Origin of the sequence: Arthrobacter sp. SDTb3-6, from assembly GCF_013376095.1 — a bacterium.
In the GTDB taxonomy this organism is placed as follows: Bacteria; Actinomycetota; Actinomycetes; order Actinomycetales; family Micrococcaceae; genus Specibacter.
This window is the reverse complement of record NZ_JAAMFN010000027.1, coordinates 1-57,329: the sequence shown is the minus strand read 5'-3', so window position 1 is coordinate 57,329 and position 57,329 is coordinate 1. Positions and strand designations below refer to the sequence as shown.

The following is a 57,329-nucleotide window of genomic DNA, read 5'->3' as shown; positions in this document are numbered from 1 at the left end:
GGACAACCCGGCGACAACAAGCCGAAAGGGGCCGGTACGGGCAGTTTGCCTGTACCGGCCCCTTTTGCGTGCCCGGAACGGCCGGCGCCCGTGCCGGGCACGCGCCGTCGTCCGGTTGTAGAATTCACACAATTAACGGCTTTGGGGGTCGGAGGACATATCCTCGAGGAATGGCAGCAAAGAATTCCGGCACGGCAGCCGCCCCCGCCGCGGTCTCCCCCGTTCCGAAACCGGCACGGGAACGCCGGCGCCCGGGGCAGGCCAAGGCGTCCCCCGAGACACTTCAGCGGCTGCGCGCCACCATCGGGCCCCTGTCCACCACGATGCTGCGTGAACTGGAGAACACCCTGCCCTGGTACCGCCGGCTCAGCGCGGATGAACGGTCCACCCTGGGGCTCGTGGCACAAAACGGGATAGCCGCCTTTGTCTCGTGGTACGAACAGCCGTCCTCGCCCAGCTGGGTGCTCTCCGATGTCTTTGGCACGGCCCCCACGGAGCTGACGCGGTCCATCAGCCTGCAGCGTGCCCTGCAGTTGATCCGCACCGTGGTGCAGGTGGTGGAGGATAGGGTGCCGGAGCTGGCGGCCGCCAGCGAGCAGGTGGCCCTCCGCGAGGCGGTGTTGCGCTATTCGCGTGAAGTGGCGTTTGCGGCAGCCGACGTTTACGCCCGTGCAGCGGAAAACCGGGGCGCCTGGGACACCCGGCTGGAGGCCCTGGCGGTTGACGGGATCCAGCGCGGGGAGAACCCGGATGCACTCCAGTCACGCATTTCCGCCCTGGGCTGGACCTCCCACAACCGCTTCACCATCATGGTGGGCCCGGCCCCGGCGGAGGCCAACGCCACGTTCCTGGCCACGCTGCGCCGCGCCGCGGGCCGCTTTGCCGCGGACGTCATGGTGGGCATCCAGGGCGACCGGCTGATCCTGGTGCTGGGCAACGTTGCCGACCCCGAAACCGCCTACCTGCGCCTGAGTGACCTGTTCGCGGCCGGCCCCGTGGTTTACGGTCCGCTCGCCGCCACGCTGGCGGATGCCACGGCGTCAGCCCAGGCCGCGTTTGCCGGCATGGCCGCGGCCAAGGGCTGGACGGGTGCGCCCCGGCCCGTCTCGGCGGACGACCTGTGGCCCGAACGCGTCATGGCCGGCGACGACTCGGCCCGCCGGGCGCTGGTGGCCGGCATCTACCAGCCCCTCGTGGCAGCGTCCAACGGGCTGGTGGAGACACTCAACAGCTACCTGGAGCTGGGCCATTCGTTGGAGGCTGCGGCCCGGGACCTGTTTGTCCACTCAAACACCGTCCGCTACCGGCTCCGCCGCGTCTGCGACGTCACCGGCTGGGACCCGCTGGTCCCCCGCGAGGCTTTTGTGCTGCAGACAGCCCTCGTGGTGGGCCGCCTGGCCGCCCCGCCCAGGCAGGCGCCCGAGCGCCCGGCTGCGCGCGGCTGACGCCCCTGAACCCGGCGGCGATATTGTAGACTTCCTACAAATCCTTCTCGTGAGCTTGGTGCACGCAAACACCGTGCAAACACCCTTAAGTTTGGAAAGCTGGTAAATGTGCTTGCAATAGTCTGCCCTGGTCAGGGGTCCCAAACGCCCGGCTTCCTTGCGCCCTGGCTCGAACGCCCCGGCGTCGAGGAAAAACTGGCGTCCCTCAGCGAAGCGGCGGGCCTTGACCTGATCGCCCACGGCACCACCTCGGACGCCGAAACCATCAAGGACACCGCCGTGGCGCAACCCTTGATCGTCGCCGCCGGCCTGGTGGCCGCGGAGGCGCTGCTCGACGTTCCGCTGGAATCCCTGCAGGTGGTGGTGGCCGGGCACTCCGTCGGTGAAATTACCGCAGCCGCCCTGACCGGCACCCTGTCCTACGCGGACGCCATGGCGTTTGTGCGCGAACGCGCCAACAGGATGGCGGACGCCGCTGCCGTCACGCCCACCGGCATGGCCGCCGTCGTGGGCGGGGACCCGGAGGAGGTCCTGGCCGCCATTGCCGCCGCCGGCCTGGCCCCGGCCAACATGAACTCCAAGGGCCAGACGGTCGCCGCCGGCACGCTGGAGCAGATCGACGCCCTCGTCGCCGCCCCGCCGGCCAAGGCCCGGGTCATTCCGCTCCAGGTGGCCGGCGCGTTCCACACCCACCACATGGCACCGGCCGTCTCCGCGCTGGAGGCCCTCGCCCCGTCGCTTTCCCCCCATGCCCCCAAGGTGCCCCTGCTCTCCAACTACGACGGCGCCGTCGTGCCTTCCGGGACAGCGGCCCTTGAGTCGCTCATCGCCCAGGTGTCGCGGCCCGTGCGCTGGGACCGGTGCATGGAGACCATGTCCGCCATGGGGGTCACGGGCCTGATCGAGCTGACGCCCGCCGGAACCCTGACGGGCCTGGCCAAGCGCGGCATGAGCGGTGTTGCTACCGTTGCAGTGAAAACGCCCGATGATTTGGAAGCCGCCAAGCAACTGCTGAACGGGCACGCGCAGCAGGAAGAGGACCATAAGTGAGCACAGCCACGTTGAATCAACACACCGCACGCAGCGGCGCCCGGATCATGGGCGTTGGCGCCTACCGCCCCGATGTGGTCGTCACCAATGAAGACGTCTGCCAGTGGATCGACTCCTCCGACGAGTGGATCCGCCAGCGCACCGGCATCATCACCCGCCACCGCGCCCCGCGCGACGTCTCCGTCATCGACATGGCCGTCGCTGCCGGAACCGAGGCCATCCAGCGCGCCGGCATCGAGCCGGCACAGCTCGGCACCGTGCTCGTCGCGACGGTCACGCACCCGTATGCGACGCCGTCGGCCGCCGCCATGATCGCGGACCGGCTCGGCGCCACCCCGGCCCCGGCCTACGACATCTCCGCCGCATGTGCCGGCTACTGCTACGGCGTGGCCCAGGCCGATGCCCTGGTCCGCTCCGGAACGGCCGAATATGTGCTGGTCATCGGCGTCGAGAAGCTCTCCGACGTCATCGACAACCACGAACGCACCATCTCCTTCCTGCTCGGCGACGGCGCAGGGGCAGTGGTGATCGGCCCGTCCGACGAGCCCGGCATCAGCCCCAGCGTCTGGGGCTCGGACGGCGGGCGGTGGGACGCCATCGGCATGACCCACTCGCTCACCGAGGTGCGCGACTTCAGCGACCGGGCCATGAAGGCCGACGACATCGAATCGGCCGCGGCCGACGAGGCCCACGCAACACTGTGGCCCACCCTGCGCCAGGACGGCCAGACCGTGTTCCGCTGGGCCGTATGGGAAATGGCCAAGATGGCCAAGAAGGCCCTGGACGACGCCGGCATCACCGCCGGGGACCTTGGCGCCTTTGTCCCCCACCAGGCGAACATGCGCATCATTGACGAACTGGCCAAGCAGCTCAAGCTGCCCGAGGATGTCGTCATTGCACGCGACATTGCCGACGCCGGCAACACCTCCGCGGCGTCCATTCCCCTGGCCACGCACCGCCTGCTGGCGGAAAATCCCGAGCTTTCCGGTAAACTCTCGCTTCAGATCGGCTTTGGTGCCGGACTGGTGTTTGGCGCTCAAGTGGTGCGCCTCCCCTAGGTTCAGCTAGCACGGCAAGCCGCAAACGTGGTTTGATCAACACTGCCTGAAAAGATCAAAGCCCTTGATCACAGCGAAAACAACAAAAGAAGGAGCCATCAATGGCTAGCAACGAAGAAATCCTGGCCGGCTTGGCTGAAATCGTCAACGAAGAGACCGGCCTGGCCCCGGAGGCCGTTGAGCTGGACAAGTCCTTCACGGACGACCTGGACATCGACTCGATCTCGATGATGACGATTGTGGTCAACGCCGAAGAGAAGTTCGACGTCAAGATCCCCGACGAAGAAGTCAAGAACCTCAAGACCGTTGGTGACGCAGTCAGCTTCATCGCCGGCGCACAGGCGTAGTTTTCGCCCCTGCTGCCCTCCTCCGCAAGCGCGACACGGGGCATTCGTGGGTGGCCGGCACACTGCGTGCAGGCCACCCACAGCACTAATTGAGTCTGTCCTGAACATTTTTCTTTTTTTAGAGAGTTGAACCATGGCCCGCAAAGTAGTCATCACTGGACTCGGAGCAACCACGCCCATCGGCGGCGACGTCCCCACCACCTGGCAGAACGCGCTGAAGGGTGTTTCCGGCGCCCACACCATGACCGACGAGTGGGTGGAAAAGTACGACCTCCCGGTGCACTTTGCCGCCCGTGCCTCGACTGCAGCCACCGAGACCCTCAGCCGTGTGGAAGCCAAGCGCATGGACCCCTCCACCCAGTTTGCCGTGGTGGCCGCCCGCGAGGCCTGGAAGGATTCCGGGCTGGAACAGATTGACCACGACCGCCTGGCCGTGGCCTTCGCCACCGGGATCGGCGGCGTATGGACGCTGCTGGACGCCTGGGACACCCTGCGCGAGAAGGGCCCCCGCCGCGTGCTGCCCATGACGGTGCCCATGCTCATGCCCAACGGCCCCGCCGCCGCCGTCAGCCTGGACCTCGGCGCCCGCGCAGGAGCCCACACTCCCGTCTCCGCCTGCGCCTCCGGCACCGAGGCCCTGCACATGGGCCTGGAGCTGATCCGCTCGGGCAAGGCCGACGTCGTGATGGCCGGCGGCGCCGAAGCCGCCATCCACCCGCTGCCCATGGCCGCCTTCGCCGCCATGCAGGCCCTGTCCAAGCGCAATGACGACCCCGAGCACGCGTCGCGGCCGTACGACGTCAACCGCGACGGCTTCGTCATGGGCGAAGGTGCCGGTGCCCTGGTGCTGGAGGCCGAGGAACATGCCCTGGCCCGCGGCGCCCGCATCTACGGCGAGCTGGCGGGCACCTCCGTCACCGCGGACGCCTACCACATCACGGCCCCGGACCCCGAGGGCCTGGGCGCCACGCGCGCCTTGAAGGCCGCCCTGTTCGACGCGCGCGCCCATGCCACAGATGTGGTCCACGTCAACGCGCACGCCACGTCCACCCCGGTGGGCGACCGCCCCGAGTACATTGCGCTGCGGGCCGCGCTGGGGGACCACGTGGACAACGTGTGCGTCTCCGCCACCAAGTCGCAGATGGGGCACCTGCTGGGCGCCTCGGGGGCTGTCGAGTCGGTGCTGACGGTGCTGGCCGTCTACCACCGCCTGGCCCCCGTCACCATCAACCTGGAAAACCAGGATCCGGAGATCCCCCTGGATGTTGTGACCGGCACGCCGCGCGAACTGCCCGCCGGCCAGGTCATGGCGCTGAACAACTCCTTCGGCTTCGGCGGCCACAATGCCGTGGTTGCCATCCGCAGCACCGGGCCCAAGGTTGAGCTGGCCTAGGCACCCCGCTGGCATTAACCACGAAGGCGGCGCGCACCTTGTGAAGGTGCGCGCCGCCTTTTGTTCGGGTCGGGGCTGCGTGCGGCCACGGCGCCGGCTTCGGGTGGATCGACGCTGGAATGAAGCGGGGTCAGTCAGCCCACATGGTGGAGCCACCGGACGGGGGCCCCTGCTGCCGCGTGCCGGAACGGCTCCAGCTCTTCGTCCCAAGCCTCTCCCAGGGCAAGCGACAGTTCCTGGTAGACGGCGGAAGGCTCGCCCTTGCCAGCCTCGTAGGCATATCGGATGCGGTCTTCGGAAACCATGATGTTGCCGTGGACGTCGGTGACCGCATGGAAGATGCCCAGCTCGGGGGTGTGCGACCACCGGGAGCCGTCGCAGCCGGCGCTGGGTTCCTCGGTGACCTCGTAGCGGACGTTGGCCCAGCCGCGGAGGGCCGAGGCCAGGCGCGCACCGGTGCCGGCCAGGCCGTGCCACACATATTCCGTGCGCATGACATTGGGCGCCGCGGGCTGTGGCGTCCACTGCAGTCCCGTGCGCTGATCCATCACGGCGGCGATGGATGATTCAATATGTGGGCACATGACAGCCGGGGCTGAGTGCACATACAAGACACCGCGCGTCATTACGACGTTCATTCCATCCTCCATTGCAGTAGGTGCGTCTTCCCCAACGACCTTCATACGGATGGAACTGTTTGTGCGGAGCTGCTTGTGTGCCGACCCTTCCCTGCCAGCGGCCTGTTATCTCCCCCTGGTTTGTTCCGGCAATGCACCGTTCGCCCCAAGGTTCCCTCTCATTGTGCCGTAGCCGGGCCGATTGCGCCACCGGACGCGGCAAATTCGCCATACGGCCCGAAAAAATGTCCTGGTGCCGGGTTGCTGCCGGCCCGGTCCGGGTTCCCGGACGTCGGGCACAGTCCGGGTTCAGGCCCTGGGGTGCGCCTGCCGGTAGCCCTCGCGCAGCCGTTCGACCGAGACGTGCGTGTACAGCTGGGTGGTGGCCAGGGAGCTGTGCCCCAGGATTTCCTGCACCGCGCGCAGGTCCGCCCCGCCGTCGAGCAGGTGGGTGGCCGCGGAATGCCGGAGCGTATGCGGGCCCGTGGCCGCGGTGTCCCCCAGGGCGCCAAAGGCCCGTTCGACGACGGTGCGCACGGTGCGCTGGTCGATCCGGCCGCCGCGCCTGCCGAGAAAGAGCGCTGGTCCGCTGGCGTCCTTGGCCAAATGCGGCCGGCCGGCCAGCAGCCACCGTTCCACGGCCCGGGCGGCCGGCAGCCCGTAGGGGACCACCCGCTCCTTGTCGCCCTTGCCGAGGACACGAAGGGTGCGGCGTTCGCGGTTGAGGCTGTCGACGTCGGTGCCGGATAGTTCACCGACGCGGATGCCCGTTGCGTACAGCAGTTCCACCATGGCGTGGTCCCGGAGTGCTGCTGCGTCCCCGCCCGCCGCGGCCTCCCCAAGCCTGGCCATGAGCCGCTGGATTTGCTGTTGCTGCAGCACGGCCGGGAGGGCATGGTCCTGCCTGGGCGCCTTCAACCGGAGCGCGGGGTCAACGTCAAGGAGCTCTTCACGAAGCGCCCAGGCGGTAAAGCTGCGGGCCGTGGCCGCCCGGCGGGCCAGCGTCGAGCGTGACATGCCTTCCGCGCTTTGCCCGCCCAGCCAGCGGCGCAGGAGCGGCAGGTCGAGGCCGCCGAGGCCCGTGACCCCTTCGGCGACCGCGTGGATGAGCAGGGCGTCGACATCGCCCCTGTAGGCCCGCACGGTGTGCGCAGACCGGCCGCGCTCCGCGGCAAGATAGCGCTCAAATCCTTCAGCTGCCCGGGCCAGCGGTTCGGGCAGGTGCGTGCGTTCGTCATGGTCCACACCCCCACTGTGCGCTGTCCGGCCCGTCCGGGCAAGCTGACCCGCCGCCGGGGTCCGGCTTAGCCCGCGGCTTCTCGGAATGCGCGGGCCATGGCGGGCGAAAAGGCCACGAGAACCACTGCCTCCGGAAGCTGCGGCCCGCCCCGGACCCTGGCGGCGTGCCCGGCGGCGGCAAGGCCCGCCATTGCCGCGGCGGCGACGTCCGTGGCCGACCAGCCGTACACCCCGCCGCCGATGGCGGGAAATGCCATGGTCCGGGCCCCGATCTCGGCGGCCACCTCGCAACAGCGTGAAAAGCAGCTCTCCAGCAGGGTCCGGTCCACCTGCCCGGCATAGCGGTTGGGGCCCACGGTGTGGATCACCCAGCGCGCCGGCAGCAGCCCTGCGCCCGTGGCCACGGCATCCCCAACGGGCAGTCCGCCGGGATAGCGGGTGCGCCGCAGTTCCCGGCACTCGGCCAGCAGTTCCGCTCCGGCGGCCCGGTGGATGGCACCGTCCACCCCGCCTCCCCCGAGCAGGCCCGGGTTGGCCGCGTTGACGATCGCGTCCACGTCCAAGGTGGTGATGTCCGTCTGGACAACGGTGATATCCATGCGCCCACGCTATCAAAGGTGCCGTTGCCGCTGTCAGGGGCACCCGGCCCTCCCGGCCAGGTTCGTGCGGCCCGGCATGCCGGCCACGGCGCACCCGCCAGGCGGGAAGAGGGTCCTGCAGGCCCCTCGCGCACTGATGGCATTGTGGCCGCCCCCCCACGGCGCGCCCGGCAGCCGGGCAGCGGCTGCTGCACCTGGTTGGACCGCCGGGCAACACCCCGTGCTTCGGCCGGCTTCATCGATTGCGCTTCCAGCCGTTGTTCAGCCGCTCGGCCAGCCCGAGCAGTTCCAGCCGGCCCAGGCCCGCCAGCACGGTGGCCGTCCCGAGCCCGGCCACCACGGTGAGCTTGTCCACCGTGGTGGCCGAACGCAGCGGCAGGGCGTCGAGCAGCAGGAGGTCTTCCACGCCGAGCCCGTCGTGCACGGCCGGTGCGGCATCCCGTTCCGGTGCCAGGTTGGCCCCGGCGGCTCCGGCCAGTTCGGCAATGTCCGCCGCGTCGGTCACGCACACGGCAGCCCCTTCCCGCAGCAGCCGGTGGCAGCCGGCGGAGTTTGCCGAGTACACCGAGCCGGGGACGGCTCCGACGGACCGGCTGAGCTGCTCGGCATGGTGGGCGGTGTTGAGGGCCCCGGACCGCCACCGTGCCTCGACCACGACTGTCATTTCACACAGCGCCGCGATTAACCTGTTCCGTTGCAAAAAGCGGTAACGGGTCGGGTTGGTGCCCGGGGGAACCTCGGCGATGATGCAGCCTTGTTCGGTGATGGTGCGCAGGAGGTCCTCGTTGCCCGACGGGTAGAACCTGTCGAGGCCCCCGGCCATGACCGCCACGGTGGGCGGCTGGGCCGTGCCGCCGGCTCCGGGCAGGGGCGCCGCTCCGGCGGGCGGGGCAGCGCCCCAGTAGGCGGGGTCCTGCCTGGCTGCGGCGAGTGCGCCGCGGTGGGCACTGGCGTCAATGCCGTAGGCCCCGCCGCTGACCACGGTGTAGCCGCGCTGCACGAGGGACGAGGCGATTTCCGCGGTGAGGTTGACGCCGTAGCTGGTGCCGTCCCGGGAACCGACCAGGGCAATGCAGCGCTGTTGCCCCGGCAGGTGCAGCATGCGCCCGCGCATCCACAAGGCAATGGGTGCCGTCAGCTGCAGGTCGGCCAGGGAGGCCGGCCACTGGGGGTCTTCGGGGATCAGCAGCCCGCCGCCGTACCGTTCCAGCAGTCCCAGGTCGCGTTCGGGGGCCAGGTCGGCCAGCCGCGGCCGCCACCGCCCCAGCGCGTCGGCCAGGCCCGGCCAGCGGCCTGTGCCGGCCTCGGCCATCACCTCGGTCATCTCCTGTTCCAGCACGGCGCTGGACCCGGCGCCGCTGCGGATGAAGGCCAGCGCGTCCACGGGGCCTGCGACGGCAATGAGCGCCAGTCCGGCCAGGTCGGACGGTTCCATCAGCCGGGTCAGGGCCGCCCTGGCCACGCGGATGTCTGCACTGCCGTCGCCTGGGCCCGTGCCGCGGTGGTTGGTGTCGTTCATTGTCCTTCTCCTCGTTGTCGCAGTGTCAGGGCCAGGCCGACGTCGTCGGCGCGGGGCCGTTCGCGGCCCTGCACGTCCGCGACCGTCCAGGCCAGGCGCAAGACCCTGTCATAGCCGCGGGCCGTCAGGGTGCCCAGGCCCATGGCCCGGTCCAGCAGGGCCGTGTCAACCGGGGGCAGCCGCAGGGGCCCGCGCAGGATCCTGCCGGTGAGGTCTGCGTTGTGCACCAGGCCATACGGGCGCAGCCGTTCCCTGGCGGTGTCCCGTGCCGCCTGCACCCGTGCCGCAACCTGGGCGGTGCCTTCCCGCGGTGCGGCGTCGGAGAGCTGGGCCAGCTGCACGCGGTTGACTTGCAGCTGGATGTCCACACGGTCCAGCAGCGGCCCGGACAACCGGCCAAAGTAGCGGCGCCGCGCCATGGGCGTGCACTCGCAACTGATGCCCTTGCCCGCCGCCTTCCCGCACGGGCAGGGGTTCGCGGCGAGCACGAGCTGGAAGCGTGCCGGGTAGGCGGCCGTCCCGGCCGAACGGTGGAGCACCAGTTCGCCGCTTTCGAGCGGTTGGCGCAGGGCGTCGAGGACCCGCTTTTCGAATTCGGGCGCCTCATCCAGGAACAGCACGCCCCTGTGCGCACGGGATGCGGCCCCCGGCCGGGGAATGCCGGTCCCTCCCCCGATGATGGCGGCCGGGCTGGCGGAGTGGTGCGGGCGTTCGTAGGGCGGACGCCGGATCAGGGCATTGACGCCGCTGCGCACATGGTCCAGCGAATGGATGGCCGTCACCTCCAGGGCCTCGTCGTCGCTGAGCTCCGGCAGGAGCCCCGGCAGGCGTTCAGCCAGCATGGTCTTGCCCGAGCCCGGCGGGCCCACCATCATCAGGTGGTGGCCGCCCGCCGCAGCGATCTCCAGTGCCAGCCGGGCCTCGGCCTGCCCTGCCACCTCGCAGAGGTCCGGCGTGGCCCGGTCCACGGCGGCCGGGCCTTCGCTTGGCCCCGTCGCGGCCGCCGTGGGGCCATCGGGCACGGCGTACACCAGTTCCCGGGGATCGGCGTCAAAATCCGCTGCCACGTGAGCCAGCGAAGCGTAGCCGCGCACCTTGGCCCCGGCCACCAGTTCCGCCTCCGCCAGGTTCGACTCCGCCACCACGAACTCCTTCCAGCCGGCCTGCATGGCCGCCAGCACCGCCGGCAGCACACCGCGGACCGGCCGCAGCCGCCCGTCCAGGCCCAGTTCGGCAATGAATACCGTTCCCCCGGTCCGGCGCACGTCCCCGGCCGCTTCCAGCGACGCCATGACGATGGCCAGGTCAAAGCCGGAACCCTTCTTGGGCAGCGAGGCGGGAACCAGATTGACCGTGATCTTCCGCCGGCTCAACGGGATCCCGGAGTTATGGGCCGCCGAACGGATGCGCTCGCGCGCCTCGCTCAGGGCCGCATCGGGAAGTCCCAGCAATATGAAGCTGGGAAGGGTCTGGCCGATGTCCGCCTCAACCTCGATCACGTGGCCGTTGAGCCCCACGAGGGCCACCGCCAGCGCCCTGCCCATCCCCATTCACAACACCCCCTTGAGGTGGTCAATGCTGGGTTCCGCACGCCCGTTCATGACGATGCCCACGGCGTCGACCCGCAGCCCGCCGATGACGTGCCGGTGCTCCCTCGCCCACAGCACGGCCAAGGTCCGCAGCCGGCGCAACTTGGCCGGCGTGACGGCCTCCAGCGGGTCGCCGTAACGCCTCGACCGGCGGGTCTTGACCTCCACGATCACCAGTTCGGCACCATCGAGTGCCACCAGGTCGATCTCCCCCGACGGGCACCGCCAATTGCTGTCGATGACCCGGATCCCCCGGTCCTCGAGATAGTCCGCGGCGAGCCTTTCACCGCTCAGGCCCAATGCATCTTTCGCTCTCATGGCAACCTCCACTGCCAGCGTGGCGGTTATTTCCGTGCCGCGGAGGAATGGTTGGGCCAAATGTGGAAAGCCGGCGCGCGGGCACCCGTTGTGGAGGAAGGACGGCGGGCACAAAAGGAAGGACGACGCCGGAACCCGGGTTCCGGCGTCGTCCTCCCCTGCCTGCCTGGGTCCGGCCGGTACGGGCCGGAAGGGTCAGCCGAGCGGGCCCAGCCGGCCGTCCTTGGGGATTTGGAGGTCGTCCGTCTTGATCAGTTCCTCGACGTTGACGTCCTTGAAGGTGATGACACGGACGTTCTTGACGAAGCGGGCCGTGCGGTAGACGTCCCACACCCAGGCGTCCTGGAGGGTCAAGTCGAAGTAGACCTCGCCGTCGGCGGAGCGTGCCTGCAGGTCGACGTGGTTGGCCAGGTAGAAGCGGCGCTCGGTCTCCACCACGTAGCTGAAGAGGTTCACCACGTCCCGGTATTCACGGTAGAGCTGCAGCTCCATGTCGGTTTCGTAGTTTTCCAGGTCCTCAGCGCTCATGGTTCCATCATCCATCACTTGGGGCGCTGGCGACGAACGGCTCCGTACGCCCGCGGCGAAAAGCTACACCAGCCGCCAGGTCTTGCGGTGGAAATCCGTGGGTCCGTGCCCGGCGATCGCCGCGCGGTGGGCTGCCGTCGCATAGCCCTTGTTGCCGTCCCAGCCAAACTGCGGATGGTCCTGCGCCAGCTCCACCATCATCGAGTCCCGCTCCACCTTCGCCAGCACGCTCGCGGCAGCCACCGACAGGCAGGTCATGTCCGCCTTGATGCGGGTGCGCACCGTCATGGCCGCGCCCGGGGCGGGTCCGGCGGAATCCTGCGGCAGCCCGGGGAACGGCAGCTCCGGCTGGACGGGGGCGGAGAGCCAGTCCTGGTTGCCGTCGAGGATGACATAGCCGGGCAGGAGCTCCGCGGCAACCGCAGCCAGCGCCCGTGTCCCGGCCAGGCGCAGTGCGGACACGAGGCCCACCGCGTCAATCTCGGCCGCCGAGGCATGTCCCACCGCCTGGGCCTGCGCCCACTCCCGGATGGCCGGCACGAGTGCCTGCCGGACCGGCCCGCCCAGCAGCTTGCTGTCCTTGACCCCCGGCAGTTCGGTGGCCGTCGCGGCGTTGATGACCACCAGGCCGACGCTGACGGGGCCGGCCAGCGCACCCCGGCCCACCTCATCGCAGCCGGCCACCAGCGTGTAGCCCTGGGCCGCCAGTTCGCGTTCCCAGGCCAAGGTGGGCGGCGGCGCCGCCACTACTTGCCCGCCGGGACGACGCCCGACGACGTCCCCTGGCCCACGCCTGACGGTGCGGGCACGTCGGCGAACACCTTCGGATAGTTCCCCAGGATGCCCAGGTGGTTCAATGGCCAGGCGATCACGATGGCCCGGCCTTCCACGGCGGAGATGGGCACAAAGCCGGTCCCGTTCAGGGCCTGGTGCGCGCGCGAGTCCTCGGAGTTGTTGCGGTGGTCGCCCATGACCCAGATGTGCCCGGCCGGGACTGTCACGTCAAAGGTGGTGTCCGAGGGAGAGGCCCCCGGGAAAAGGTACGGCTCCGTGAGGGCCGCCCCGTTGACCGTCATTTTCCCGGCCGCAGTACAGCACTTCACATGGTCCCCCGGCAGACCGATGACACGCTTGACGAGGTGCTGCTGCGAGCTGTCCGGGGCCAGGCCAAGGAACGTGGCGACGTCGCCAATCCAGGTAAACGGCCCGGTCGGGGCCGCCTGCGGCGGCAGCCATCCCAGGGTGTCCTTGAACACGACCACGTCACCGCGCTTGAGCGCAAAAGGTTCCGGCACCAGCAGGTTTACAAAGATCCTGTCGTCGATGCGCAACGTGTTTTCCATGGAACCGGACGGAATGTAAAACGCGCGGAACAGGAAGGTCTTGATCAGGAAGGACAGCACCAGGGCGATGGCCAGGATGGTGACAATTTCCCTGCCCCAGCGCCAGGCGCTGCTGCTGAAGCGTCCCAACGCCGTGGCCTCGGGGACGTGCGCGCCGTGGGTGGCGTGGGCACCCTGCGCCCCGGTGCCGCGGGCACCCTCCTGCGCACCGCCGTCGTCCGGGTGGGACTGGGCGGGATCGCCGGGTGCTTGGTGCTCCATGGGGTTTCCTTAAGGTCAGTTCAACGGTTCAGTCCTGCACATGCGGGATCGGCAGCTCAGGGCGTGGGGGCGCCGCTCTTCAAAACATGGATCCGCCCCAGCGGCCACACGGTGGCCCACGGCCTTCCGATCACCTTGCCGGTGTCGATCAGGCCGCCACCGGGCATGCCCAGCAGGGACCGCGAATCCGCTGAGATACTCCGGTGGTCGCCCATGAGCCACAATTTACCCTGCGGCACGGTGACGTCGAACTTCAACTCGCTGGGTTTGTCCCCGGGATACAGGTAACTCTCAGTCACCGGAACGCCGTTGACCTCCAGCAGGCCGGCCGCGGTGCAGCACTTGACAGTGTCCCCCGCCACGCCCAGCACCCGCTTGACGTAGATGTTGTTGTTGGGCACCAGGCCCAGCCACTGCCCGGTGGCGACGGCAGCGGCCATGAGCGGGTCGCCGGCGGGACGCCACGGCGTGAAGGACCCTGTGCCGTCAAAGACCACCACGTCGCCGCGCTTGATCGGCGTGTGCGCAAAATCGGTGCGCGAGACCAGCACGCGGTCCCCGGTCAGCAGCAGCGGTTCCATGGACCCGGACGGGATGTAATACACGTCCACCCAGACGTTGCGCACCACCGCGGCGAGCAGGAACAACACCACCACGGCAACAACAACAAAACGCCAGCCCAGTTTCCTGGACTGGCGTTTCGCTTGGATCAAAGTGCGGTTCCCTTTTTACTTGGCGGGAACGTTGTCGCGCTTTTCCTTGATCTTGGCAGCCTTGCCGCGCAGCTTGCGCATGTAGTACAGCTTGGCGCGGCGGACATCGCCCTTGGTGACCAGCTCAATCTTTTCGATGACCGGGGAGTGCACCGGGAAGGTACGCTCCACGCCGACACCGAAGGAGACCTTGCGGACCGTGAAGGTTTCGCGGACGCCGTCGCCCTGGCGGCCAAGGACGAAGCCCTTGAACACCTGGACACGCGAGCGGGAGCCTTCAATGATGTTCACGTGAACGTTGAGGGTGTCACCGGCGCGGAAGGCGGGGATGTCGCTGCGCAGGCTGGCTGCGTCAACAGAATCGAGAATCTGCATAGTCTCACTCCAGGCAAACGCCACAGGTCATCTGCTTTGTGTCACGCCTGCCATGGACGGCACGGGGCCAGTCACGGAAGGCGAAAGATGAAAGACCGGGATTCAGTGGTGGATGCCCGGTGTGCCGCCCTGTTGACGAACGCTCCCCCTGTGGCAGGAACGCGCCCAGTAGGCACATGCCCTTATTTTGCCATACCGGGCGGCACCGGCACCAATCGGTGCTGCGGCACGCGGCCCCGGCAGCTGTTCGCCGGGCTATTCACCTGATGGTTCGCCGGGTTGTTCGCCGGGGCGGCGCACCGCCCGTCCGTCGACGACGGCGTAGCCGAGGTCCCAGAGCACGTTCCGTTCCGTCTTGCTGAAGTTGGAGACGTCCAGCTTGTCCAGCAGGTCGGGGCGGCGGGCTGCCGTGCGGCGCAGCTGGTGTTCGCGGCGGAACTTGGCGATCTTGCCGTGGTTGCCGCTGAGCAGCACCTCCGGCACCTCCCGGTCCCGCCAGCTGGAGGGCTTGGTGTACACGGGGTACTCCAGGAGGCCGTCGGAGTGCGATTCCTCGACCAGCGATTCGGGGTTGCCGACAACGCCGGGGATAAGCCGGCCGATGGCCTCCACCATCGCCAGCACGGCGACCTCGCCGCCGTTGAGCACGTAGTCGCCGAGGCTGAGGGGCCGCACGGTGTACTGGCCCGCAGCCCATTCCAGGACACGTTCGTCGATGCCTTCATAGCGCCCGCACGCAAACACCAGGTGGTCCTCTTCCGCCAGCTCCCGGGCCAGCCGCTGCGTGAAGACCTCCCCCGCCGGGGACGGGACGATGAGGATGGGTTTCCGTCCCGGGGCCGCGCCGTCGGCGGCTGCCACGGAGGCACCGGCAATGTCCTCCAGTGCCTGGGCCCACGGTTCGGGCTTCATGACCATGCCGGCGCCGCCCCCATAAGGGGTGTCATCCACGGTGCGGTGGCGGTCCTGCGTGTAGCTGCGCAGGTCATGGACGGCCAGTTCCAGCAGTCCTTCGGTGCGGGCCTTGCCGATCAGGCTCAGGTCCAGCGGGGCCAGGTATTCCGGGAAGATGCTGACGACGTCAAGGCGCATCAGTCCTGCCGGCCTTCCGTGTCCGCCGCCCCGCCGGTTTCATCATTTTCGGTGGCTTCCTTGTTCACGGCGAACAGCCCCTCCGGGGGCGTGAGGAGGACGTAGCCTTCCTCGATGTTGACCTCGGGGACGATTTCGTCGACGAACGGGACCAGGACCTCGTCGCCGTCGGCGTCCTCGACGATCAACAGGTCCTGCACGGGCAGGGTGCGCAGGCCCGTGACCTTGCCAACCTTCCGGGTGCCGATCCGGACCTCAAGGTTCAGCAGTTCGTGTTCGTACCAGGCGTCGTCGTCCCCGTCGTCCTCGGAGTCAAAGAGCAGCGTGGTGCCACGGAGCAGTTCGGCGTCGTTGCGGGTGTTGACACCCTCGAAGCCGAGCAGCAGGATGTCCTTGTTCCAGCGGGAGCTGCGGACCGTCAGGGTGCCGGCGGTGGCCGGCTCGGCGGCAAATTCCGCGCCGACGGCAAAGCGTGAATCGGGGGCATCGGTGAGGACCAGGACGGTCACTTCGCCGCGAATGCCGTGGGGCTTGCCGATCCGGGCAACCTGAACCTGCATGTGTACTCCTTGGGGCGTGCGTTGGTGGGGCCGGGGCGGCCGGGAAAACAGTTGGCCCCGACACCATGATGGTGCCGGGGCCAATCCGTGGCTTTACTACTGAAAACTTCTGCTGCACCGCCTGCGCGGCGCAATGGCCTGTCGCGGCAGCTTAGCGGCGGCGGTCGGTGTCGACAACGTCAACACGGACCGGTTCGCCGTGGGCCAAGGCTGCAACCACGGTGCGCAAGGCACGGGCGGTGCGGCCCTGGCGGCCAATGACCCGGCCCAGATCGTCCTGGTGAACGCGCACCTCGAGGGATTCCCCGCGGCGGTTGTTGTTGACGCTCACCTTGACGTCGTCGGGGGAGTCAACGATCCCCCGGACCAAGTGCTCCAGCGCTTCAGCCAGCAAGTTACTCAGCCTCGGTGCTTTCGGCAGCCTCGGCCCCGTCAGCCTTGGCGGCCTTCTTGGTGATGGCTTCCTTGACAACAAGGTTCTTGGCCTCGGGGGCAACAAACGCCACCTTGGGCTCCTTGGTCTTCAAGGTGCCTTCGGCGCCCTTGATGCCCTTGAACTTCTGCCAGTCACCGGTGATCTTCAGGATCTTGGCTACGGGCTCGGACGGCTGGGCGCCAACGCCAAGCCAGTACTGTGCACGGTCAGAGTTCACTTCAATGAAGGAAGGCTGCTCGGTGGGGTGGTACTTGCCGATTTCTTCGATGGCACGGCCGTCACGCTTTGCGTGCGAGTCCATGACGACGATGCGGTAGTACGGTGCGCGCATCTTGCCGAAGCGCTTAAGGCGAATCTTTACGGCCACTTTAGTGGTTACTCCTGGTTCGAAAAGGGGCGAATTCCGTTTCACGCTCCCGTGGGGCGGGCCGATCACGCGGATTTCAAAGGACAGGATCATCGAACGGAGAGAGGGGCCGAACGGATCGAGTACCCGTCCATTATGCCAGACAATTGCGCATCGGTGTGACACCAGTGGACGGGGCGGTGCATGCCTGCCGGATTTAACACCGGGCGGGGCCGGGCCTACGGGGCGGCGAAGAAGAACAGCCCCATTTTCGCGTTGTCCTCCGCCGCGGCCATGGCTGATACCGCCATGGCCGCAAGGGCGCGCACCAGCGGCCCGGTCACCTCGGGGGTGGACTCCATCTCGTCGGCGGCGGCCCACTCGGCGGCCAGCTCCGCCACGTCGGCCGGATCCTCCGGCGCGTCCAGTTCGGCGAAAACTTCCAGCAGGGCATCGGGGACGGCATAAAGCGTGTCCAGCTCAATGTCCACCAGGCTCAGTTCTGCACCGACGCCGGTCGCGTGGACCTTCCTCACCGCCAGTTCCCCCAGCACCTCAATTTCAAGGTCTCCCAGGCCCGGCGTTGGCAGGACGGGGACGTCCACGGCCGGCGATTTTCCGGCCTCACGGGCCTTGGCACGGGCAACGGCCTGGTGGTGGTCGGCTATGAAGAACTCGGAGTAAAGGGCCACACGGGTGCCTTTCGCGAAAGGGGTGGTGCCGGGTCAGCTGTGGGCTGCGGCGGGGGCACTCTCCACACTAACGCGAATCCGGTTGCGCCACGGGTCGTCGAAGAGGATTTCGGACCCGGTGTTGGCAACGGCAATGCCGTGGTGGGCCAAACGCTCGCCCAGCGCGCCGACGTCGTCCTGGCCGGGGAGCTTGATCAGGACCTCACCCAGGCCCAGCGTGTCCTTGCGGGGGCCGGCGCCGCGGCTGTTCCAGACGTTCATGGCCATGTGGTGGTGGTACCCGCCGGCGGAGACGAACAGTGCCTGCCCGTGCCATCCGGCCGTACGCTCAAAGCCGAGGGTGTCGACATAGAACTTCTCCGCGGTCTGCACGTCGCCCACCTGCAGGTGCACGTGGCCGACGCCGGCGGCGGCGTCCCGCTGCCCCGTCACCGACTTCTCGGTCAGGTGCTGCGTCAGGTAGTGCTGCGGCGGCAGGGCCAGCGAATCCATTTCCACCGTTCCGTTGGTCCAGTTCCATTCGGTGCGGGGGCGGTCCCAGTACAGCTCGATGCCGTTGCCTTCAGGGTCGGTGAAGTAGAAGGCTTCGGACACGAGGTGGTCGGCACTGCCGGCAAACAGCTTCGGGTCGTACTGTGCGGCGCTGGCCACGGTGGCAGCCAGGGAGGCCTGGTCGTCGAAAAGCAGGGCCGTGTGGAACAGTCCGGCCTCGCCGCGGCCGGGGATGTGCAGGCCGCCGGCCGGCTGCAGGTGGACCAGCGGCGTGGTGCCGCGGCCCAGGTACTGGCCGCCGTCGGCCTCGACGACTATGTCCAGGCCGAGCGCCTTTTGGTAGTAGTTGCTCATCAGCTTCATGTCCCCGACCTTGAGCATCACGGTGCCCATTTGCAGGTCGGCGGAAAGGAGGTCTTGCGGGGTGGTGGTCATGGCTTCTCCAAGGGTTGTTGTGTTCATATCGTATCAAACTACTTGAAGCTTCAACTTATTCCGGGGTTGGTTCCGGGGACCCGCTCCCACAGTCCATGGTCCAGGGCGAAGAGGGTCGCCGAAACCCGGTTGGCGGCCCCGGTCTTTTCATAAATGTGCTCCACGTGGTTGCGGGCTGTCTTCGGGGCAATGAACAGGGCGGCGGCAATATCCTTGTTGTTCATGCCCCGGCACAGCAAGGCAAGCACCTCGAGCTCCCTGGGTGTCAATCCGGCGGCTGGGCTGCGGCGCCGGGCAACATGGCCGCCTGAGGCCCGCAGGACCGCGTCCACGGCGCGCGCGTCCAGCCGGCCCGCCACGACGTCGGAGCGCAGCCTGGCGGCAGCTTCGGCAGGCGTGGCAGCCCGGCGGTGCGGGCGCGGCTCGAGGCTGCCCTGGTAAGCATCGGCCGCGGCCAGAATCCGCTGCCCGGCGTCCAGCCCGGCGCCGCTGAGTCCGCGCGGGTAGCCGGACCCGTCGAGCCGCTCCCGGTGCGCGCCGGCGAGCCCCGCCACCCGTCGCAGGCCGGGGACCCTGCCCAGGATGCGCTCGCTGAGGAAGGGGTACATTTGCAGCCGTTCACGGTCCATGGAAGACAGCTGCGCCTGCTTGTCCCAGATCGCGTTGGAAACACCCATCCGGCCCAGGTCATGGACCCAGCCGGCACGGCGCAGCAGTTCCACCTCAGTGGCCGGCAGGGCCCACTCGCGCCCGGCGGCCGCCGCCAACGAGGCCACAGCCCGGGAATGTCCCGCAGTCCACGGGCACTTCAGGTCGGCAAAGTCGCCCATGGCTGCCAGCACGGCGTCCAGCCCGGCCTCGGTCAGGTCGTCATCGCCGGGAGCCGCTGCGAGTGCTGCCGGCCATGGGTCCCCTTCCAGCAGACCCGCCGCCAGGGCGGCGGCCCGGGCGCAAAACAGGTCCGCCAGCTCCGGGTCGAACTGCGTGCCCCGGCGTTGCCGGACCATGGCCACCGCAGCGGGCAGGCCTCCGGTCCGCAGGAACACCTCGGCCGTGTCCGCCAGCTGGGCTATGCGCATTTCCAGGGGGATTTCAACGCCTGCCCTCCCCGCAGGGAGCCCCTTGCCGTCCCAGCGCTCAAAGGCATGGCCCAGAATCGCCGGCATGCCCGGGTCCAGTCCCACCCGGTTTGCCAGCTGACCGGCGGACAGGCAGTGGGAACGGATCAGCTTCCGCACCGCCGTGCCCGCTGTCGCCGCAAACCGCGACTGCCGGGCGGCCCGGCGCAGGGGCGGCAGTTCGGTGCCGGTGCGGTGCAGCATCAGCGTCAGCATGGGCAGCCCTCGGGCGTCGATGAGATAGTAGTCGGCACGGAAGCCGATGTCGTCGCCAAAACGGGCCGCCAGTTCAAAGGAGTCCGCGTGGCAGCCGATCCAGGCCAGGAGGTTGGCGTAGTACGTCCGGGCCCGGGCCTCCGGCCCGATGTCCAGCAGATCGGCCATCCGCGCGCCCAGCTGCATGGCGCGCAGCATGTGATCCATGGGCTGGCCGAGCCCCAGGTCGATGGCCAGGGAAAGGGCCGCCAGCACCTCGGCGCGCCGGGCGGTAAAGGGAGCCCGCGGCACCATGCCCGCAGGCCCGGGGGCCGTGGGAAGCCGGAGGGAATCACCGAAGTCCTGTGCCGCCACACCCCCATTCTACGGCCGGGCCCTCGACGCGTACCGGTTCCCGCCGCAGTCCGGCCCAGGCCCGGCCACCTCCGGCCCCGGGTGGGGTCAGCTGCCGGCCGGCGCAGGATGCGCCGGCCCGCCCAGGGGTGCGAGCAGGGCATCCTGCAGCCTCGGATCGAGGCCGGGAGGGACATCAACGTCCACGGCCAGGGCGTGCAGCGCCCGGCTGAAATAGTTGCGGGCTGCGGCAGCCAGTGCGATGTCCACGATCTCCCGGTCGCTGAAGCCGGCGTCGCGCAGGGAGCGGGAATCGGCGTCGTCCATGGTGGCGGAAGCCGTGCTGAGCTTGAGGGCGAAGTCCATCATGGCGACCTCATCCGCGGGGAGTCCGGCGGTCCGGTAGTCTCGGGCCACCCGCTCCAACTCGTCCGCCTCCATGAATGTCAGGGCCTTCCTGCCGTGTGCCAGCAGGCAGGCCGCCGAGCCGATCCCGCGTGCCGCCGCCAGGGTCACCAGTTCGTAACGGCGCAGGCCAAGCGAGCTGGCGATGGCCGCCTGCAGCGCCCGCCAAGCGGCGAACGCCCCGGGATTCAGGGCCATGGCCCGTGAGTGGCTGGGCACGTAGCCCAGCGCCCGGAGGTCGTCGGCATACAGCTGCGCAATGGGCCCCGCAGCAGCGGATTCGGGAATGGTTTCAATGACGCTCATGGTGTTTTGCCGCCCTTTCGTGATCCGGCGTGCGCTGCGGTGGACGGGAACCTGATGCCCACGTCCGCCACGAACAGGCCCCGCCGGGGGAGCCAAAAATCGGCCAGGTGCTCCTGCCCGGGAAGTACCCGCAGGATTCCCGCGTCCTCGCCGCCAATGACGGCCCGGCTGTGCGTGACGGTCCAGAGCCGCAGCGGCCTGGCCTGGAACCTTTGGCCGTTGGGGACCAGGCCGGCAAGTTTCATCCGCCCCGCGCCCAGCGCCGGTCCCATCATGCGGCCCATGGCGTTGACCACGCCGTCGCGGCGCCACACTGCGGAAGGAAGCCGCAGGGCCGCCGCCGTGGCGGCGGCGGTGGCCCAGCTCACCCCCAGTTCCAGTTCCCAACTGACGACGCCGGGCACTCCCACCTTGAGCGCCCGCGGGCCGGCCCATTCGGCGTCGACCCGTGCGGTCACGGCCTGCGCCAGGGCGGCCCCGAAGTACCTGGCGCAGCTCTGTTCCGGCGGGACGTCGGCGTAAACCGTCCACTGCCCCGCGGGCGTGCGAAGCCACACGGCGCGGTACCCCGGGCCAATTGAACTGGACGGGAAGCATCGGAAGGCCAGGTAGTGGCCCGAACTGAGCGGAACCCCCAAGACCGCGTAGCCGGCAAAGTGTTCGGCGGGGTCCGGGGGCATGTCTGCTGCCGCCTCGGCCCGGACCGCGCATTCCTGCGGTGTTGTGGTTGCCATGGGTGGCCTCCTTATGCGGTGTTCTGACCAGCGTAGGGCCGCAGCCGCCCGGGCGCATGGGGCAGATGACCCATTAAGGCCCGGCCCCGTTCGGGGTACCGCCGCCGGGCCGGGCGGACCGTCAGCGGAGCCGGGCGGACATGGCCACGCGCCGGCCCATGGCATCGAGCCCCAGCGCGGATTCCTCGCGGCGGAGCCGGCGCAGTTCCGGGGCCAGCGATTCCTCCGGCAGTTCCACAAAGCCGCAGCCGGCATAAAACGGGCCGTTGAACGGCACGTCGGCGAAGGTGCACAGCGTCATGGTGTGGAAGCCGGCCTCCAATGCCCACGCCTTGGCGGCCATGACGAGCGCCCGCCCGATCCCCTGCCGGGCATGCTCGGGGCTGACGGCCAGCTGCCCCAAATGGGCCTGGCCGTCAACAATGTCCAGGCGTGCAAAACCCACGGGCGGCCGTCCTGCCACCATGATGTGGAACGCGTCGGCATAGGACTCGGCCGTACCCGGCGGCGGAAACTCCCCGCGATGGCCGAACGGCGGGTCCAGGGTGTCGAAGGCCAGGTCCGCGTCCGCTTCGAGGGCAGGCAAAAGCGAGAATTCACTCAACGCCGCGGGACGGATTTCCAGCATGGAACGATCCTACGGCTTGACACCGGCACCTGGTGATCGTGTAACTTCGTCTTTGACCACACGGGAGCCCCGAAGCAGGGGCTGAGACACGGGCTGCAGCTGCCCGGGACCGTTGAACCTGTCCGGGTAATGCCGGCGAAGGAAGTGAGTACCACCTAGTGAATTCCACCGAACAAAGCCCTGCCCACACACTGTCCTACCTGACGGATGACCACCATGGCCTGCGGGTCCCGGTAACGTCCATCACGCTGGAGGATTCGGCGCCGGGGCGGGAAAATCCGCCCCTTCAGGTCTACCGGACGGCAGGGCCCGGCAGCGACCCCGTCCACGGGCTGCCGCCGCTGCGGGACCCCTGGATCGGGGCGCGCGGGGACTGCGAAACCTACCAGGGCCGCGGCCGCGAGCTGCTCGACGACGGCCGCTCGGCCCAGCGGCGCGGCGCCGCCTCGGCGGAGTGGAAGGGTGCCCAGCGGGCGCCACTGCGGTCCCGGGAGGGGCACACGGTGACCCAGATGCACTACGCCCGGGCCGGCGTCGTGACCCAGGAAATGCGGTTTGTGGCCCTGCGCGAAAACTGCGACGTGGAATTGGTCCGCAGCGAGCTGGCCGCCGGGCGGGCCATCATCCCCAACAACATCAACCACCCGGAGTCCGAGCCGATGATCATCGGCAAGGCCTTCCTGGTGAAGATCAATGCAAACATCGGCAACTCCGCCGTCACCAGCTCCATCGCCGAGGAGGTGGACAAGCTGCAGTGGGCCACCCTGTGGGGCGCGGACACCGTCATGGACCTCTCCACGGGCGACGACATCCACACCACGAGGGAGTGGATCATCCGCAACTCCCCCGTGCCCATCGGCACGGTGCCCATCTACCAGGCCCTCGAAAAGGTCAACGGCGAGGCGGACAAGCTCACCTGGGAGATCTTCCGCGACACCGTGATCGAGCAATGCGAGCAGGGGGTGGACTACATGACCATCCACGCCGGCGTGCTGCTGCGCTACGTCCCGCTCACGGCCAACCGGGTCACGGGCATCGTTTCCCGCGGCGGGTCCATCATGGCCGGCTGGTGCCTGGCCCACCACCAGGAGAACTTCCTGTACACGCACTTTGACGAACTGTGCGAAATCTTTGCCCGCTACGACGTGGCATTTTCCCTGGGCGACGGCCTGCGCCCGGGCTCCACGGCCGACGCCAACGACGCCGCCCAGTTTGCGGAGCTGGACACGCTGGCCGAGCTGACCAGGCGGGCCTGGAAGTACGACGTCCAGGTCATGGTGGAGGGGCCCGGCCACATCCCGTTCCACCTGGTCCGCGAGAATGTGGAACGCCAGCAGGAACTGTGCGACGGCGCCCCGTTCTACACGCTGGGCCCGCTGGTGACGGACATCGCCCCCGGCTACGACCACATCACCTCGGCCATCGGCGCCACGGAGATCGCCCGCTACGGGACGGCCATGCTGTGCTACGTCACGCCGAAGGAGCACCTGGGGCTGCCCAACAAGGACGACGTGAAGACGGGCGTGATCACCTACAAGATCGCCGCCCACGCCGCCGACATGGCCAAGGGGCACCCCGGTGCACGGGACCGTGACGACGCGCTGTCGAAGGCCCGCTTTGAGTTCCGCTGGCGGGACCAGTTCTCGCTGTCCCTCGACCCGGCGACGGCGGAGGCCTTCCACGACGAGACCCTGCCCGCCGAGCCGGCCAAGACGGCGCACTTTTGCTCGATGTGCGGCCCCAAGTTCTGCTCCATGCGGATCAGCCAGGACATCCGGGACGCCTACGGCTCGGCGCAGGACCAGGAGCAGATCGCCAGCGGCATGGCGGCCAAGAGTGCCGAGTTCATGGCCTCGGGGGCGAAGGTCTACCTTCCGGAGTTGAGCGTGCCGCGCAGCTAGCCGGCACCGCCCCGTCCGCCGGACTCAATGCCGGGCGATGAATTCCTCAATCAGCGCGGCGCCTTCCTCCGAGTCCTGCGGGCGGTGCCCGCCGCGGGTGACCTCGTGGCGGGCGCCCGTGGTGGCGAGGTAGTCGGCGATCTCCTCGTAAAGCGGTTCCCATCCGCCGGTCACAACCAGGGTGGGCACGCCGGGCACTATGTGGACCGGCGCGTCCCACTGTGGCGCCTGCAGGTGCACTCGGGCGGCGATCCTGGCCGCGGATTCCGCCGGACCCCTTTGCGGCGCTGCCGGGCCCGCCCGGAGGCCCGATGCCCCGCCGGCCGGGGCGCCCGGCCCGTTCATGGATGCGGTCAGGCGGCGGAATTCGGCGGAAAACGCCGCGTCCGTCAGCGACGCACTGCGCGCGAAAAGCGGCTCCAGGTGTTCACGGTACGCGGTGGTGGCAGGCAGTTCCGCCGTCAGCGACAGCAGCGCCGGTTCCACCAGGACCAGCGACTTGACGAGATCGGGCCGCTCCACGGCCGCCATGACAGCGGCAATGGCGCCCTGGGCATGTGCCACCAGGTGCGCGCCGCCGTCCAGGGCGTCGATGACGATCCCGGCGTCGGCGGCAAAGTCAGTGGGCAGGGGCGGCTCCACGGCGTCGAAGCCCGTCCGTTTCAGGAACAGGGCATCGTAACGCCCGGCCAGGCGGTGCTGGACCGGCCATGCGGCGGCGCCATAGCCGTCGATCCCGTGCACGAACACGATCCGGGGTTTAGTCATTCAAGCAGGTTACCGGACGGGACGGACAACGCCGGGGACCCCGCGGCCCGGGTCACCGGCCGGGGACGGGCCTCACGCATCCGGCTCCTCCGGCCCCCCGGACAGCGTGTCGGCGGCGGCGTGGCCGTTGATCGGAAAGTGGCAGGCCGTCATGTGCGGGATGGTTCCGTGCGCGGCGGCGGCCGCGGTCATGGCTTCCAGCCGGTCCGCCGGCATGGGCACCGATCCGCCGCCGGGCTGCAGCGGCGGCACCACCTTGGCGCAGATCTCCTGGGCCATGGGGCAGCGGGTGCGGAAACGACAGCCGCTGGGCGGGTTCATGGCCGAGGGCAGCTCCCCGCGCACGCCCAGCTTCGCCTTCTTCCGTTCAATGACGGGGTCCGGGATGGGGATGGTGTCGATCAGCCCGCGCGTGTAGTGGTGCAGCGGATGCGAATACACGGCCGCTGCCGGGCCCACCTCCACCATCCGGCCGAGGTACATGACCGCGATGACGTCGGAGAGGTAGCGCACCACGGACAGGTCGTGGCTGATGAAAAGGTACGTCAGCTCCCGGTCCCGCTGGAGTTCCTTCATCAGGTTCAGCACCTGCGCCTGGATCGACACGTCCAGGGCGGAGACGGGCTCGTCGGCCACGATCAGCCCGGGCTGCAGGGCCAGTGCCCGGGCCAGCCCGATGCGTTGGCGCTGCCCGCCGGAGAATTCGTGCGGATACCTCTCGGCCGCCCGGGCGGGCAGCCCGACGGCGGCCAGCAGCTCATCGACGCGGTCGTTGCGGTCGCGCGCGGTGCCCACGTGCTGGATGTCCAGCGGCTCGCGCAGGATGGACCGCACGCGCATCCGCGGATCCAGCGACGCGTAGGAGTCCTGGAACATGAACTGCACGTTGCGCCGGCCCTCCTTCGCCTCCTTGCCACGCAGCTTCGAAATGCGCCGGCCCCGGAACAGGATCCTGCCGCCGGTGGGCACCTCCAGCCCCACCACCAGCCGGCCCAGGGTGGTCTTCCCGCAGCCCGACTCCCCCACCAGCCCCAGCGTCCGGCCGCGGGGGATGGAGACCGTGACGTCAGCGACGGCGCTGATGTCGCCCACGTGCCGGCGCAGGATGGCGCCGGCCGTGACCGGAAAATCCTTCACGGCCCCCTGGATCTGCAGCAGCGGCACGCCGTCGGCCGGGATGAAGGTGGTGGGTGCCACCCAGGTGCGCACGTCCGACGTCGTGTCCTCCCCCGGCCGTTCCGTCGCCCGGTGGGCGGGCCCCGGGGTGACGGGCGCGCCCGGCCGGGGCCCGCCGTCGTCCATCCGGCCGGGCGTCTCCACCTCGGAAAGGTCCATGCCCGCCTCCAGCTCGGCAGCCTCCACACGGGCGGCCTCGGGGATGATGGTGCGCAGGTCCACGGGCTCGGGCACCTTCAGCGGCGTGGTGCGCGGGACGAAGCAGGCGTACTGCTGGGGCCCGTAGGGGGTGGAAATGGTGGTGGTGGGCGGCACCAGGGTGCGGCAGGATTCAACGGCGAAGCGGCACCGCGGCGCGAACCGGCAGGCAGGCGGCGGCTCGGTGAGGTCCGGAGGGAGTCCCGGAATCGAGTACAGCCGCTCGCCCGTGCCGGCCGCGCGCTCGGGCAGCGCCTCAAACAACGCATCCGTGTAGCGGTGCTTGGGCGCGGCGAACAGGGTGTGGACGTCCGCCATCTCCGCCACCTTGCCGGCGTACATGACCACCACCCGGTCCGCGCTGCCGGCGATGACGCCCAGGTCGTGGGTCACCAGGATCATGGCCATGTGGAATTCCTGGCGCAACCGGTCCACGAGTTCCAGGATCTGCTTTTGCACCGTGACGTCCAGCGCCGTGGTCGGCTCATCCGCAATCAGCAGCTTGGGCTGGCAGATCAGCGCCATGGCGATCATGACACGCTGGCGCTGCCCGCCGGACAGCTGGTGCGGGAAGTCCTTGACCCGCTGGAGCGGGCTGGGAATGCCCACCAGCCCGAACATCTCCACCACCTGCTTCATGGCCGCCGACTTGGACAGGCCGCGGTGGAGCATGAGCGGTTCGGCCACCTGGTCCCCGATGGGCATGACTGGGTTCAGCGAGGTCATGGGGTCCTGGAAGATCATGCCGATGTCCCCGCCGCGGATCTCCCGCAGCCGCGGTTCCTCCAGCTGCACCAGGTCCTCGCCGTCAAACAGGATTTCGCCGTGCGTGATGTGGCCCCCGGGCGGAAGCAGGCGCTCAATGGACATGGCCGTCATGGTCTTGCCGCTGCCCGACTCCCCCACGAGCCCCAGCGTCTCCCCGGCGTCCACATGGAGGGTGACATGGTCCAGGGCATGGACCACCGACTTGCTGAGCTGGATGTCGGTGCTGAGGTCGTTGATCTCCAGAAGTGCCATGCCGTAAGTCCTTTCCCTGTGACCCGATGTGCGACGCCGGGATGCTCAGCGCCGCTGCAGCCGCACCTCCACCGAATCGCGCAGGCCGTCGCCCACAAGGTTCACGGCCACCACCACCACGATGATCAGGATCCCCGGAGGGTAGATCAGCCACCAGTAGTTCGGGAAGATGAAGGCGGAGCCGTTGCTGAGCATGCCGCCCCAGTCGGTGGCCGGCGGGGAAATGCCCAGGCCCAGGTAGCCCAGGTAGGCGATGAGCAGGATGGCGTCGGCCACCTGGAACGTCGCGTTGACAATGACGGTGCCGACCACGTTGGGCATGATGTGCCGGAGCACCGAATGCCAGGACGAACCACCCATGACGCGCACTGCCTGGACGTATTCACGCACCCGCAGCGTCAGCGATTCACCGCGCACCAGCCGCGCCGGGACCAGCCAGGCTGTCAGGCCCAGGACGAAAATCATGACCGGGATGCTGGGCCGGACGATGGTGACGAGGAAGAGCAGCAGGAACAGGATCGGGATGGACAGGATGGCGTCGACAATGCGCATCATGACGGCGTCAACCGCGCCCCCGAAGAAGCCGGCGATGGCACCCCACACCGTGCCGACGATGGTGGCGATGATGGCGGCGGCAAAGCCGATGGCCAGGGATGTCTGCCCGCCCACCATCAACCGGCCAAGCTCGTCATAACCTGTCTCGTCGGTGCCCAGCGGGTGGCCCGGGCCCGGCGGCAGGTTTGTCTGGAGCAGGTTGACCGTCACCTGGTCCGTGCGGTAGAACAGCGGGGCGACGAAGCAAAACAGCACGGCGAGCGCCAGCACCACGAGCCCCACGATGGCCAGCTTGTTTTGGATGAAAACCTCAAAGCCGAGGCGGAACATGCTCTTGGCCTTGCCGACGGGCAGCCCCGTGGCGGCGTGCACCGGCTCCGGCAGTGCCCCGGAAACCTCAACCTCTGCCCTGCCCGGATCGCTCACAGCTTCACCCTCGGATCGATAATGGCCAGCGAGACGTCCGCCAGGAGGTTGCCGGCCACGGTGGCAAAGGCGGTGATGATCACCACGCCGAGTTCCACGGGATAGTCCGAGGACTGCGCCGCCTGCCAAAAGAGCAGGCCCATGCCGGGAAAGTTGAAGATGGATTCGGTGACCAGGGCGCCGGCAAAAAGGGCCGGCAGCGACAGGCCAAGCAGCGTGATGATGGGGATCAGGGCGTTGCGCAGGACGTGGTGGTACAGCACACGCTGCGGCGAGGCGCCCTTGGCCTGGGCGGTGCGGACGTAGTCCTGGTCAATGTTGTCCAGCACGGAGGAGCGCATGTACCGGGAGAAACCGGCAATGCTGAGCAGGGCCAGGGTGACAATGGGCAGGATCATGGCGTCAAACTGTCCAAAGATGGGGCCGATGCCATTGGACTGGGGGGCTTCCGGCGGGAACCAGCCCAAGTTTTGGGAGAAGACCTCAATCACGACCAGGCCGATGAAAAAGGTCGGTGCCGCATAGAAGATGAAGGAAAAGCCGGTGGCGATGTAGTCGGGGACGCGGTTGCGCCGCACTGCCTGGTAAATGCCCAGCGGCACGGCCACCAGCACCGTCAGCAGCAGGGACAACAGTGACAGGATCACCGTCTTGGGCAGCCGCTCCACCAGCAGTGAGCTGACCGACTGGTTGAGTTTGATGGAAAAGCCGAAGTTGCCGCTAAACCACTGCCCCAGCTGTCCGAAGTATTGGATGAGCAGGGGCTGGTCATAGCCGTTTGCGGCATTGAACTGGGCGATCTGGAGCGCGGTGGCCCGTGGTCCCAGAATGGCCCTGGCCGCGCCGCCCGGAAGCTGGTGCAGCAGGATGAAGACGATGATGGTCACGACAAAAACCACCAGGATGGACTGGGCCAGGCGGCGCAGGATATAACCGATCATGACGCCACAATCCCTGCTGGCATCGTACCGATGTTTGTTCCTGCTGCCGCCATGCCCGGCTCACCCCGTTGTCGTGACCTTCACTTGTTGTCGCAACCCTTTGCTTGTCCTGGCACTGGTCACCAGGCCCAGTTCTCGGGGTTGATGGGGCTGTACGGGTTCTGCGTCGTCGCACCCTTGAGGCCGTTGGCCACCTCAGTCAGGCTGTAGGTGTAATTCGGCTGCCAGATCACCGGCAGGTCCTTGGCCAGGGCATCTTCGTAGGCGTGCAACACATCAACGCCGCTCGTGGTGGTGGTGTTGGTGATCAGCTGGTCGACCATGGGGTTGGAGTAGCTGCCGCTGTTGGACCCTGCCCCCGTCTGCCACAGTTCCTCACCGGTCGGGTAGTAGTCGGGCAGGTACACCCAGCCGCCGCCCCAGTTCGCCATCTGCCATGTGCAGGTCTTGCCGCTGCAGGGGCTGGCCGCAGCGATGACCTTGTTGAACGGTTCCGAGGAGATGTTCAGCGTGATTCCGACCTGCGCTGCGTTGGACTTCATGGACTGCATGGCCGTGGTGATCGTCTGGTTGCCACTGGCATACTGCAGGTCGAAGTCCATCTTTGCACCGGCCGCAACCCCTGCGCCGCACTCGCCGGCACCGGTTCCCGGCTTGGCACAAACGCTCGTGCCGCCCGGGTTGACGGTCCAGCCGTTGTCAGTGAGGTATTTCTTCGCATTTGCGATGCTGAACGGATACGGGTTGTTCTTCTCGGTTTGGGAAATCAACGGGCTGTCCGACGGATACAGCGGGACCGGCCCCGTGGTCGGAACCCCGTAGTTCTTGGCGGCCGAGCCCAGGATGCCCTTTTGGTCAACCACTGACTGCAGTGCCTGGCGGAAGTAGAGCTGCTTGAAGATCGGCCCCACGGTGGGGTTGTTGAAATTGATCGGGAAGTAGTTGACGCCGTACAGGAACCACGGTGCCAGCGTGTAGTTGGTGCTCAACGGGTTCGGCCCGGCCTCGGCCGGTCCGGTGTTGGCGGGCTTGGCCTGCTTCAGGTCCTGCGTGGGCAGGTAGCCCACATCGATGGTGTCCCCGGCACGCAGCACGTTGAATTCAGCAGAGTCCGTGGTGAACGGAACCTCGATGAACTCCTTGAGTGCGGGCTTGACCGGACCGGAGTAGCTGGTGTTCGGCACGAAGGTGAGGTGCCCGTCGGCGTTGAACTTGGACAGCTTCCACGGCCCGTCGACCACCTGCCACAGCGGGTTCGTGGCGTACGTCGGCAGGTCCTTGGACTGGGCCGTCAAATACGCGTAGACCGCGGCACAGCCGGATTCATTCGTGGCACAGTCGCCCTTGGTGTTGGCAGCCGTCATGTCCCAGGCGTTCGGCATCGGGGTGATGGTGCTCAACTGGTTGTACAGGAACCACTGCTGGCTGTAGGCCTTGTTTGTGTTGAACACCACGGTCTTCGCGTCCGGCGCGGACGCTGAGACGACGTTGTCCGGGAACTGGCCCGGCGCGTACGCTGCGAAGTTCTTTTTCTCGGCCTTGAGCATGTTGAACCAGAACATCACGTTCTGTGAGGTCAAGGTCTCACCGTTGGACCACTTGTAGTCCTTCAGCTTGATGGTGACCGTCTTGCCGCCGTTGCTGTACGTCGGCTCCGCGGCCAGGCTGAGGGAATCATTGATCTCAGCCTTGCCTTGGTTCCCAAACCAATACAGCGGCCGGAACATGAGGAACTGCAGGTCCGAACCGTTGGCTACCGAGAAGTCGGCAAGTGGCGAAAACGGCCAGATCCAGTTCGGGACCGTATTTGGCGGCAAAGCCATTGTTGCGGTGTCAGCGGCTTTTCCGGGGTTGGTCCCTGAAGTTTTGGTGGCTGTCGGGGAACCACCTCCCGAGGAACATGCCGTCAACGCCAGCAATACCGCTGCGATAATTCCCAATATCCGAAAGATCGGCTTCCGGATGATCCCCCCATGAGTTCGCAATTTTTTCATGATGCGCCTCCATGGCAGAGCCAGGCGGTGGTGGATCAGTTTGGTCTTCGCAAGGCTCCTAAATCCGAGTCTAAACCTCCACTGCCGCACTGTCAGGCCGCAATTTGACAACGATTTGCCCTTTGTCAGGCCCCAAGGGTTGACACAAACGGCCTGCGGTGCGGCGCACCGGGGATCTTCGGGCGCGCTGGGCGGTTTCTGGCAATATCCTGCCAGTTTCCTGCAATCTCCCCGGCCAAGAGGTGGGACCTTGAGCTGTGATGCCCCTGGCGGGGACACGATGGCCCGGGACCCGTTGAGGTTCTAAGCTGACGTGTGTGAGCGTCGACGAGGAGGACTCCGTTGTTCCGTCCGCACAGGTTTCACCCGGCGGGATCCTGGGCCGCGGCTACCGGACGGTCACCCTGGGCATCTGCGCCCTCATCGTGCTGTCCGCCTTTGAGGCCTTGGCCGTCACCACCGTCATGCCCACCATCAGCGCAGCACTCAACGGGGCAGCGCTGTACGCCCTGGCCTTTGCCGGCCCGCTGGCGGCCGGCGTGGTGGGAATGGTGGCGGCCGGCAACTGGTCCGACCGCGAAGGACCGCGTGGCCCCTTGTACGCCTCGGTGGTCCTGTTCACCGCCGGGCTTGCCGTGGTCGGCACGGCTCCGGACATGGCCGTGTTCCTGGCGGGCCGGCTCGTGGAGGGGCTGGGCACCGGCGCCCTGACAGTTGCCTTGTACGTGGTGGTGGCCCGCGCCTACCCGCCCGGGCTGCACCCCCAGATCTTCGCGGCCTTCGCCGCCTGCTGGGTGGTGCCCTCGCTCATCGGCCCGCTGGTCGCCGGCCTGATCGCCCAAACCCTGGGCTGGCGGTGGGTGTTCCTCGGGGTCATCGTGCTCGTGGCGGGCGCCCTGGCCATGGTGGTCCCCGCCATGGCAAGGCTTCGGACTCCCGGGGCAGGTGCCGATGGCCGCGGCACCGCCGAAAGAAAGCCCGTGCCCTGGGAACTTGGCCGCCTCGGCTGGTCGCTGCTGGCCGCCGTCGCCGTGCTGGCCCTGAATTTGCTGGCCGATTCAAAAGGCCCGCTGCTGTGGGCCGGCCCCGCGGCAGCAGCCGTCGTCGTGTTGCTGGCGCTGCGCCCGTTGCTCCCCCGACGCACCTTGCGCTCCGGTGCCGGGCTGCCCAGCGTGATTCTCAGCCGCGGCCTTGCCTCGGGTGCTTTCTTCGGCGCTGACGTCTACATCCCCTACCTGTTGACCGTCCGGTACGGCTTCCCGCCCCTGGCAGCCGGGCTCTCCGTGACCGCCTCCGGCGTCTGCTGGGCGGGCGGGTCATGGCTGCAAAGCCGGCTGGCTGCGCGCCTGTCCCATGCGCGCAGCGTCCGCTTCGGCGCCCTGCTCCTGTGCCTGGCCATTGCCGCGGCCGGTGCGACTGCAGCCTTCGCCCTGGTGCCCGCGACCGCCATTGCGGGGTGGGCCGTGGGAGGCTTCGGCATGGGCCTGATGTACCCGCGCACCAGCGTTGCAACGCTGGAATACTCCACGGTGGAGAGCCAGGGCTTCAACAGCTCCGCGCTCAGCATTGCCGATTCCATCGGCGCGTCCATGTCCCTGGCTGCGACGGCAATCGTGTTTGCCGCCTTTGCCGGACTGGGCGGGGCCTGGCCGTTCACCGGCTGCTTCGCCCTCACGATCCTGCCCGCACTGGCGGCCCTGGCACTGGCCCAGCGCATCCGCCGGCCCCGTCCGGGCGTCACGTCCTGACCGGAGCCACCGAGGGCGGGCAGGCAGGCCGACGCCGGCCCGCGGCTGCGCGGCACCACGGCGGCCCGGACGCCGTCGCACCTTCCCCCAAAAGGGGCCGGGGTGCTACTTGAGGAACTTCTCGAAGCCCTTGGGCAGGTTCAGGCTGGCCGGGTCAAAGTCCTCGTTGCCGGCGCCAAAGGACGCACCGGTGGGCAGCGGTTTGGGGGCGGATGCCTTGTCCTGCGCGGCACGCAGCTCGGCGGCGGCCTTGGCGGGGTTGCCGGAGCGGGCCTTCTTCTTCGGCGACTGCCTGCCCTTTCGGCCGCCCTTGAAACCGCCGGGACCGGGGACACCGGGCATGCCGGGGATGCCGCCGCCCTGGGCCATTTTCTTCATCATCTTCTGGGCCTGGCCAAAGCGCTCCAGCAGGCCGTTGACCTCGGAGACGTGCACGCCGGAACCCTTGGCGATGCGGGCGCGGCGGGAGCCGTTGATGATCTTCGGCGCGACGCGCTCGTGCGGGGTCATGGAACGGACGATCGCCTCGACCCGGTCGATTTCACGCTCGTCGAAGTTTTCCAGTTGCTGGCGGATGTTGGCCGCGCCGGGCATCATCATGAGCATCTTCTTCATGGAGCCCATTTTGCGGATCTGCTGCATCTGGGACAGGAAGTCGTCCAGGGTGAAGTCTTCCTGGTCGGCGAACTTGCGCGCCATGCGCTCCGCTTCGCCCTTGTCCCAGTTCTTTTCCGCCTGCTCAATGAGCGTCAGGACGTCGCCCATGTCCAGGATGCGGCTGGCCATGCGGTCCGGGTGGAACAGTTCAAAATCGTCCAGGGACTCGCCGGTGGAGGCGAACATGACGGGCTTGCCGGTTACGGATGCCACCGACAGGGCAGCACCGCCGCGGGCGTCGCCGTCGAGCTTGGAGAGGACCACGCCGGTAAAGTTCACGCCCTCGTTGAACGCCTGGGCCGTGTTGACGGCGTCCTGGCCGATCATGGCGTCGATGACGAAGAGGACCTCGTCCGGGTTGATCGCGGCACGGATGTTGGCCGCCTGTGCCATCAGCTCGGCATCGATGCCGAGGCGGCCGGCGGTGTCGACGATGACGACGTCGTGCAGCTTGGACTTGGCCTCGGCCACGCCGGCCTGGGCAACGGCCACGGGATCGCCGGTGGCGGATTCAAATTCGCTGCTGACGCCGGGGTGCGGGGCGAAGACGGGCACGCCGGCGCGCTCACCGTTGACCTGGAGCTGCTTGACGGCGTTGGGGCGCTGGAGGTCCGCGGCGACCAGGAGCGGGCTGTGGCCCTGGGCCTTGAGCCACTTGGACAGCTTGCCGGCCAGCGTGGTCTTCCCCGCGCCCTGAAGGCCGGCAAGCATGATCACGGTGGGCGGGTTTTTCGCCAGGTTGATGCGCCGGGTCTCCCCGCCCAGGATCGTCACCAGCTCTTCGTTGACAATCTTGACGATCTGCTGCGCCGGGTTCAGGGCCTCGTTGACCTCCGCGCCGAGCGCGCGTTCGCGGACCTTGGCGGTGAATTCGCGCACCACGGGCACCGCCACGTCGGCGTCCAACAGGGCACGGCGGATTTCCCGGACGGTGGCGTCGACGTCGGCTTCACTCAGCCGGCCCTTGCCGCGCAGGTTCTTGAAAGTTGCTGTCAGCCGGTCAGATAGGGAGTTGAACACGCGCCGTGTACTTCTTTCGTCTGGGATACAGCCATCACCCGCGCGGCCCCGCCGTGGCGGCCGGGCCGCGAACGACGGGTGCGGCGATTTCGAATGTGCAGGATGAGAACGGCGGGCGGCAGTGCTGCCCGCTCCCTTTCCTGTAGGACTCAACTATCAAGGGTACCAAGTGCAGGGCCGGTTCGTTGCACGTTTTCGCTGCCGGCAGCCGTGGCCCGGCCGGCAACACGGCCGTGCCGGGGGAAAGGAAATCCACCGGACAAAGTGGCATGCTGGGATCGTGACCAAAACCACAAGAACGTCCCGCAGCCCCCAGTCCACCACGTCTGCAGCCCGCGGCTCGTCGTCCGCCAGTGCCCCGGCGTCCGGCGCGGCCGCCGGCAGCCCGCCTGCCGGTGAGCGCATCAAGACGCTGGTCATCCTGGGCGCCTCGGGCGACCTGACGGGCAGGCTGTTGTTGCCCGGCGTCGCCCGTCTCATCGCCTCGGGGCGCGCGCCCGGCATCACGCTGGTGGGTGCCGGCAGCGACGACTGGGACGCCTCGAAGTGGCAGGACCGGCTCTCGGACAGCTTTGCCGACGCCCTGGCACCGGGCGGCGAGTCCACCGCGGCCGGCATCAAGGAGCTGAAAAGCGTCCAGAAGGACAGCCGCTACGAGCAGGTGGACGTGACCGCCAAGGGTGCACTGGGGGAACTGCTGGCCACGGTGGAAGGCCCCGTGGCACTCTACTTCGCCCTGCCGCCGGCCATCAGCCAGGAGGCCTGCAAGGTCTTGAAGAAAAAGGACCTGCCGGCCGGAACCCGGCTGGTGATGGAAAAGCCGTTCGGCTCCAGCGCCGAATCCGCCCATGCGCTTAACGCCACGTTGGCGCGGCTGGTCCCCGAGGACCACATCCACCGCGTGGACCACTTCCTGGGCAAGTCCACGGTGCTGAACATCATGGGGCTGCGCTTTGCCAACCGGCTGCTGGAACCGCTGTGGAACGGCGTGCACATTGAAAAGGTGGAGATCATCTTCGACGAGGACCTGACCCTGGAAAACCGGGCCCGGTACTACGACCACGCCGGGGCGGGCAAGGACATGATCCAAAGCCACCTCCTGCAGATCATGGCCATCATGGCCATGGAGCCGCCGGCCACACTGGGCGAACAGGATGTCCGCTCCGCCATAGCCGCGGTGCTGCGCGCCAGCACCATCGGCAACTCCTACAAGCCGGATCTGGCCGACTCCACCCGGCGCGCCCGCTACACGGCAGGCTCCATCGGCAGGCGGAAAGTGCCCGACTATGTGGCCGAGGACGGCGTGGACCCGGCAAACGAGACGGAGACGCTGGCCGAAGTGGAGGTTTACGTCAACAACTGGCGCTGGGCCGGCGTGCCGTTTGTGCTGCGCTCCGGGAAGGCCCTGGGCCGGGCGCGCAAGGAGGCCGTGGTGACGTACAAGCCGGTCCCGCACCTGCCGCTGGGCTTCACCGGCACCGACTCCCCCACCCGCCTCCACGTCGGATTCGGGCCGGAAACACTGACGCTGGACCTGGACGTCAACGGCCCGGGCGACCTCTTCACGCTGGACCGCGTGCAGCTGGAAACGGAACTGGCTAGCGATCCGCTGCTGCCCTACGGTGAAGTCCTTGAAGGCGTGCTCAGCGGAGACCCGCTGCTGTCCGTCCGCGGCGACACTGCCGAGGACTGCTGGCGGATCGTGGAGCCGGCATTCGCTGCGTGGAAGGCAGGCAAGGTGCCCATGGAGGAATATGCCGCCGGTTCCAACGGACCTGCGGACTGGACCACCAGCAACGACTGAGCGCCGGCAACGACCAAGGACCCTGGCGCGCCACAAACGACGCCGGCACCCGGGTGGGGTTCACTGCCCACCCGGGTGCCGGCGGCGTCCGTGGAATGACTTCAGATCGCGGCCACCCCGCGTTCGCCGGTGCGGACGCGGACGGCTTCAAAGACCTCCACCATCCATACCTTGCCGTCGCCGGCCGTTCCGGTGTTGGAACTGGCCACGATGATGTCCATCAGGTCCCAGGCGCGTTCGTCGGAGGTGAGGACCTCGATGCGGATCTTCTCGTGCAGGTCCACCGTGTATTCGGCGCCGCGGTAGACCTCGGTGTGCCCGCGCTGGCGGCCGTAGCCGTGCGCGCCGCTGACGGTCAGCCCCTGGACGCCGTAGCTTTCCAGGCCGCTGCGGACCTCGTCGAGCTGTTCGGGCCGGATGATGGCGGTGATCAGTTTCATGCGTCAACCTTTGACTGAATGCGGGCGGGGGCTGCGTGCTGCTGCAGGGCGGGGTTCCCGTGCAGGGGGTGGAAGCTGCCGGCGATGTGGCTGCCGAAGTCATAGGCCGATTCTGCGTGGACCGAGATGTCGATGCCGGCAGCCTCGTGGGCGGCAGAGATGCGGAAGCCCATGGTCTTGTTGATGATCCAGCCGATGATGAACGCCAGGACGAAGGAGTACAGGAAGACGGAGAACGCCCCGACCGCCTGCTTGCCGAGCAGTTCCAGCCCGCCGCCGTAAAACAGGCCGTGGCCGGCGGACGGCGCGTTGGGGTCTGCGGCCAGCCCGATGAACAAGGTGCCGATGATGCCACCGACCAGGTGGACACCGACGACGTCGAGCGAGTCGTCAAAGCCGAGGCGGAACTTCAGGCCCACGGCCATGGCGCAGACGACGCCGGCCAGCAGTCCCAGGACCATGGCCCATACGGGGGTGACGGCGGCGCAGGCCGGGGTGATGGCGACCAGGCCGGCGACGGCGCCCGAGGCGGCACCCAGGGAGGTGGCGTGTCCGTCGCGCAGCCTTTCCACCAGCAGCCAGCCAAGCGTGGCGGCACAGGGGGCGGCGAGCGTGTTGATCCAGGCATAGCCGGCGATTCCGTTGGCGCCGAGGGCGGAGCCGGCATTGAAGCCGAACCAGCCGAACCAGAGCAGGCCGGCGCCCAGCATCACGAACGGCATGTTGTGGGGGCGGTGGCCCGGGTCCTTGCCGAAGCCCTTGCGCTTGCCCAGGATCAGGCACAGTGCCAGGGCAGCGGCACCGGCGTTGATGTGGACGGCGGTCCCGCCGGCAAAGTCGATGACGCCCAGTCCCTGGCCCAGCCAGCCACCGGTCTTGGCGCCGCCCGGGCCGGTGTTGAAGTCAAACACCCAGTGCGCCACCGGGAAGTACACCACGGTCACCCAGATGGCGGCGAACACCATCCAGGCACCGAACTTGGCGCGGTCCGCAATGGCGCCGCTGATGAGGGCCACGGTGATGATGGCGAACACGGCCTGGAAGCCGACGAACGCAAGTTCCGGAATGGTGCCGACCAGCGGCATGGCCTTGCCGGTGTCAAGGACGCCCTGCAGTCCCAGCTTGGCGAACGGGTTGCCCAGAAGGCCGCCGCCCACGTCGTTCCCGAACGCCGCCGAGTAGCCGAACAGGATCCACAGGACCCCGACGACGGCGATGGCTCCGAAGCTCATCATCATCATGTTCAGCACGCCCTTGGCACGGGTCATGCCGCCGTAGAAGAAGGCCAGGCCGGGTGTCATCAGCAGCACCAGGGCTGCGGAGACAAGGACCCAGGCGGTATCTCCGGTGTTCATGTTTACGGCCTTTCGTTGCAAGAAGTGCTGCCGCCGCCATCCAAGGGGCTGTGCAATCTGGACACTTACAACTCTCCCGTGGGCATGTTTCACCCGCGCGCGGCAAAGATTGCCGTGATGTTACAAAAAGCGGCGCCAGGTTAATTCCTGGCGCCGCTTATGTTTCCGGCACGTTACGGGCGCCGGCGGCCCTGCCTTGCGAATGGCCCTAGGACAGCAGCGCGTCCACGAAGCCCTCGGCCTCAAACGGCGCGAGGTCGTCCGCACCTTCGCCCAGGCCCACCAGCTTGACCGGCACGCCAAGCGTCTTTTGGATGGCCACCACAATGCCGCCCTTCGCCGTGCCGTCCAGCTTGGTCAGCACAATGCCGGTGATGTTCACCACCTCGGCAAACACCTTCGCCTGAGTCAGTCCGTTCTGCCCGGTGGTGGCGTCCAGGACCAGCAGGACCTCGTCCACGGTGGCCTGCTTTTCGATGACGCGCTTGACCTTGCCCAGCTCATCCATCAGGCCCACCTTGTTCTGCAGGCGCCCGGCGGTGTCCACCATGACCACATCGACTTCCTGCTCGATGCCGGCCTTTACCGCTTCAAAGGCGACGGAGGCAGGGTCCGCGCCATCGACGTCGGACTTCACGGTGGGCACGCCCACGCGCGCGCCCCAGGTTGCCAGCTGCTCGGCGGCCGCGGCGCGGAAGGTGTCGGCCGCGCCCAGCAGCACGTCCTTCTCCTCGGCCACGAGCACGCGGGCCAGCTTGCCCACCGTGGTGGTCTTGCCGACGCCGTTGACGCCGACCACCATGAGCACGGCCGGGCGCCCGTCGTGGCGGGCGATGTTCAGGCTGCGGTCCATGGCGGGGTCCACGAGCTTGATGAGTTCCTCGCGCAGCATGGCCTGGACATGGTCGGCGCTGCGGGTGCCCAGGACCTTGACACGCGCGCGCAGCGTGTCCACGAGTTCCATGGTGGAATTGGTGCCGATGTCCGCCAGCAGCAGCGTCTCCTCAACCTCGTCCCACACGTTGTCGTCGATGGTGTCCCGCGAGAGCAGCGCCAGCAGGCCCTTGCCCAACGCGTTGTTCGACTTCGACAGCCGGGCCCGCAGCCGGACCAGGCGCCCCTCGGCGGGGAGCGGCGTTTCCAGCGCCGGGGCTTCCGTTGCCACCTCCGCCGTCTGCAACTCCGACGCCGGGGCTTGGCCTTCGGGGCGCTCCTCCACCAGGGTGCCGGGGCCTTGGGATGCACCCCCGGCCTGTCCTTCCGCCGGTTCCACGGGTGCGGGATCGTTGGCGTCGCGCGGGCCCGTGTAGTTTTGTGTGTTCTTCCGGACCTTCAAGAAGACAGGGACAAGGCCGCCGATAATCGCAAGCCCAATGACGATGTACAGGATGATGGCAAGAGTTTCGTTCACCGTCCAAGTCTCTCACGGGGCCCGGAATCCCCGGCCTGGACCCGGCCGCCCCGCGGCTGTGGCAAACTCGATGCTGATGTCCATGCCCAGCCCCGCCCCCGAAACCGTCGATCCGCCCGCCGTGAAGCTTCCGCGCGAGATCAAGGTCCTGGTCGCCGCCGCGTTCCTCATTGCCATCGGCTTCGGGATCGTGGCGCCGGTGCTGCCGCAATTCGCGCAAAGTTTCCACGTCAGCGTGGGGGCGGCCGCCGTGGTGGTCAGCGTATTCGCGTTCACCCGGCTGGTGTTTGCCCCGCTCAGCGGCGTCCTCGTGGAACGGCTCGGTGAACGCCGCACCTACATCCTGGGGATCCTGATCGTGGCCGCGTCCTCCGCGGCCTGCGCGTTTGCGCAGAACTACTGGCAGCTGCTGTTGTTCCGCGGCTTGGGCGGGATCGGTTCCACGATGTTCACGGTCTCCGCCATGGGACTGCTGATCCGCCTCGCTCCCCCGCAGGCCCGCGGCAAGGTCTCCAGCCTGTATGCCGGCTCGTTCCTGCTCGGCAACATCACGGGCCCGGCGGCCGGAGGGCTGCTCGCCGGATTTGGCCTGCAGCTGCCGTTCCTGGTGTACGCCGGGGCGCTGGTCCTGGTGGCGCTCCTGGTCGCCACCCAGTTGCCGGCCGCCGCCCCGGGGAAGGAAGCGGCGCGCCCCGCCGCCAGGGCCGGTGCCCGCGTTGGGGAGCCGGCCTGGACGACGTCGGACGGCGACGCCGCGGCACCGGGCACGCTGCCGGGGCCGGGGAGGCAGGAGCCGGCCCCGGGGAGGCAGGAGCCGCTCCTGCTGCGCACAGCCCTGGGAGTCCCGGCGTACCGGGCCGTGCTGGCCTCGAGCTTCGCGAACGGGTGGTCGGCATTTGGGATCCGCATGGCGCTGGTGCCGCTGTTCGCCACGGCAGCGCTGGGCGCGGGGCCGGAGGTGGCCGGGATCTCGCTGGCCGTCTTCGCGATCGGCACCGGGATTGCGCTGATGTTTTCCGGCAGGCTGGCCGACACCTGGGGACGCAAGCCGATGATCCTGCTCGGCCTGCTCGTCAACGGCCTGGGCATGGGCGTGCTGGGATTCACCGGCGGCGTGTTCTGGTTCTTCGCCATCTCCCTCGTGGCCGGGCTGGGCAGCGGGCTCATGGGCCCGGCCCAGCAGGCCACCGTGGCGGATGTGATTGGCAATGAACGCTCCGGCGGCAAGGTGCTGGCCACGTTCCAGATGTGCTCGGACTTCGGCGCCATCATCGGCCCCATCGCCGCCGGCTACCTGGTGGACCTGTTCTCCTACGGCGTCGCGTTCTTGATGGCAACGGCGGTGGCCCTGGTGGCCGTGGTGTTCTGGCTGCCCGCCGCGGAAACGCAGCGCTGACCCGCCCGCCCGGGTCTGTGTTGCCGTTTTTGGCCGGAAAGGGTCAGGCCCCGGCCGGGGCCCGGTCCAGGCGCTGGCTGATGACGGTCGAGACGCCGTCCCCGCGCATGGAGACGCCGTAGAGGGCGTCCGCCACCTCCATGGTGCGCTTTTGGTGCGTGATGATGATCAGCTGGCTGGATTCGCGCAGCTCCTCGAAGATGGTGATGAGCCGGCCCAGGTTGGTGTCGTCCAGGGCGGCCTCCACCTCATCCATGACGTAGAAGGGCGAGGGCCGCGCCTTGAAAATGGCCACGAGCAGCGCCACGGCCGTCAGCGACCTCTCACCGCCGGACAGCAGCGAGAGGCGCTTGATCTTCTTGCCGGCCGGCCGGGCCTCCACCTCGATCCCGGTGGTCAGCATGTCCGACGGGTCCGTCAGCACCAGCCGGCCCTCGCCGCCGGGGAACAGCCGGCCAAAGACGCGCTCAAACTGCACGGCCGTGTCCGCATAGGCGGCGCTGAACACCTCCTCGACCCGCTGGTCCACTTCCTTGATGATGTCCATCAGGTCCTTGCGGCTGGACTTCAGGTCCTCCAGCTGCGTGGACAGGAACTGGTGGCGTTCCTCCAGGGCCGCAAATTCCTCCAGCGCCAGCGGGTTGACCTTGCCGAGCGCAGCCAGGTCCCGTTCGGCCCGCTTGAGCCGCTTTTCCTGCTCCGCACGCACAAAAGGCACGCCCTCGGGGATTTCCTCGCCCGAGTCGTCCACGGCCACGCGCAGCGCAGCCCACTTGTCCGTTGATTCCCCGGGCCCCGGCGGCACGGGCGTTTCCGGCCCGTACCCGGCCAGGAGGTGGTCAACGGTCAGGCCGAGCTCCTCGACGGCCTTGTTTTCCAGCGCTTCAATGCGCAGCCGCCGGGCGGCCCGGGCCAGCTCGTCACGATGGACGGAATCAGTCAGCTTGGCCAGTTCCACTTCCAGTTCCAGGGTGGAGGCGCGCACGGCCATCAGCTCCACCTCACGCTCTGCGCGCAGTTCCTCGGCCGCATCCCGTTCCTGCGCGGCCAGTTCAATGGAGGCCTCCACATGCGCCAGCACATGCTCCACGCCGGCCGCGACCGCAGCGGCCTTGCGGGCCTGGAAGCGGCGGCGGCGGGCCCGCTGGGCGGCCTGCTCGCGGGCGGCCCGTTCCGTCGCAGCAGCCCGTTCCAGCGCCGCGGCCCGGGAGCGGACGGCGTTTAGCTGTTCCTCGGTGGTGCGCAGTGCGAGCCGGGACTCCATCTCCACTGCCCGCGCCGCCGTGGCCTGCGCGGCCAGGGCGTCCCTGTCCTCCATGGAAGGGTCCGCCTCTTCCGGGGACTCCTGCGCCCGCGCCAGCCGTGCGGCAATTTCCGCGAGTGCGCCCTGCTCCTTCTCCAGGTTGGCGCCGGCCACGGACAGCGCCAGCTCGTGCCGCTCCGCCTCGCCCTCGGCCGAACGCAGCGTGGCGCCCAGCGAGCCGAGCCTTTCGGCGACGGCCGCCAGCCGGGCGTCGGATTCGTGCAGCGCAGCCAGCGCGTCGGACTCGGCCTGCGCCGCGGCGGCCCGCTGTGCCTTGGCGGCCACGAGGGCAAAGCGGGTCCGTTCCCCTTCGGCGGTGGCCTCCCGCAGCCTGGCGTCCGTCTCGTCGACGGCGGCCTGCAGTTCCAGCAGCGACGGCGCCGTGGCCGAGCCGCCCCGCACCGACAACGCGGCCAGCACGTCGCCGTCCGCTGTGACGGCGGTCAGGGCCGGAAACTTCTCCAGCACCGAGCGCGCCCCGGCCAGGTCCGGCACCAGCACCACCCCGTCCAGCAGGGTGTCCAGGACGGGGCCCAGTTCCGCCGGCCCGTCCACCTGCGCGCGTCCGACACCGGCCCCCGCCACGGCGGCCGCCGCGGCTGCCACTTCGTCCGCCAAGGCTGCCCCGGCGGTCCCGGCGGCCGTGCCGGTCCCGCCGGTCCCTTCGGCCACGAGCAAGGTGACGCGTCCGCCGTCGTCCGCCTTGATGCGCTCCAGCGCGGCAACGGCGGCATCCGCCGAGCCCACGGCCACGCCTTCGGCCGCCGCGCCGAGGGCAGCAGCGATGGCAGTCTCGTGGCCGGACGCCACCGTGAGCATCCCGGCGACGGCGCTGAGCACACCCGGCAGCCCGGCCTCGAGCAGCTGCGCCGAACCGTCCTTGCGCAGCAGCCCCACGGCCAGGGCCTCGCGGCGGGCGGTGAGTGAATCGCGTTCCCGCTCGGCGGCGCGCTGGGCAGCCGTCAGCTCCTCGATCTGTTCATCAATGTCCGCGAGCGCGGCGGCGGCCTCCTCGTAGTCGGCGTCGAGGCTTTCCTCGCCCTCTTCCACGCCGGCCACCTGCGACTCGAGCGCGGCAAACTCCCGCGCCGCTTCGCTGCGCCGTTCACTGCCGGCCGCCTTTCCCTGGTGCAGGCGGCCGATCTCGGCTTCGGCGGATTCCACCCGGGAGCGTGCGGCCGCTACCTGCCCGGCGAGCTTCGCCAGGCCCTCGCGCCGGTCGGCCGTGGCGCGCAGGAGCTCCCGGACGCGCTGTTCCTCGGCACGGACGGCGGACTCGACGTCTTCCTTGATTTCCATGGCCGTCTCCAGCCCGATCCGGCGCTCCTCCAGGGCCAGGTCCAGCTCCGCCTCTTCGGACCGCAGCCGCGCGGCCTGCCCGGCCAGCCGGTCGGGGTCGCGGCTGGGGTCCGGCGCGTCCTCGGCGGCGCCCAGGTGCCGGCGCCGTTCGGCCGCCAGCACGCCCAGCGACTTCAGCTTCTCGCGTGTGGCGGACAGCTGGTACCAGGTGTCGCGGGCGGTGTTGAGGACGGGCGTGGCGGCCGCCGACTCCTGTTCCAGCCCGGCCTGCCGGGTCCGCCCCGCGGTGAGCTGGGCCTCGACCTGTTCGCGGCGGGACTTGAGTGCCGCCTCGGCCGCCTCGTCGCGTTCGACGGCGGTGGTGAGGGTGGTGATGTCGTCGGCCAGCAGGCGGGCGCGGGCGTCGCGGACGTCAAACTGCACGGCCTGGGCGCGGCGGGCCACGGCGGCCTGCTTGCCCAGCGGGGTGAGCTGCCGGCGGATCTCCCCCGTGAGGTCGCTGAGTCGGGCCAGGTTTGCGGACATGGCGTCCAGCTTGCGCAGCGTCTTTTCCTTGCGCCGGCGGTGCTTGAGGATGCCGGCGGCCTCCTCAATGAAGCCGCGGCGGTCCTCCGCCGTGGCATGGAGCACCTTGTCCAGCTGGCCCTGGCCCACGATGACGTGCATCTCCTTGCCCAGGCCGGAATCGGAGAGCAGTTCCTGGATGTCCAGCAGCCGGCAGCCGGTGCCGTTGATGGCGTACTCGGAGCCGCCTGAGCGGAACAGGGTCCGCGAAATGGTGACCTCGGAATATTCGATCGGCAGGGCGCCGTCGGCGTTGTCGATGGTCAGGGCAACGTGGGCCCGGCCCAGCGGCGGGCGCCCTGCGGTCCCGGCGAAAATGACATCCTCCATTTTTCCGCCACGCAGCGTCTTGGCGCCCTGCTCGCCCATGACCCAGGCCAGGGCGTCCACCACGTTGGACTTCCCGGATCCGTTGGGGCCCACCACGGCCGTGACCCCCGGTTCAAAGTCAAAGGTGGTGGCCGAGGCGAAGGACTTGAATCCGCGCACGGTCAAACTTTTTAGATGCAAACTGTTTTCTACTCCTGCGCCGGGCCGGTTTCCACTAGCCAATCTACCGTGCCGCGGCACTTTGCTGCGGAAGTTTCCCACATGTATGCACCGCGGTGCATGTGCGTGAATCCGCCTTCAAGGTGCATAGTTAAGCGTGGGGCTTGACGCCGCGACGGGGACCAGGCCACGCGCATGCCCCGGCAGTGGACGCAAAAACCACCGGATTCAGTCCCCTGGGCACCGTACGCACACAGAAGAAAAAGGCTGGAATTTGATCGGCAACGCGACTTTTCACCACCACAACACCGCCTTACTCGCCGTCGCCAGTGTGGAGGCCCCGGTGGTGGTCAGTTCCTCCGACTTTGACGAACGCCTGGCCCCGAGCCTGAAGCGACTGCGCCTGTCCAAGCGGCTGTTGGAACGCGTGGCGGGAGTGGAAGAGCGCCGCTGGTGGGCCCCCGGCACCGCGTTTGACGACGCCGCGACCGAGGCAGGCGCCAAGGCCCTCGCCGAGGCGGGGGTTGAGGCGCGGGAGATCGGCCTGCTGATCAACACCTCCGTGACCCGGCGCAACCTGGAGCCGTCCGTGGCCGTGAAGATCCACAACGCGCTGGGCCTGCCGTCGTCGGCCCTGAACTTTGACCTCGCCAACGCCTGCCTGGGCTTCGTCAACGGCATCACCCTGGCCGCGAACATGATTGACTCCGGCCAGATCAAGTACGCGCTGATCGTGGCCGGCGAGGACGCCCAGGCCACCCAGGAGACCACTTTCCGCCGGTTGAACGCGGAAACGTCCACGCGCGAGGACTACCTGCGCGAGTTCGCCACCCTGACCCTGGGCTCCGGGGCCGCGGCCGCCGTCATCGGCCCGGCCGACGCCCATCCCGGCGGACACCGCATCCTCGGCGGCGTCTCCCGCGCCGGCACCGAACACCACGAGCTGTGCGTGGGCGGGCCCGACGGCATGTTCACCGACACCAAGGGGCTGCTGGACAACGGCCTGGAACTGGTCACCGACGCCTGGCACGAGGCACACGCCAACGGCTGGGACTGGCGCAAGATGGACCGCTACGTCACGCACCAGGTCTCCAACTCGTACACCAACGCCATCATCAGGGCCGTCAACCTGGTCCGCAGCCGGGTGCCCATCACGTTCCCGAAGTGGGGCAACGTGGGCCCGGCGTCCCTGCCCATGACGCTGGCACAGGAGGCCCAGACCCTTAGCCCGGGCGACCGCGTGCTCTGCATGGGCGTGGGTTCCGGACTCAACACCGCGATGATGGAGATTGCGTGGTAGCTGGGACCCTGCCCGCCTCCCCGGCTTCTGCCGGTGAGCCGTGGCCTGGTGTGCGTGCCTCCTGGCGCCGCAGCCTGTCCGTGCCTTCCACCGCCGCCGTGGACGCCCCCGGCACTTCGCGGCAGTGGCATTTCCTGGACAACGCCGCCGACGTCGCCGCGACCGGCGTTGAGCCCGCCGGCACGCTGCTGTGCGTCCACGGCAACCCCACCTGGTCCTACCTGTGGCGGACCCTGCTGGCCGGCGCCACCTCCCCCGCAACGCTGGCCGCCGGCGGGCCGTGGCGCGTCATCGCCGTGGACCAGCTGGACATGGGCTTCTCCGAACGCACCGGCACCTTCCGCCGCCTCGGGGACCGCATCACCGACCTCTCCGACTTCACCGCGGCCCTGGGCCTGTCAGGCCCCGTGGTCACGGTGGGGCACGACTGGGGCGGCGTCATCTCCCTGGGCTGGGCCGTCCGCCACCGGGAACAGCTGGCCGGCGTGGTGTTGACCAACACCGCCGTCCACCCCGCGGGGTTCTCCCTGCCGCCGGCGCTGAAACTGGCCCTTCACCCGGCCGTCCACCAGTGGGGCACGACGACGTCGGCCGCCTTTTTGCGGGTCACGCACGGGCTCGCGCAGCCCGCCCTGGCCCCGGCCGTCCGGGACGCGTTCATGGCCCCCTACCGCACGGCGCCGCGCCGCGCCGGCGTGGGCAATTTCGTGGCGGACATCCCCGCTTCCCCGTCCCATCCGTCCTGGCCCGCCTTGGAGGAGGTCTCCTCGGGCATCCGCACCCTGGGCGTTCCCGCCCTCATGATGTGGGGTCCCAAGGACCCGGTGTTCTCTGACCGGTACCTGCGCGACCTGCTCGAGCGCATGCCGCAGGCGGACGTGCACCGCTTCGAGGGTGCCGGCCACCTGGTCCAGGAGGACCGCGACACCGCCACCCCCGCCTTCGGCTGGCTGGCCAAGAACGTCGCCGGCGGGCGGGCAGCGGGCCCCGCCGGCCGGGCACCTTCGACCGGCCTGACGCCCACGGGTGCAACGGCCCCTGCCGGCGCGTCAAGGCCCGATGACGGCGCGCCGTTCCGCCCCATGCTCGCCGGGCTGGACGCCCGCCGGGACGACACCGCCGTGGCCATCGTCGACATGGTGCCCGGCGGCAGCGCCCCCTCGACGGCCTCAAGCTCCCCGGCACCGCAGACCCGTTCCGTGTCCTGGGCGGAACTGGCCCGCGATGTTGACGACCTGGCCTCGGGCCTGGCCGACCTCGGTGTGCGCCGCGGCAATCGCGTGAGCCTGCTGGTACCGCCGGGCATCACGCTGACCACCTTGATTTATGCCTGCCTCCGGCTCGGTGCCGTGATTGTGGTGGCCGACGCCGGCCTCGGCACGAAGGGCATGGGCCGCGCCATCAAGGGTGCCGGCCCGGACTTTCTGGTCGGGATCGAACGCGCCCTCACCGGTGCCCGGATCTACAACTGGCCCGGCGTGAAGATCAGCGCAGCGGACTTCGCCCCGTCGGCCGATGCTGCCAAGCGCCGGCTGCTCAACGTCGCGGCCACTGTCCCCCAGCTGCTGGCCAACGGACGCGTCCTGCGCCTGGCGGGCTCGGCACCGGCGTTCCCGGCGGTCAACCCGGATGACGACGCCGCGGTGCTCTTCACCTCCGGCTCCACCGGCCCCGCCAAGGGCGTGGTGTACACGCACCGCCGGCTGGCCGCGATGCGGGACACCCTCAAGGCCACGTACAGGCTGGAGGCGGGCACGGCACTCGTGGCCGGATTCGCCCCCTTCGCGCTGCTGGGCCCCGCCTTGGGCGCCACCTCCGTCACCCCGGACATGGACGTCACCGCCCCGCGCACGCTCACGGCGACGGCACTGGCAGATGCCGCGGCGGCCATCAACGCGACCGCCGTCTTTGCCTCGCCGGCCGCCCTGGTCAACGTCGTGGCGACCGCCGCGCAGCTGACGGCAGCCCACAGAACGGCACTGGCCGGCGTCGACCTGGTCCTTTCGGCGGGCGCGCCGCTGGGCGTGCCGCTGCTGGCCCAGGTCCAGAACCTCGCCCCGAACGCCGTGCTCCACACTCCCTACGGCATGACCGAGGCGCTGCCCGTGACGGACATCAGCCTGGCCGGAATCCGCGCGGCGGGGCCCGGCAACGGCGTCTGCGTCGGCGTGCCCGTCAGCGGCGCCGCGGTGGCCATTGCGCCCGTCAACCCGGACGGCAGTGTGGACCCGGTCCCCACCACTGATGCGGGGGTCACCGGGGAAATCCTGGTCCGCGCCCCGCATGCCAAGGAGCGCTACGACAGGCTGTGGATCACGCAGGAGCTGAGCACATCCATCCCGGGCTGGCACCGCAGCGGCGACGTGGGACACCTCGATGCCGAGGGACGGCTCTGGGTTGAGGGCCGCATGGCGCACCTGCTGACCATGGCCGGCGGCGTCCGCACGCCCGTGGCCGGTGAACTCGCCGCGGAGCAGGTGCCGGGTGTGGCCCGGGCCGCCGTGGTCGGCGTGGGACCGGCCGGTGCACAAGTTGCCGTGGCAGTCGTGGAGACCGACCCTGCCGTGAAGCGGTCCGGGCTGGCGGCGGCAGGGCTCGCCGCCCAGCTGCGTGCCGCTGCTGCCGGCACCGGGCTGGAATTGTCCGCCGTCCTGGCCATCAAGGCCCTGCCCACGGACATCCGCCACAACTCGAAGATCGACCGGACGGCCCTGGCGGCATGGGCCGCGCGCATCCTGGCCGGGGAAAAGGCCGGACGCCCGTGACCCGGGTCTTGGTGACCGGCACCAGCGGCCTGCTGGGACGGGCTGTGGCCCGGCTTTTGCACGAGCGCGGCTACACCGTGCGAACGCTGCAGCGCAGCGCCGTGCATGATCCGTGGGAATCCGTCCAGGGTTCGGTGGCGGACCCGGACGTTGCCGCCCGCGCGGTGGCCGGCGCAGATGCCGTGGTCCATTTGGCGGCGAAGGTGTCCTTCACAGGCCAATGGGCCGACTTCGTGGCCACAAACATCGTGGGCACCCGCCAGCTCCTCGCCGCCGCGCAACACGCCGGTGTGCGCGACTTTGTGTTCGTCTCCTCCCCGTCGGTGGCACACTTCGGGTCCTCCATTGTGGGCGCCGGCGCCGGGACCGCGGACCCGTCACGGGCGCGCGGCTTCTACGCCCGGTCCAAGGCAGCTGCCGAAGGGCTGGCCCTGGCGGCCGACTCCCCCACCTTCAGGGTCACGGCCATCCGCCCTCACATCGTGTGGGGCCCCGGCGACACCCAGCTGGTGGAACGCGTGGTGGCGCGGGCCCGGGCCGGCCGGCTTCCCCTGCTCGACGGCGGACGCGCCTTGATCGACACCACGTATGTGGACAACGCCGCCGAAGCCATCGTGCGCGGGCTCGAACGCATGGACCACGCCCACGGCCAGGCCCTGGTGGTGACCAACGGCGAGCCGCGGCCGGTGGGCGAACTGATCGCCGGCATTTGCGCCGCCGCAGGGGTGCCGGAACCGGCCGTTTCCGTGCCGGGCTGGCTGGCCCGCGGCGCCGGATCGATGATCGAGAAGGCGTGGACGGCGGCCGGCACGCGCGGCTGGGTCCGTGACGAGCCGCCCATGACCCGCTTCCTTGCCGAACAGCTCTCCACGGCGCACTGGTTCGACCAGCGGCACACCCGCCAGGTCCTGGACTGGACGCCGTCCGTTTCCCTCGACGAAGGCCTCGCCAGGCTGGCCGAGCACTACCGCACCCGCCCCTGACCGGGCCGGCCCTTGCCGGGACAGGAACTACTTCAGCCCACCGTTCGCTGACAGCCGGGCGTTGCGCGGCTTCGGCTGGCAGCTGGGGCAACTGTAGGAGGACCGGTTCATGAACGCCTCCCGCCGGATCCTGGTGGACAGGCCCATGGCCGCACACCGGGGGCACGGCCGGCCCTCGCGCCCGTAGGCGTTCAGCGAGCGGGAGAAGTAGCCGGAGGCCCCGTTGACATTGACGTACAGCGAGTCGAAGCTGGTGCCTCCGGCGTCCAGGGCCCTGGACATGACATCGCGGGCGGCGTGGACAATCCGTTCCGTGTCCGGGCGGCGCATCGTGTCGGTGGGGCGCGCATAGTGCATCCTGGCGGCCCACAAGGCCTCGTCCGCGTAGATGTTGCCAATGCCGGAGACCGCGCCCTGGTCCAGCAGCGCGCGCTTCAGCCCGGTTTTCCGGGCCCGCAGCTTTCGGTGCAGGGCCTCGAGGTCGAAGTCCGGGTCCAGCGGGTCGCGGCCGATGTGGGCGGCCTCGCTGGGGATCAGCGCCCAGCCGCCGGACGCCATGCCGCATCCTCCCGGCAGCCCGTCGGCAGTGGGGACCAGGGACGTGACGAACAGCCCGCCAAAGATCCGCTGGTCTATGAAGCGCAGCTCTTCCGGTGCATCGACGCGGGCCGAAAATGACATCCGGACCTTCAGGTGTTTCTCATGGGGCTGTTCCGGGGACTCCACCAGCAACTGCCCGCTCATGCCCAGGTGCGCCACGAGTGCGGTGTGGGGCGCATTGCCCTGCGGCGCATCGTCCAACGGCATCCACAGGAACTTGCCGCGGCGCACCACGTCCAGCACGGTGGCACCCACGAGGTTTCCGGCGAAGTCCTCGACGCCGAGGGCGTGTCGGCGGATGGAGCGGGGATCGGGCACCGAGACACCCGTGATGGTCCGCCCCGCAATCCACCGTTCCAGGCCGCGGCGGACAACCTCGACTTCAGGCAGCTCGGGCATTTAGTCCGCGGCAGACGCGGATGCGCCGGGGGTCCCGGCGTCGTGCGTGGACGTGGGGCGCCCGGCAGAAAAACGTTCCTGGAGCGCCTTCCAGCCGGCGGCGGCGGCGGCACGCTCGGCTTCCTTCTTGGACGGGCCCGCCCCGGTGCCGACGTGCTCCCCGCCGATGAGCAGGCGGGCAGAGAACGAACGGTTGTGGTCGGGGCCGGTGCCGGTGATGTCGTAGACGATGCTGCCAAGGTGCCGGGCGGCGGATATTTCCTGGATGTTGGTTTTCCAGTCGGTGCCGGCCCCCAGGACATCGGAGTCGGCCAGCAGCGGGCCCACCAGGCGCATGACGAGCTGGCGGGCGGCCTCGATGCCGTTCGTGAGGTAGGTCGCGCCGATGAGGGCTTCCATGGTGTCGGCCAGGATCGAGGCCTTGTTGCGGCCCTTCGTGAGGCGTTCGCCCTGGCCCAGGTAGATGAATTCGCCCACGCCCAGGGACCGGGCAATCGAGGCGAGGGCACGGGTGGAGACCACGGCCGAGCGGCGCTTGGCCAGCTCGCCTTCAGGCAGCGAGGGGTTGTCGCGGTACAGGGCGTCGGTGACGGAGAAGCCCAGGATGGAATCCCCCAGGAATTCCATGCGTTCGTTGGTGGGAATGCCGCCGTTTTCGTACGCGTAGGAACGGTGTGTCAGGGCAAGACGAAGCGTCCCGGCATCAATGGTGACACCGAGACGCTTCAACAGCAGTTTGTGCCCGTCCTCGAGCTTCGGGGGTTCCGTAACCGAGGACATGAGCAGCTCCTGCAAAACTATTTAGTGGTCGAACGGCCGGTTGGCCGCACGGACGTCTTAGACGTCGGCAACCTTGCGGCCCTTGTATTCCAGGAACAGGGCGGTGCCGGCGGAGTCGGTGACGACCTTGGCCTGGTGCGGCAGGCTGTAGACAACCTGGCCGTTTTCGATGGTCTTGACCAGGTTCGGCGCGGTGGCCTTCCACTGGGAACGGCGTGCACGGGTATTGGCACGGGACATCTTCCGCTTGGGAACAGCCACGGCAAACTCTTTTCTCTCGATAAGCCCCAGGCACGTGCCTGCAGCTAAAAACTTGATTTTGCTAGTTTTCTTCGCCGGTTAAGCCCTGTAGGGCGGCCCACCGAGGATCCAGGATCTCGTGGTGGTGCCCCGGCTCATCCGCAAGGCGTATTCCACATTCGGAACACAGGCCCTCGCAGTCTTCCCGGCACACCGGCTGGAACGGCAGGGCGGTTACCACTGCGTCCCGCAACACCGGTTCAAGATCGATGGAATCGTGCTCGACCCAACGTTGCGTGTCTTCGTCTTCATCAAGGCCCGCGGGCGGTTCCTCGTAGAAGAAAAGTTCTTGCACATTGACTTGGAGGTCTTCCGTGAAGTTCTCCAGGCACCGGGAGCATTCGCCGGTCAGTTCGACCAGTACGCTGCCCGACACCAGAATTCCTTCATGGACGGCCTCAAATCGGAGTTCCAGATCCAGGTCGGTTCCGGGCGTCACACCAATGAGCGGGGTGCCAAAATCCTCTGGCACGGGAATATGTTCGTTGAAAGTCCGCATGCTGCCCGGGCTTCGCCCAAGCTCCCTGACACCAATGGTGAGGGGCGTGCCGTGGTTGGACTTGCTGCCCAACGTGCCTGCGCTAATGAGAACTCCTGAATGAACATACGACCGACGCACCATCCTATCCCGAATAGTCCCGGGCTTCAAAATGGGTGCCTACCAAAGCCGTTTTCGGCCGTAGCCAGTCTACGCCAGCGCACGGTGGGGAGTCGAACCGCCCATGGGCGCGCCGCCGGTGATGTGGCTCTCATGGGGGGCGACGGCGGCTACTGCCGTGTGCGCGGGTCCACGATCCGCATCGCAACGTCGACGAGCAGGTTGGCCAGCACCAAGGCGGCCGACGCCACCACCAGAATGGCAATCTCGAGCGGGAAGGAGAAGAAGACGCGCTTCGGGTTCCCGGCCAGCCACAGCAGGTAGCCGATTCCCGGCAGGTTGAACAGCGCCTCCACCACCAGCCCGCCCGAGACCAGCAGCGGCAGCGAGACGCCCAGGAACGTCAGGATCGGAATCATGGCATTGCGCATCAGGTGCTTACGGACCAGCCGGAAGGGCCCGCAGCCCTTGGAACGGGCCACCACCAGGTAGTCGAGGGAGACCTGGTCCAGCACAGAGGAACGCACGTACCGCGAGAGGCGGCCAATCAGCGGCAGCGCAAGCGTCACGATGGGCAGCACCATCGAGTTGAAGTGGCCCAGGACGGCACCGAAGGTTTCGCCGGGCGGGGCCTGCGGGGGAAACAGGGGAACATCGAAGCTGAACCAGTTGGCGAGCAACGGGGCGGTCAGTATCAACGGCGCGCTGAAAAAGAGGAATTCAACGCCGGTCAGCGCATGGTCCACCACTCCCCCATGGTTCAGCCCCTGGATGATCCCCAGTGGAATCGCTACCACAAACGAGACCAGCATGGCGCCGGCCACGAGCACCACGGTGATCGGCAGGGCCTGGGCCAGGACCGTGGCAATCGGCTCATTGAACCGAGGGTAGTAGCCGAAGTTCCCGGTGGCCCACTGCCGCAGGATCCGCAGGTACTGCAGGATGCCCGGCTCGGCATTGAGTGCGGCCACTTGCTCCGGGGTGTCCGAGAAGCCGGGAATCACGGTGCTGCCATGGCCGGGCGTGAGCCGGTAAAAGAAAAAGATGAAGGCCGTGACCAGCACCAGCGTGGTGACGGCCCGCGCCACCAGGCGCGCCATGAAATGGACCATGAATGCCCCTGCCACTTGCCCGGACGCCGGCTGTGTGGTGCCCGCCGTGCGCACCGCAGCAGCCTCAGCCGCCCCTGCATCCAGCCTAGTCCGCCGCCGTGGTGCCGGCTCGACGGCGGACGCCGGCTGGCGCCGCCCCGGGACGTGCCGCCCCAGGACGTGCCGCCCCAGGACGCTGCGGCGGGGCTACGCGCCCGGCGGGACCACCGGCGTCGGGCGGGTGTCCGGGCCGACGTCACCCTGGAGGCGGCGCAATACGGCGCGGGGCACAAAGTCTGAAACGTCCCCGCCGAGGGTGTGGACTTCCTTGATGAGCGTTGACGAGAGGTGCAGGTAGCGGCTGTCGCCGGGCAGGAACACGGTTTCAACGCCGGAGAGCTGGCGGTTCATGGTGGCCATGGGCAGCTCGTAGTCAAAGTCGGAGGAGGACCGCAGCCCCTTCACGATCGCGACGGCGCCGCGCGCATGGCAGTAGTCGGAGAGCAGCCCCTCACCCATCGGCTCCACCACAATGCCGGAGAGCGCTGAAAACGTGGTCCGGGCCATGTCAAGGCGTTCGTTCAGTGAGAACCGGTACTTCTTGGCATAGTTGGTCGACACCGCCACAATCACCTCGTCGAAGAGTGCTGTGGCCCGGGCAATGACTTCAATGTGCCCCTTGTGGATCGGATCAAACGATCCGGGGCATACGGCGCGCTGCATACGCCGAATCTATCCGATGAAGGCTGTCCCCACGTGCTGTTTTGCCACATGTCGGCCCTATTACGTCCCCTACCGGCCGGTATGCCCCGTGCCTGGTCCGGCCGGGAGCGGAGCGGCCCGCCCCGGTCCCGGGTAACGTATTCAAGGAGTACACCACCCCGCAGCAGCGGCGCGGGTCCCGGCAGCAAGGAGCAGCAATGAGCACGCCATGGCAGCGCACCGCGGTAGGCGCCAACCTGTTGGGCCCGGACGGCTCGCTGGCCGTGACCATCTTCGAGGAGATCACCACGTTGGCCACCCGGCACGGGGCCATCAACCTGGGCCAGGGCTTCCCGGACGAGGACGGGCCGGCCGAGCTGGGCCGCATCGCACGGGATGCCATCCGCAACGGCAACAACCAATACGCGCCGGGCAAGGGCATCCCGGCACTGCGCGCCGCCGTCGCCGAACACCAGGAGCGCTTTTACGGCCTCGCCCCGGATCCGGAAACGGAGGTCGTCATCACCACGGGGGCCACGGAAGCCATCGCCTCGGCCGTCCTGGCGCTGACCGGTCCCGGTGACGAAGTCCTCACCTTCGAACCGTTCTACGATTCCTACGGCGCCATGATCGGCCTCAGCGGCGCCAGGCACACCACCGCGGCACTGCTGGCCCCGGACTTCATGCCGGACCTTGCCACGCTCGAAAACAGCTTCAGCCCACGCACCAAGATGGTCATCGTCAACAACCCGCACAACCCCACCGGTGCCGTGTTCCCGGAGGCCGTGCTGGCCGAAGTGGTGCGCCTCGCCATCAAGTACGACGCCGTCATCCTGACCGACGAGGTCTACGAGCACCTGACGTTTGGTCCCCGGCACATACCCGTGGCGACGCTGCCCGGTGCAGCGGAGCGCACGCTGACCATTTCCTCGGCCGGCAAGACGTTTTCCTTCACCGGCTGGAAAATCGGCTGGATGTCCGGCCCCGCGGAGCTGGTGGCCGCGGCCCGCACGGTCAAGCAGTTCCTGACCTATTCCTCGGGGACGCCGTTCCAAACCGCCATCGCCGCGGGACTGCGCATGGATGCCGGCTTCTTCACGGAGGCTGCCGCCACGCTGCAACGCAAGCGGGACATCCTCAGCGAGGGCCTGCGCGCCGCCGGCCTGGACGTGCTCACCCCGCAGGGCACCTACTTCATCAATGCCGACACGGCGGCCCTCGGCATCACCGACGCCACGGCCCTGGCCCGCCGCCTCCCGGAACTGATCGGGGTGGCGGCCATTCCCGTCCCGGTCTTCTGCCACCCCGACGGCGCCCGCCGCACCCGCTCGCTGCTGCGGTTCGCGTTCTGCAAGAAGGAAGGACTGCTGGAGCAGGCCGCCGGACGCCTCGCCACGCTGAGGGACCGGCTGTAGTGGCCCCGGCCAGCCGATACCTGCGCCCCAGCGGCGTCCACGCCACGATCAGCCCGGATCCCTGGCATGCCGACGCCTTTGTGCTCAGCATCGACCACGCCGAACAGTCCCAGGTCAACCTGGCGCACCCGGAGGATGTCTTTTACGAGTACCTGCGCCGGATCGCGAACGCGGTGGACCTGGTCAGGCCGCCCGGCGAGCCGGTGGCGGCCCTGCACCTGGGTGCCGGGGCGTTGACGCTGGCCCGCTACATCCAGGCCACGCGGCCCGGGTCGGTCCAGCATGCGGTGGAACGGGAGCGCGGACTGCTCGACTTTGTGCTCGAGCACCTGCCGCTGCCGGCCGGGACGTTCCTCACCAGCCACGTGGGCGACGCCCGCGAAGCGCTCGGCGGGCTGCCGGCGGGACTAAGGTTCGACGTCGTCATCCTGGACATCTTCAGCGGTCCGGACGCGCCGGCGCACCTGGCGTGCACGGATTTCTACCGGGAGGCGGCAGGCGTGCTTGCCCCCGGCGGCGTGCTGGCCGTCAATGTGGGCGACGAGCCCGGGTTCACGCTGGTGCGCAGCCAGGCCCGGGCGCTGCGGGAGGCCATGCCCGGTGCCGCGGCGTACGGCACCACCAGCTTGTTCACCCGCCGCTACCCGGGCAACATCATCCTGCTGGGCCGTGATGGCGGCTGGCCTGCGGAATGGTCGCAGGCACTCGTGGCGGCCGGCCCGCATCCGGCCACCGTGCTCAGCGGCGTGGAGCTGGACGAACTCGCCGGATGACGGGTGCCGGTCCGGCCCCTGATTTTGGCACGCCCATCACGGGCGGGCCGGTTCAGACGTCTTCGCGCAGGACCTCGGGCAGCTGCTCCACGTAGACGGTCTGGGGCGGTTCAAAGTACATGACGAGGACGCGCTCCCCTACGGGGTACACGCTGGACTCGTCGTAGGGGTGGGCGTGGAACGCCGTGGTGCCGCCATGGAACGCAACCATGACCTCGCCCACCGTTCCCGGCCCCACCACTCCCGAGACGCGGCCCACCCGCCCCGTCAGGCTCCTGTCCATGTCCCTACGGTTGGGGCGGCTGGCTGCCATCGCCGTTGCCTTTCCTCAGCGGGCCGGCGCCCTTCTTCAGTGATTCGGTCAGGGCGGGCAGGTAGCCGCCCACCTGCGCCAGGATCCCGCCCACCATCTCGTTGACGCCGTCGCCGCCGTTGAGCACGGTCAGCTGGCCCACGTGGCCAAACGGTTCGGCTGCTGCGGCGACAATGGAGGGCATGTTTTCGGCCAGCTGCTGCGCGATGACGGCTTCCTGGTTGGTGCCGAGGGCTTCGGCGCGGGCCTTGATGCCATCGGCCTCGGCCAGCGCCTTGGCCTTGACGGCCGACGCCGCAGCCTCCCCGCGTGCCTTCGTCGCCGCGGCTTCGGCCTCGCCGGTGATCTTCGTTGCCCCCGCCATGGCTGCGGCGGCCGTGGCGTTGGCCTGCGCCTCCACTTCCGTCTTCCGCGCCCGTGCCTCGGCGGCGCTGATGTCCGCGGCCTTCTGCGCTTCGGCCTCGGTCCGCTGGGCATAGGCCCGGGCGTCGGCGGGCTTGCGGACGGTGGTCTGCAGCTTCTGCTCTTCGCGGTCTGCCTCCAGCTTGGCCACCTGGGTCTCCTGCACCACCACCTGCTGCCGCGCCGTCGCCTCCGCCAGCGGGCCGGCCTGTGCCGCGTTGGCCCGGGCCCGCTCGGCGTTGGCCTGGGCGGCAGA

The 57,329-nt window shown here is 68.7% G+C and carries 53 protein-coding genes and 1 riboswitch; of the genes, 14 read left to right on the top strand and 39 right to left on the bottom strand.

What is annotated here, in order from left to right; genetic code table 11:
* The first annotated feature begins 170 nt into the window (after nt 1–170).
* The 5 genes from G6035_RS13590 to fabF all read left to right on the top strand — a co-directional run bounded on the left by G6035_RS13590 (nt 171) and on the right by fabF (nt 5,293).
* Nucleotides 171–1,445: a CdaR family transcriptional regulator gene (locus G6035_RS13590; RefSeq protein ID WP_176617631.1), complete on the top strand. Its 1,275-nt coding sequence runs from the start codon at nt 171–173 to the stop codon at nt 1,443–1,445.
* A 108-nt stretch (nt 1,446–1,553) separates the two neighbouring features.
* Nucleotides 1,554–2,495, top strand: coding sequence for an ACP S-malonyltransferase (locus tag G6035_RS13585; RefSeq protein ID WP_176617630.1), 942 nt, complete (start codon nt 1,554–1,556; stop codon nt 2,493–2,495).
* On the top strand, nt 2,492–3,553 hold the full coding sequence (locus G6035_RS13580) for a beta-ketoacyl-ACP synthase III (RefSeq protein WP_371131016.1): 1,062 nt from the start codon (nt 2,492–2,494) through the stop codon (nt 3,551–3,553). The genes G6035_RS13585 and G6035_RS13580 overlap by 4 nt, the downstream gene beginning before the upstream one ends.
* 101 nt (nt 3,554–3,654) lie before the next feature.
* Nucleotides 3,655–3,900: an acyl carrier protein gene (locus tag G6035_RS13575; RefSeq protein ID WP_038462997.1), complete on the top strand. Its 246-nt coding sequence runs from the start codon at nt 3,655–3,657 to the stop codon at nt 3,898–3,900.
* Nucleotides 3,901–4,033: 133 nt separating this feature from the next.
* A complete protein-coding gene (gene fabF, locus G6035_RS13570; RefSeq protein WP_176617629.1) occupies nt 4,034–5,293 on the top strand; it encodes a beta-ketoacyl-ACP synthase II in 1,260 nt (419 codons plus the stop codon).
* A 134-nt stretch (nt 5,294–5,427) separates the two neighbouring features.
* Here fabF and G6035_RS13565 read toward each other — a convergent pair whose 3' ends face one another.
* The 21 genes from G6035_RS13565 to G6035_RS13465 form a co-directional block, all read right to left on the bottom strand.
* Nucleotides 5,428–5,931, bottom strand: a complete 504-nt coding sequence (locus tag G6035_RS13565; RefSeq protein WP_176617628.1) for a DUF3145 domain-containing protein — start codon at nt 5,929–5,931, stop codon at nt 5,428–5,430.
* A gap of 288 nt (nt 5,932–6,219) precedes the next feature.
* Nucleotides 6,220–7,155, bottom strand: coding sequence for a tyrosine recombinase XerC (locus tag G6035_RS13560; RefSeq protein WP_176617627.1), 936 nt, complete (start codon nt 7,153–7,155; stop codon nt 6,220–6,222).
* Between the two features lie 59 nt (nt 7,156–7,214).
* Nucleotides 7,215–7,748 (bottom strand): macro domain-containing protein, encoded by a 534-nt coding sequence (locus tag G6035_RS13555; protein WP_176617626.1) that lies wholly within the window; start codon nt 7,746–7,748, stop codon nt 7,215–7,217.
* A gap of 235 nt (nt 7,749–7,983) precedes the next feature.
* Nucleotides 7,984–9,267 carry a DNA-processing protein DprA gene (locus G6035_RS13550; protein WP_176617625.1) on the bottom strand — a complete coding sequence of 428 codons (1,284 nt, stop codon included), beginning with the start codon at nt 9,265–9,267 and terminating at the stop codon, nt 7,984–7,986.
* Entirely contained in the window at nt 9,264–10,817 is a 1,554-nt protein-coding gene (locus G6035_RS13545; protein ID WP_176617624.1) for a YifB family Mg chelatase-like AAA ATPase, read from the bottom strand. The genes G6035_RS13550 and G6035_RS13545 overlap by 4 nt, the downstream gene beginning before the upstream one ends.
* The gene (locus tag G6035_RS13540) at nt 10,818–11,174 is read right to left on the bottom strand and encodes a YraN family protein (protein WP_176617623.1); all 357 of its coding nucleotides are present in this window, start codon (nt 11,172–11,174) and stop codon (nt 10,818–10,820) included.
* Between the two features lie 195 nt (nt 11,175–11,369).
* On the bottom strand, nt 11,370–11,702 hold the full coding sequence (locus tag G6035_RS13535; protein WP_176617622.1) for a DUF2469 domain-containing protein: 333 nt from the start codon (nt 11,700–11,702) through the stop codon (nt 11,370–11,372).
* 63 nt (nt 11,703–11,765) lie between these two features.
* Entirely contained in the window at nt 11,766–12,449 is a 684-nt protein-coding gene (locus G6035_RS13530; protein ID WP_176617621.1) for a ribonuclease HII, read from the bottom strand.
* Entirely contained in the window at nt 12,449–13,306 is an 858-nt protein-coding gene (gene lepB / locus G6035_RS13525; RefSeq protein ID WP_176617620.1) for a signal peptidase I, read from the bottom strand. Before lepB (G6035_RS13525) ends, G6035_RS13530 begins: the two co-directional genes overlap by 1 nt.
* 56 nt (nt 13,307–13,362) lie before the next feature.
* Nucleotides 13,363–14,019 carry a signal peptidase I gene (gene lepB, locus G6035_RS13520; protein WP_176617619.1) on the bottom strand — a complete coding sequence of 219 codons (657 nt, stop codon included), beginning with the start codon at nt 14,017–14,019 and terminating at the stop codon, nt 13,363–13,365.
* A gap of 15 nt (nt 14,020–14,034) precedes the next feature.
* A complete protein-coding gene (gene rplS / locus G6035_RS13515; protein WP_176617618.1) occupies nt 14,035–14,394 on the bottom strand; it encodes a 50S ribosomal protein L19 in 360 nt (119 codons plus the stop codon).
* A 255-nt stretch (nt 14,395–14,649) separates the two neighbouring features.
* The gene (trmD, locus tag G6035_RS13510; protein ID WP_176617617.1) at nt 14,650–15,486 is read right to left on the bottom strand and encodes a tRNA (guanosine(37)-N1)-methyltransferase TrmD; all 837 of its coding nucleotides are present in this window, start codon (nt 15,484–15,486) and stop codon (nt 14,650–14,652) included.
* Nucleotides 15,486–16,046, bottom strand: a complete 561-nt coding sequence (gene rimM, locus G6035_RS13505; RefSeq protein ID WP_176617616.1) for a ribosome maturation factor RimM — start codon at nt 16,044–16,046, stop codon at nt 15,486–15,488. Before rimM ends, trmD begins: the two co-directional genes overlap by 1 nt.
* Nucleotides 16,047–16,197: 151 nt before the next feature.
* Nucleotides 16,198–16,440: an RNA-binding protein gene (locus G6035_RS13500; RefSeq protein WP_176617615.1), complete on the bottom strand. Its 243-nt coding sequence runs from the start codon at nt 16,438–16,440 to the stop codon at nt 16,198–16,200.
* A 1-nt stretch (nt 16,441) separates the two neighbouring features.
* Nucleotides 16,442–16,849 (bottom strand): 30S ribosomal protein S16, encoded by a 408-nt coding sequence (rpsP, locus tag G6035_RS13495; RefSeq protein ID WP_176617614.1) that lies wholly within the window; start codon nt 16,847–16,849, stop codon nt 16,442–16,444.
* A gap of 218 nt (nt 16,850–17,067) precedes the next feature.
* Complete coding sequence (locus G6035_RS13490; RefSeq protein ID WP_176617613.1) at nt 17,068–17,520, bottom strand: hypothetical protein; 453 nt, start codon at nt 17,518–17,520, stop codon at nt 17,068–17,070.
* Nucleotides 17,521–17,553: 33 nt separating this feature from the next.
* On the bottom strand, nt 17,554–18,447 hold the full coding sequence (locus tag G6035_RS13485; RefSeq protein ID WP_176617612.1) for a VOC family protein: 894 nt from the start codon (nt 18,445–18,447) through the stop codon (nt 17,554–17,556).
* 50 nt (nt 18,448–18,497) lie between these two features.
* Nucleotides 18,498–20,135 (bottom strand): HD domain-containing phosphohydrolase, encoded by a 1,638-nt coding sequence (locus G6035_RS13480; RefSeq protein ID WP_371131015.1) that lies wholly within the window; start codon nt 20,133–20,135, stop codon nt 18,498–18,500.
* Nucleotides 20,136–20,222: 87 nt separating this feature from the next.
* On the bottom strand, nt 20,223–20,825 hold the full coding sequence (locus G6035_RS13475; protein WP_176617611.1) for a carboxymuconolactone decarboxylase family protein: 603 nt from the start codon (nt 20,823–20,825) through the stop codon (nt 20,223–20,225).
* A complete protein-coding gene (locus G6035_RS13470; RefSeq protein ID WP_176617610.1) occupies nt 20,822–21,559 on the bottom strand; it encodes a hypothetical protein in 738 nt (245 codons plus the stop codon). The genes G6035_RS13475 and G6035_RS13470 overlap by 4 nt, the downstream gene beginning before the upstream one ends.
* Nucleotides 21,560–21,680: 121 nt before the next feature.
* Nucleotides 21,681–22,187: a GNAT family N-acetyltransferase gene (locus G6035_RS13465; protein WP_176617609.1), complete on the bottom strand. Its 507-nt coding sequence runs from the start codon at nt 22,185–22,187 to the stop codon at nt 21,681–21,683.
* 50 nt (nt 22,188–22,237) lie between these two features.
* A riboswitch (TPP riboswitch) is annotated at nt 22,238–22,348 on the top strand.
* Here G6035_RS13465 and thiC point away from each other — a divergent pair.
* A complete protein-coding gene (gene thiC, locus G6035_RS13460; protein ID WP_176617608.1) occupies nt 22,346–24,088 on the top strand; it encodes a phosphomethylpyrimidine synthase ThiC in 1,743 nt (580 codons plus the stop codon). Its footprint overlaps the riboswitch before it by 3 nt.
* Before the next feature lie 24 nt (nt 24,089–24,112).
* Here thiC and G6035_RS13455 read toward each other — a convergent pair whose 3' ends face one another.
* From G6035_RS13455 to G6035_RS13430, 5 genes are all read right to left on the bottom strand, one after another.
* A complete protein-coding gene (locus tag G6035_RS13455) occupies nt 24,113–24,856 on the bottom strand; it encodes an alpha/beta fold hydrolase (RefSeq protein ID WP_176617607.1) in 744 nt (247 codons plus the stop codon).
* A 72-nt stretch (nt 24,857–24,928) separates the two neighbouring features.
* Nucleotides 24,929–27,250: an ABC transporter ATP-binding protein gene (locus G6035_RS19780; protein ID WP_218063208.1), complete on the bottom strand. Its 2,322-nt coding sequence runs from the start codon at nt 27,248–27,250 to the stop codon at nt 24,929–24,931.
* 45 nt (nt 27,251–27,295) lie between these two features.
* On the bottom strand, nt 27,296–28,231 hold the full coding sequence (locus G6035_RS13440; protein ID WP_256882590.1) for an ABC transporter permease: 936 nt from the start codon (nt 28,229–28,231) through the stop codon (nt 27,296–27,298).
* Nucleotides 28,228–29,172, bottom strand: a complete 945-nt coding sequence (locus tag G6035_RS13435; RefSeq protein WP_176617606.1) for an ABC transporter permease — start codon at nt 29,170–29,172, stop codon at nt 28,228–28,230. The genes G6035_RS13440 and G6035_RS13435 overlap by 4 nt, the downstream gene beginning before the upstream one ends.
* 119 nt (nt 29,173–29,291) lie before the next feature.
* Complete coding sequence (locus G6035_RS13430; RefSeq protein WP_218063207.1) at nt 29,292–30,995, bottom strand: ABC transporter substrate-binding protein; 1,704 nt, start codon at nt 30,993–30,995, stop codon at nt 29,292–29,294.
* 479 nt (nt 30,996–31,474) lie between these two features.
* On the opposite strand from G6035_RS13430, the gene G6035_RS13425 reads away from it, so the two are divergent.
* Nucleotides 31,475–32,914: an MFS transporter gene (locus G6035_RS13425; protein WP_218063214.1), complete on the top strand. Its 1,440-nt coding sequence runs from the start codon at nt 31,475–31,477 to the stop codon at nt 32,912–32,914.
* A gap of 105 nt (nt 32,915–33,019) precedes the next feature.
* On the opposite strand, the gene ffh is transcribed toward G6035_RS13425, so the two are convergent.
* Nucleotides 33,020–34,591, bottom strand: a complete 1,572-nt coding sequence (gene ffh / locus G6035_RS13420) for a signal recognition particle protein (protein ID WP_176617603.1) — start codon at nt 34,589–34,591, stop codon at nt 33,020–33,022.
* 403 nt (nt 34,592–34,994) lie between these two features.
* Between ffh and G6035_RS13415 the strand changes: the two genes are divergently transcribed.
* Nucleotides 34,995–36,395 carry a glucose-6-phosphate dehydrogenase gene (locus G6035_RS13415; protein WP_176617634.1) on the top strand — a complete coding sequence of 467 codons (1,401 nt, stop codon included), beginning with the start codon at nt 34,995–34,997 and terminating at the stop codon, nt 36,393–36,395.
* A 101-nt stretch (nt 36,396–36,496) separates the two neighbouring features.
* Here G6035_RS13415 and G6035_RS13410 read toward each other — a convergent pair whose 3' ends face one another.
* The 3 genes from G6035_RS13410 to ftsY all read right to left on the bottom strand — a co-directional run bounded on the left by G6035_RS13410 (nt 36,497) and on the right by ftsY (nt 39,601).
* Nucleotides 36,497–36,835, bottom strand: coding sequence for a P-II family nitrogen regulator (locus G6035_RS13410; RefSeq protein ID WP_176617602.1), 339 nt, complete (start codon nt 36,833–36,835; stop codon nt 36,497–36,499).
* Nucleotides 36,832–38,190 carry an ammonium transporter gene (locus tag G6035_RS13405; RefSeq protein WP_176617601.1) on the bottom strand — a complete coding sequence of 453 codons (1,359 nt, stop codon included), beginning with the start codon at nt 38,188–38,190 and terminating at the stop codon, nt 36,832–36,834. Before G6035_RS13405 ends, G6035_RS13410 begins: the two co-directional genes overlap by 4 nt.
* A 208-nt stretch (nt 38,191–38,398) precedes the next feature.
* Nucleotides 38,399–39,601, bottom strand: coding sequence for a signal recognition particle-docking protein FtsY (ftsY, locus tag G6035_RS13400; protein ID WP_176617600.1), 1,203 nt, complete (start codon nt 39,599–39,601; stop codon nt 38,399–38,401).
* 70 nt (nt 39,602–39,671) lie between these two features.
* Between ftsY and G6035_RS13395 the strand changes: the two genes are divergently transcribed.
* Nucleotides 39,672–40,997, top strand: coding sequence for an MFS transporter (locus G6035_RS13395; RefSeq protein ID WP_176617599.1), 1,326 nt, complete (start codon nt 39,672–39,674; stop codon nt 40,995–40,997).
* A 43-nt stretch (nt 40,998–41,040) separates the two neighbouring features.
* Here the strand turns inward: G6035_RS13395 and smc are convergent, their stop codons facing one another.
* Entirely contained in the window at nt 41,041–44,673 is a 3,633-nt protein-coding gene (gene smc / locus G6035_RS13390) for a chromosome segregation protein SMC (protein WP_176617598.1), read from the bottom strand.
* A 253-nt stretch (nt 44,674–44,926) separates the two neighbouring features.
* Between smc and G6035_RS13385 the strand changes: the two genes are divergently transcribed.
* From G6035_RS13385 to G6035_RS13375, 3 genes are read left to right on the top strand one after another with little or no spacing between them, the layout of a single operon-like run.
* Complete coding sequence (locus tag G6035_RS13385; protein ID WP_176617597.1) at nt 44,927–45,952, top strand: 3-oxoacyl-ACP synthase III; 1,026 nt, start codon at nt 44,927–44,929, stop codon at nt 45,950–45,952.
* Nucleotides 45,946–48,717, top strand: a complete 2,772-nt coding sequence (locus tag G6035_RS13380; protein WP_371131014.1) for an alpha/beta fold hydrolase — start codon at nt 45,946–45,948, stop codon at nt 48,715–48,717. The genes G6035_RS13385 and G6035_RS13380 overlap by 7 nt, the downstream gene beginning before the upstream one ends.
* A complete protein-coding gene (locus G6035_RS13375; RefSeq protein ID WP_371131013.1) occupies nt 48,714–49,700 on the top strand; it encodes an NAD-dependent epimerase/dehydratase family protein in 987 nt (328 codons plus the stop codon). Before G6035_RS13380 ends, G6035_RS13375 begins: the two co-directional genes overlap by 4 nt.
* A 27-nt stretch (nt 49,701–49,727) precedes the next feature.
* On the opposite strand, the gene mutM is transcribed toward G6035_RS13375, so the two are convergent.
* The 6 genes from mutM to coaD all read right to left on the bottom strand — a co-directional run bounded on the left by mutM (nt 49,728) and on the right by coaD (nt 54,191).
* Nucleotides 49,728–50,699: a bifunctional DNA-formamidopyrimidine glycosylase/DNA-(apurinic or apyrimidinic site) lyase gene (mutM, locus tag G6035_RS13370; protein ID WP_176617595.1), complete on the bottom strand. Its 972-nt coding sequence runs from the start codon at nt 50,697–50,699 to the stop codon at nt 49,728–49,730.
* Nucleotides 50,700–51,479: a ribonuclease III gene (gene rnc, locus G6035_RS13365; protein ID WP_176617594.1), complete on the bottom strand. Its 780-nt coding sequence runs from the start codon at nt 51,477–51,479 to the stop codon at nt 50,700–50,702. It lies immediately after the preceding gene.
* 57 nt (nt 51,480–51,536) lie between these two features.
* Nucleotides 51,537–51,740, bottom strand: a complete 204-nt coding sequence (gene rpmF, locus G6035_RS13360) for a 50S ribosomal protein L32 (protein WP_113718495.1) — start codon at nt 51,738–51,740, stop codon at nt 51,537–51,539.
* A 61-nt stretch (nt 51,741–51,801) separates the two neighbouring features.
* Nucleotides 51,802–52,278, bottom strand: coding sequence for a DUF177 domain-containing protein (locus G6035_RS13355; protein WP_256127981.1), 477 nt, complete (start codon nt 52,276–52,278; stop codon nt 51,802–51,804).
* Between the two features lie 269 nt (nt 52,279–52,547).
* Nucleotides 52,548–53,489: an ABC transporter permease gene (locus tag G6035_RS13350; RefSeq protein ID WP_176617593.1), complete on the bottom strand. Its 942-nt coding sequence runs from the start codon at nt 53,487–53,489 to the stop codon at nt 52,548–52,550.
* 186 nt (nt 53,490–53,675) lie between these two features.
* Nucleotides 53,676–54,191, bottom strand: a complete 516-nt coding sequence (coaD, locus tag G6035_RS13345; protein WP_176617592.1) for a pantetheine-phosphate adenylyltransferase — start codon at nt 54,189–54,191, stop codon at nt 53,676–53,678.
* Between the two features lie 197 nt (nt 54,192–54,388).
* On the opposite strand from coaD, the gene G6035_RS13340 reads away from it, so the two are divergent.
* Nucleotides 54,389–55,585, top strand: a complete 1,197-nt coding sequence (locus G6035_RS13340; RefSeq protein ID WP_176617591.1) for an aminotransferase class I/II-fold pyridoxal phosphate-dependent enzyme — start codon at nt 54,389–54,391, stop codon at nt 55,583–55,585.
* Nucleotides 55,585–56,358 (top strand): fused MFS/spermidine synthase, encoded by a 774-nt coding sequence (locus tag G6035_RS13335; RefSeq protein ID WP_176617590.1) that lies wholly within the window; start codon nt 55,585–55,587, stop codon nt 56,356–56,358. Before G6035_RS13340 ends, G6035_RS13335 begins: the two co-directional genes overlap by 1 nt.
* Nucleotides 56,359–56,410: 52 nt before the next feature.
* Here the strand turns inward: G6035_RS13335 and G6035_RS13330 are convergent, their stop codons facing one another.
* Both G6035_RS13330 and G6035_RS13325 read right to left on the bottom strand, forming a co-directional pair.
* Nucleotides 56,411–56,641 (bottom strand): hypothetical protein, encoded by a 231-nt coding sequence (locus tag G6035_RS13330; protein WP_256127978.1) that lies wholly within the window; start codon nt 56,639–56,641, stop codon nt 56,411–56,413.
* Between the two features lie 4 nt (nt 56,642–56,645).
* Nucleotides 56,646–57,329, bottom strand: a 684-nt coding sequence (locus tag G6035_RS13325) for a flotillin domain-containing protein (protein ID WP_305144528.1), incomplete at its 5' end; no start/stop codon positions are given.

Excerpts from the sequence above, each read along its gene's own strand:
- G6035_RS13485 (WP_176617612.1), bottom strand. The coding sequence starts at position 18,447 with ATGACCACCACCCCGCAAGACCTCCTTTCCGCCGACCTGCAAATGGGC.
- fabF (WP_176617629.1), top strand. The coding sequence starts at position 4,034 with ATGGCCCGCAAAGTAGTCATCACTGGACTCGGAGCAACCACGCCCATC.
- G6035_RS13545 (WP_176617624.1), bottom strand. The coding sequence starts at position 10,817 with ATGGGGATGGGCAGGGCGCTGGCGGTGGCCCTCGTGGGGCTCAACGGC.
- G6035_RS13555 (WP_176617626.1), bottom strand. The coding sequence starts at position 7,748 with ATGGATATCACCGTTGTCCAGACGGACATCACCACCTTGGACGTGGAC.
- G6035_RS13540 (WP_176617623.1), bottom strand. The coding sequence starts at position 11,174 with ATGAGAGCGAAAGATGCATTGGGCCTGAGCGGTGAAAGGCTCGCCGCG.
- rplS (WP_176617618.1), bottom strand. The coding sequence starts at position 14,394 with ATGCAGATTCTCGATTCTGTTGACGCAGCCAGCCTGCGCAGCGACATC.
- rimM (WP_176617616.1), bottom strand. The coding sequence starts at position 16,046 with ATGCAGGTTCAGGTTGCCCGGATCGGCAAGCCCCACGGCATTCGCGGC.
- G6035_RS13535 (WP_176617622.1), bottom strand. The coding sequence starts at position 11,702 with ATGAGCGCTGAGGACCTGGAAAACTACGAAACCGACATGGAGCTGCAG.
- trmD (WP_176617617.1), bottom strand. The coding sequence starts at position 15,486 with ATGCGCCTTGACGTCGTCAGCATCTTCCCGGAATACCTGGCCCCGCTG.
- G6035_RS13405 (WP_176617601.1), bottom strand. The coding sequence starts at position 38,190 with ATGAACACCGGAGATACCGCCTGGGTCCTTGTCTCCGCAGCCCTGGTG.
- G6035_RS13575 (WP_038462997.1), top strand. The coding sequence starts at position 3,655 with ATGGCTAGCAACGAAGAAATCCTGGCCGGCTTGGCTGAAATCGTCAAC.
- G6035_RS13410 (WP_176617602.1), bottom strand. The coding sequence starts at position 36,835 with ATGAAACTGATCACCGCCATCATCCGGCCCGAACAGCTCGACGAGGTC.
- G6035_RS13455 (WP_176617607.1), bottom strand. The coding sequence starts at position 24,856 with ATGACTAAACCCCGGATCGTGTTCGTGCACGGGATCGACGGCTATGGC.
- G6035_RS13470 (WP_176617610.1), bottom strand. The coding sequence starts at position 21,559 with ATGGCAACCACAACACCGCAGGAATGCGCGGTCCGGGCCGAGGCGGCA.
- G6035_RS13395 (WP_176617599.1), top strand. The coding sequence starts at position 39,672 with ATGCTGATGTCCATGCCCAGCCCCGCCCCCGAAACCGTCGATCCGCCC.
- G6035_RS13340 (WP_176617591.1), top strand. The coding sequence starts at position 54,389 with ATGAGCACGCCATGGCAGCGCACCGCGGTAGGCGCCAACCTGTTGGGC.
- mutM (WP_176617595.1), bottom strand. The coding sequence starts at position 50,699 with ATGCCCGAGCTGCCTGAAGTCGAGGTTGTCCGCCGCGGCCTGGAACGG.
- G6035_RS13350 (WP_176617593.1), bottom strand. The coding sequence starts at position 53,489 with ATGGTCCATTTCATGGCGCGCCTGGTGGCGCGGGCCGTCACCACGCTG.
- G6035_RS13565 (WP_176617628.1), bottom strand. The coding sequence starts at position 5,931 with ATGAACGTCGTAATGACGCGCGGTGTCTTGTATGTGCACTCAGCCCCG.
- G6035_RS13435 (WP_176617606.1), bottom strand. The coding sequence starts at position 29,172 with ATGATCGGTTATATCCTGCGCCGCCTGGCCCAGTCCATCCTGGTGGTT.
- G6035_RS13430 (WP_218063207.1), bottom strand. The coding sequence starts at position 30,995 with ATGGCTTTGCCGCCAAATACGGTCCCGAACTGGATCTGGCCGTTTTCG.
- G6035_RS13465 (WP_176617609.1), bottom strand. The coding sequence starts at position 22,187 with ATGCTGGAAATCCGTCCCGCGGCGTTGAGTGAATTCTCGCTTTTGCCT.
- G6035_RS13550 (WP_176617625.1), bottom strand. The coding sequence starts at position 9,267 with ATGAACGACACCAACCACCGCGGCACGGGCCCAGGCGACGGCAGTGCA.
- G6035_RS13330 (WP_256127978.1), bottom strand. The coding sequence starts at position 56,641 with ATGGACAGGAGCCTGACGGGGCGGGTGGGCCGCGTCTCGGGAGTGGTG.
- lepB (WP_176617620.1), bottom strand. The coding sequence starts at position 13,306 with ATGGAGCACCAAGCACCCGGCGATCCCGCCCAGTCCCACCCGGACGAC.
- G6035_RS19780 (WP_218063208.1), bottom strand. The coding sequence starts at position 27,250 with ATGGCACTTCTGGAGATCAACGACCTCAGCACCGACATCCAGCTCAGC.
- coaD (WP_176617592.1), bottom strand. The coding sequence starts at position 54,191 with ATGCAGCGCGCCGTATGCCCCGGATCGTTTGATCCGATCCACAAGGGG.
- G6035_RS13475 (WP_176617611.1), bottom strand. The coding sequence starts at position 20,825 with ATGAGCGTCATTGAAACCATTCCCGAATCCGCTGCTGCGGGGCCCATT.
- G6035_RS13590 (WP_176617631.1), top strand. The coding sequence starts at position 171 with ATGGCAGCAAAGAATTCCGGCACGGCAGCCGCCCCCGCCGCGGTCTCC.
- G6035_RS13355 (WP_256127981.1), bottom strand. The coding sequence starts at position 52,278 with ATGCGGACTTTCAACGAACATATTCCCGTGCCAGAGGATTTTGGCACC.
- rnc (WP_176617594.1), bottom strand. The coding sequence starts at position 51,479 with ATGTCCTCGGTTACGGAACCCCCGAAGCTCGAGGACGGGCACAAACTG.